Genomic DNA, 57,671 nt, shown 5'->3' with positions numbered 1-57,671 from the left:
AATTGGTGAATGTGTACAAGGGGTTATTCCTAATACACGAATGCAAAATGTGTTTGAAAGCGGAGTGGCAGAATTAGCACAGTTACAGGAAGTTAAAGGTGGAATTATTGCCACAAGCCGTATACCAATTCTTCTTGATGAAAAAAAAATTGGTGTTGTTGGAACATTTGAAGATGTTACGAAAATACAATATCTTGAACAATTAATAAGAAAGAAAATTTATTCTAAGGGATTTGTGGCTCGGTATGTCCTGGAAGATATTTTGACAAAAAGTGAAAAAATGATTGAGATAAAACAAAAAGCGGAGCAATATGCGACAACTGACTCCACTGTTTTGATCCAAGGAGAGTCTGGGACGGGGAAAGAGTTATTTGCGCAAAGCATTCATAATGCAAGTAAACGGCAAAGTGGTCCTTTTGTAGCGGTCAATTGTGCTGCTATTCCAGAAAACTTACTAGAAAGTGAGCTCTTTGGATATGAAGGTGGAGCATTCACTGGTGCAAAGAAGGAAGGTAAACCGGGGCTATTTGAATTGGCTCATGGAGGGACAATTTTTCTTGATGAGATTGGAGAAATACCGCAGCCATTACAAGCTAGATTGCTGAGAGTACTGCAAGAAAAAGAAGTTCGGCGTGTTGGTGATGATAAGATAATTCCTGTAGATATTCGAATTATCAGTGCCACTAATAAAGATCTGAAGAAAAGGGTAGAAGTAGGGTTGTTTCGTGATGATTTGTATTATCGGCTTAATGTGCTGAATTTAAAGATTCCTCCACTCCGAGAGCGGCTCGAAGATGTGTCGTTGCTAGCCCAAAAATTTCTTGAGCACCTTACCGTATATATTCCTTATGACACGTTTGTTGCGCAGTTGGGGAGAGTGCTAACTTCTTATGATTGGCCAGGTAACATTCGAGAATTATCGAATGTTATGGAACGATTTGCTTTAGCTATAAGCTATTCGTCAAATCAAAATAATTGGTCAGAATTACTGAATAGATTGATTGATATTGATTCGGACAGCGGGTATACAATTTCACTGAAAATAAATTTAAACCAAGGATTAAAAGAAATTATTCATCATGTTGAAAAAGAGGTTATCAAGATGATGTTAGCCATTTATGAACAGGATTATCTTGCTGTTGCAGAAAAACTCGGCATTGGGCGATCTACCTTGTGGAGGAAAATACGGCCTGAAGAAAAAGATAATGCTCATAATCTCTAAAATTAAGCAAGGATTAAAAGATTAACGTAAAATTTGATAGTGAGCGAGAGCCGGGGAGGGTTAGCCGTAAAAATTGTTGGAATTATGGGTAGCCCGCGAAAAAGGGAAAGAGATGTTGTTTTAGTGTTAGAGGCTTTAGAATATGGCCGGGCATTAAGACGATGAAAATGGTTTTTAAGAGAGCTTTATTGTCCAAAGAGTCACCATCGAGGTGACTTTTTTCTTTTTGATAAAGATATTCATTAAGGTACCTGAAAATTAAAATTTGGTTTAAAATAGAGATCTCATGCTCAATTTTGGGATAAGAAAATAGTCGCTTAAAATAAAGCTATTAGTTGAAGTATCTGTCTTTTATTATTACCAATAATGAGACTGAAATAATCTTGGTGTCTTATTATATAAGCTTTTAAGCTTGGCATACTTTTTGCTAAAAATATAAGTAGGGCGCCTACAAAACTATATGTCTGAAAAGTCTGGACAAATTTAGAAGGAAAGGAGAAATATAGGATACGCATACTAGCATATCGAGGGAGAGATGAAATGGAGAAGAAGCATATAAAAGCGATGGTAAATATTTTAATTCCGGTAATGATACTATTGATGCCGACTCCGGCTGGATTATCAACATCTGCGTGGCAACTGTTTGCAATGTATATTGCAGCAATACTTGGAATTATGTTACGACCAGTAGCGGAGCCAGTGGTGTTATTGGTCGTAATTAGTGTATCAAGTATTTTTTTAAATAATTTGGGCGTTGTTTTAGCCGGATATGCCAGTTCAACAGCATGGCTGGTTTTTTCAGCATTTATGTTAGGACAGGCATTTATCGAAACGGGGTTAGGTAAACGAATTGCATATATATTAATCGGCAAAATGGGCCGAACAACTCTTGGTTTAGGTTATGTCGCGGCACTAACGGATTTAGTAGTAAGCCCAGCAACTCCGTCTAACACTGCTCGCACAGGAGGTTTGGTCTATCCTATTTTTCGTAGTCTCGCAGTTACTTTAGATTCAGAGCCAGGTGCTACTTCGCGCCGAATAGGGGCTTATTTAACAATTCTTCTTTATCAAATTAGTTTAACGACTGCGGCCATTTTTGTTACTGCTTTAGCGACGAATCCGTTAGTGGTAACATTTGCGCGAAGTATTTTAAATCTAGACATTTCGTGGATTCAATGGACACAAGCAACCATTGTGCCGGGCTTAATTGTATTGCTTGTTGTTCCTTATCTTGTCTATAAGATATATCCACCTGAATTGAAACAGATCGATAATAAGGCAATATCACAGGCTGGTTTAGTTCAGATTGGTCATATTTCTAAGCGGGAAAAGATATTGGCATTTCTTTTTGCTATGGCGATTCTTGGTTGGGCGACTGGAAGTATTACAAAGATTGATCCTACGGCGGTGGCTATTACTTTTATCAGTGCTTGTCTTGCTGCTGGAGTTATTTCCTGGGACTGCTTGTTAAATGCTAAAGGAGCTTGGAGTACATTTATTTGGTATGGTGGTATTATCAGTTTGGCTGATGGTTTATCAAAAGCACAATTTTTTACCTGGTTAGGTAAGCTGCTAGCTAATAATATAAGTTTCGCTGGGTACGACACTTATGTTGTATTATCAGCGTTATTAGTGCTCAGTTTAGTAGCTCGTTACTTTTTCGCATCAATTGCTGCTTACGTTTCGACTTTCATTCCTGTTCTTTTTACACTTGGTTTAGTTGCCAATGTACCGCCGATGGTTTTAGTGCTTTTAATGGGAGCCTCATCTGCGTTTGGTAGTCTATTAACTCATTATGGGAATGCCGTTGGACCTGTGTTATTTGGTAGTGGTTATGTTGATCAAGCTACTTGGTGGAAAGTGGGAACAGTAGTAACTGTCGTTAGTGGAATCATTTATATGGTAATAGGTCTTCCGTATTGGAAACTGCTTGGCTTTTGGTAGATTTTCATAAAATGTAAAAAATTAAGGAGGTTATCTTATGCATCCGGAAATGGAAATGCTACGTTGTGCTATTGTGCGTGGTGGAACAAGCAAAGGCATCTTTATTATGAGTAATGAATTACCGAAGGACCCGACTTTGAGAGATAAGGTAATATGTTCAATTTATGGCAGCCCCGATATTCGCCAAATTGATGGGTTAGGCGGTGCGGATGTTTTGACAAGTAAATTAGCTATTATTTCACCGTCATCAAGGGAAGATGCGGATGTTGACTATACCTTTGGTCAAGTTAGCATTGAAACAGAGTTTGTCGATTATGGTGGAAATTGTGGCAATATATCAGCGGCAGTTGGACCATTTGCAATTGATGAAGGTCTTGTGCAAGCGGTTGAGCCGATCACTACGGTTCGTATCCATTTGACTAATAGTGGAAATATCTTAGTGGCAGAAGTGCCAGTGGAAAATGGCAAAGCAATGGTAGATGGTGACTGTAAAATTGATGGATGCCCTGGTACTGGAGCGAAGATTACACTGGATTGGTCAGATACTGCAGGCGGGATTACTGGTAAATTGATGCCCACTGGCAATGCCAAGGATATTATTGATGTCGATGGAGAAAAATACACTGTTTCGCTCGTTGATGCAGGAAATCCGTTAGTTTTTATTCATGCTTCTAGTCTTGGCATGAAAGGAACAGAATCGCCGCAGGAAATAGAGGGCAATAAAGAGCTTATGATGACTATAGAGAAAATTCGAGGACGGGCCGCTGTTCTTTTTGGCCTGGTAGATAGACCGGAAGATGCAGCTATCAAAAGTCCATATAATCCCTTTTTTGCTATCATCAGTCCGCCTGCTGATTATGAGACGATCAGTGGCCAGACAGTTAAGGCATCTGATGTTGATATGGTTTCTCGCTTGCTTTTTATGTTGAGGATGCATAAAACATATCCTGGAACAGGTACTGTTTGCACTGGAGCTGCTGCAAGAATTCCTGGAAGCATCGTTTGGGATGTTTTACGTGAAGAAGCAAAGTCGAAAGTTACTATCAAGATTGGTCATCCGGGAGGAATTATTCCGGTAGAAGCGGAGGCTGAGAAGGAAGAAGACGGTGTTAAATTAAAGCGGGCAGCCATTTATCGAACTGCTCGTAGAATTATGGAAGGTTATGTTTATATAAGAAAATCTATTTTAAAATAAAAATTGGTGGATTATTTTGGCTTTTACTAATCTAATTCAAGCGCTTGAGTAGTTCGTTTGGTTGTTTTTAACAGTTAAATTTTTTGAGCAATTGCCGGAGGCTTTTATTTTGTTTAAAAGAGGTGGGTAAGAGTTAAATCTTACCCATTTTCTTTAGAGATAGCAAGTAATAAAAAAGTACCTTTTATTTTTAAAAGATATGATTCTGATCTGCCAATGTTTGGTATGATATTAATTGCTACTTATTGTGTGTATTTTACCACTATTTTGATTTTATTTACCTTTACTTATTGGCAATGGATTGGTTTAATTTAGTTAGAGGTGCATATTATCAAACTTCAGAAACCTTTTTCAGATTGATATCCACGTACTTACCGTTGAAGGCTACTCCAATTATAAAAAGAAATTAGAGATAGGAGTTGGAACCCATGCATGATAATAAAACATCACAGTCTGCACAAGAATATGATTCTAATATAGAAAAAACTATTCCCTACTATAAAAAGTTTCATGATGAGGCAATTGATCTCGTAAAGTCAGTTAATTTAAATCCTCTTAGTTGGCTTGATACTGGATGCGGTACGGGCACATTTATATCCCATGCTAGTAGTTGTTTTAAGGAGACCAAGTTTATATTGGCTGATCCAGCAGAAGCGATGATGGCAATTGCCCGCGAAAAACTCTTTAAAAATAGAAATATTGAGTTTATTGTGTCTGGGACAGAGGAACTTAAGTATTGTAACGAGAATTTCCATGTTATTACAGCTATTCTCGCTCATCATTATTTTGATTTGCATGCAAAGCAAAAGGCAACTGAAAACTGCTATAGGATGCTTAAAGATAATGGGGTATATATTACATTTGAGAGTATATTGACTGCTACCAAACAAGGAACTGAAATAGGTCTCGAACGTTGGAGAAGTGCGCAAATAAGAAGTGGTAAAGATCCGCAAGCAGTGGAACGGTACTTTAAGCGTTTTGGGGTTGAGCTTTTACCAATTTCGATAGACGATCATATTTTTATGTTGAAGAAAGCTGGCTTTTCGATTGTCGAGGTTTTTTGGATATCTGGTTTGCAGGCAGGATTTTACGCAATAAAATGATTATCTAATATAAAATTACTTTGAGTGTTAATCGGTAGAAATGTTGATGGCATGTTACATTAAGATGGTCAATAGAGAAAATGGAAAAATGGTTTGTTGGTTGTACGTAAAGGACCAGAAACTTTTATTTCTGATGGAAATAATGGCTTTTATCCCGCCCCTTTAGAATGGGGATTAATTATTGGATATAAGTCAATTTCGGAATTGATTGAAGTAAGCGGTAGAAGAAAAAGTAGCAGATAATTTGACGAGCCGTATGGCTAAAGCAAAATTATATAGATGTTTAAATTGTTAGGGGGAATAAACGATTATTGCAAGAATAGATCATTTGGTTCTTACTGTAAAAGATATTGATAAGACAATTGCTTTCTACTCGGAAGTTTTGGAAATGAAAATAGTTGAGTTTGGTGAAGGGCGAAGAGCGTTAAAGTTTGGGCAACAAAAAATAAATCTTCATGAAGTAGGAAAAGAATTTGAGCCGAAAGCCCAATTTCCTACAGCCGGATCAATAGATCTTTGTTTTATTACGGAAAAATCCCTTCCAATCGTAATAGATAAACTACGAAAACATAGTATTTTGATTGAAGAAGGACCAGTGATGCGTACCGGAGCAGAAGGGGAGATCGAATCAGTCTATATAAGGGACCCTGATGGTAACCTTATTGAGATTTCTCATTATTGCACTTGAAAAGACAGCAGATCCGTAACAAGTATTTTTCTATAAAGGAGTAGACAAATGAAGATAGTTGTTTTAGATGGCTATACGTTAAATCCAGGTGATTTAGGCTGGGATAGAATCAGCGCTCTTGGTGAACTTGTTGTGTATGATCGCACTTCGCATCAAGATAGAATCGCTCACATTGGTGATGCCGAAATTATATTTACCAATAAAGTAGTGATTGATAAAGAGGTTTTTATCGCCTGTCCGTCAATTAAATTTATATGTGTATTAGCAACAGGCTATAATGTCGTTGATGTACAAACTGCCACAGAAAAGGGAATTATTGTAGCTAATATTCCCACGTACGGAACAAGGGCAGTTGCCCAAAGCGCTATTGCATTGTTATTAGAAATTTGTCATCATGTAGGAGCTCACAGTAGTAGCGTATTACAAGGCGATTGGGCACGCTCCGCCGATTGGTGCTATTGGAAGTATCCTTTAATCGAACTTTACGGAAAAACACTGGGTATTATTGGTTTTGGGAGAATTGGCCAGCAAGTGGGGGAAATTGCTAAAGCATTAGGAATGAAAATTTTGGCTTATAGTAAAGAAGAGGCGCTGCTTTCTCAAAGCGACCAGCTCAAATATGTGAGCCTTGAAGAATTGTTTACCGAATCGGATGTTATTTCACTTCATTGTCCATTGTTTGAAGATACACGTGGAATAATTAATCAGAAAACAATTGCAAAAATGAAAAATGGGGTTATTATTATTAATACTTCCCGCGGACCTCTTGTTGCAGAGAATGACTTGGCTGACGCGTTAAATTCTGGCAAAGTATATGCTGCAGGACTTGATGTAGTTTCGACCGAGCCGATTCAAGCAGACAACCCTTTGTTGACTGCTAAAAATTGTATAATTACGCCTCATATTGCTTGGGCGCCAAAAGAATCTCGTCAGCGCTTAATGAATATTGCTGTCGATAATCTTGAACAATTTTTATTGGGGAAACCAATTAATGTTGTAAGATAAAGGTATATTCATGGTATGTTGGCAGAAACTCTGATGAACCTTTAGCGATTGTTATGCAAAGAAATGGATTTGTTTGTGGAAATCATTCTATATATCTATTTCTGTTATTAATACTGGCGGGCATATTGGAAGTGTTATATCACAAATGTTCGCAGGCTTTTTGCTTGATCAATTTAATTACAGTGCAGTATTTATTTTTTTGTCTGCTCAGCTGCTGTTAGTTTATTAGCAATTTTAACAATTGATGAGTCGATTTGCTAATTAAGAAAAGTGAGATAACTTTGGTTATCAAGAAGGGTTATTATTTCATTAGATAATATAGGGCTTAGCAAAATGGCTAAGCCCTATATTTAGTTTGCCCGGCATGAGCAGTAATTTGGCGGTGAGAGTTCGCTATGGGCTTGGTAGTAGGAACCATTAGCTAACGGCAAGGGTGTCCACAGTGAAGTGGGATCTGAAGGAAGCTGAAGGCAAAATCCTGCACCGACGAACAGAAACCGCATAGCATTCTTTACAAGGAATAGCATGTCATATAAAATTAGGGTTTACCTTAGAAAAGTAGCTAGAACGATTTATGCTCAATAAGCAGTAATGATGTAATTAGAAAATGATATTTACACGATTGGGTCCTAAATTGGGTCTTTTTATATAATAAGGTTTGGCATAGTATATAAATATTTGTCAAGGGACATTGCGATAAACCTAGTGATTTCAATGGGTTTTAAAAAGAAGTCAATTCGTTACAATGCTTTTTTCGCGTAAGATGGAAGAGGTCGAGAGTTCGAATTTCGCCGCTCCGACCAATTAATACTAGTAATGTTAAGGCTTTTAAGGACGCCAAAGGTTTCTTTGACTTGAATCAACCGATTTACGCGGAGCAGAATACCTTATTCACTTTGCATGCGTGCCTGTATTTCTTCCCGCTGTCTAAGAAAAACTTTGGATACGTGTAGATTCTTGCTTCGTTCTTCTAAACTTGATTTTACAATAAAAAAACGGCTCTCGACTATTGTCGGTTGCCGTTTTTGTTTCCTTTCAGGGCTGTCTTAATGCGGACGGCCCTTTGAATTCATATGACCATTAAACTTCGGATTATCTTTTCTTCACACCTGTGATATCTTCTATTTTTATGCGAATTACGATACATCTATCTTTAAAAGCATCAATTACTTTCATTCCTTTATCTTGGAACTCTAAGCTGTACTTGTTAACCAATTCGGTTAACATTTTAACTTTTTCAGGCTCGTCGGTCAACATGGCTTTGCCAAAAACAATAACACTTTCATATTTGGCCGTAAATGAGCTGGGCACTATTTCTGAATATCCGACTACTGTAAAGCATACTTGGATGTTTTCGGCAATATTATCTAGCTTATGCCCCTCAAGAGCACAATGCAGATAAATCGCCTCATCTAGAAAGATATAGTTTAGCGGTACACCATAAGGTTGCCCATTTTTGTCTACAGTAGATAACACTCCGTATTCGCCAGCTTTTAGAATACTCATGGCTTCATCGCGTGTTACTTGTTTTTCTGTATCACGGACATATCTCATAATTATCTCCTCTTAAAGAATTTTTGTACTAAGAAACACTTAGAAAATTTTAACTTGCAAAACTGCTAGGTTACCTAAACTAGTATTGAAAAAACCATGCCCTTCTCCCCTTGGGGATAAGATTAGATCTTTTTCTTTAAGGGCAAATTCTTCCCCGTCGATAGTTAGTTTCCCTTCACCTTCCACAACATAAAAAACTTCGTCCATATCTTTATGAGTATGTTCCGGTGTACTCTGACCCGGCGTATAGAGTAGTAACCCTACATCAAGCTTACTGCTCTCATGATTAAGTGCTTTACGCACGGATTTTTCCAGTGAAAAATCCAATAGAGAATCTGTATTAATTTTTTTCATGTTTTTCCCCCTTACTATTTAAATAAATTATTATAAACTAGTATTACATATTGCTTGTAATCTCTTTCATTACATATAATAAGAAAGAAAGTTACTTTTCGCAAGAAGGCACTATTTTGTTTGATACAAACCGAAGGGTAACTATTGTTGATTTTACTGGAGGTTTTGAATATTGAATATTAAAATTTGCCCCATTGAAGCGGCACTGAATTTAATAGGACATAAGTGGAAAGTCCTTATTTTACGAAATTTATTAAGCAGAAGCAACCAGCGTTTTAGTGACTTATTAAGAGGTATAAATGGAATCAGTCAAAAAATGTTGACCCAGCAACTCCGGCAAATGGAGCAGAGTGGTCTTATTTCCCGCAAAGTTTATGCGGAGGTTCCACCTAAAGTTGAATACTCTCTAACAGAACTTGGCTTGAGCCTTCAGCCCATTCTTGAATCAATAAGCATTTGGGGTAAGGGGTATTTAGAACGTCAAGGTAAACAACAAGAAGATTTCATTAATGATTAAAGAAGAGGCGGTGAGACTGGCCTCTTTCATTCTTTAAAATCTGGTTCTTTTATAAAAAACTGTTTACAAAAAAAGTATTTTTCAGATAATTCAGTTTGTACAGGGTTTTGGGAACTATTGCGAAAAGAGATGCTTTATAATCAAAATTGAACTACTATAAGCATTGACAGCTTTATTCATGAACGAAATAAATATTTCCACTGGTATAATCATGTAAGGGTCAAATAATCATTAGCTTATCTTAGTCCGGTGGAGTATAGGCATAATCTTGGAATATCAGCATAGGCGTAGTCCAGGATTATGTCCGCACTCCCAAGTCTCAAATTTAGGAAAAGTGTTCTACCCTAAGATCGGATTTACTAAGCAGCAAATGATCGACTACTATATAAGATTTATTTGCCCCAATTCTCACAATGAAGCAATACCTATCTTAGGTATCTCTATTAAGAGGTACTTTTTTATTTGCATTGAACAACGCTCTTTTATTCCCATTTGCATTTTTGTCGCAAAAACCATATAATTTAATCGAACAAACGTTTGTTTTAGGGGCGGGGATATGGCGAGGACAATCTTGCATGTAGATCTCAATAATTTTTATGTCAGTGTAGAATGTCTGTATCGGCCCGAAATCAGAGATAAACCCGTGATTGTGTGTGGTGATATCGAGGCGCGTCATGGCATTGTGTTGGCTAAAAATAATATTGCTAAGAAGGCTGGCGTGAAAACCGGCGATGCTATCTGGGAAGCGAAACAAAAAATAGCCGACCTGGTAACGGTACTGGCCGACTTTAAAAAGTATCTTCGTTTCTCTCAGATGGCTAAAGCTATTTATGCTGATTATACTGACCAGATTGAGGCTTTCGGTATAGATGAATGCTGGCTTGATGTGACTGGTTCTGTGTGGCGTCTTGGGTCGGGTGAGCAAATTGCGAATGAGATCCGGCAGCGGATTCGGAACGAACTTGGAATTACAGCTTCGGTCGGAGTCTCATGGAATAAAATATTTGCCAAACTAGGTAGTGACATGAAAAAGCCGGATGGCACGACTATTATAATAGAAGAGAATTTTCGTGATAAGGTTTGGTCGCTGCCAGTATCGGAACTTCTTTATGTTGGCCGATCGACCGCTAAGAAGCTTCGAAGCCGTGGTGTCTATACAATCGGGGATTTAGCGAATCGTGATTTACATAGCTTAAAGTTGCTTCTGGGTGTATGGGGTGAAACTTTATCTTGCTTTGCGAATGGCCTGGATTCGGCTCCGGTAAAAAGGGCGGGAGAAGAACGAATTATTAAGTCAATCGGCAACAGCACTACAACTCATCGCGATCTGGTTAACGATGAGGATGTAAAAATGATCATTTATGTATTAGCTGAGAGTGTTGCGGCCCGCTTAAGAGGGCATGGGTTAAAATGTACTACCGTATCAATTTATGTGCGCGGCAATGATTTGACATCCTTTGAACGACAAGGCAAGTTGCTGCAGCCATCATTCGTATCGGGAGACCTTGTTGATATGGCATACGAGCTTTTTTATAGTAGTTATCGCTGGGATCGCCCCATTCGAAGTTTAGGCGTGCGCGGCTCTGATCTTGTTACGGCAGAGGGCCATGTTCAGCTAGCTCTTTTTGGTGAAGATCCCCAGGCAAAGGAAGCTGTAGAAAAAACGATTGATGACATTCGGCGTCGGTTTGGTCAATATAGCATCCAGCGTTGTTCAATGCTTCAAGACCGAGCATTAACGGGGTTCAATCCTAAAGAGGATCATGTAATTCATCCAACATCATTTTTTAGATAGAGGTCTTTATTATGGGAAAGGTTATTGTAAAAGTATTAGCAGAACATGATACGCAAGGGCAGATTAGACCATTACAGATTACCTGGAGCGATGGTCGCCGTTTTGCCATTGATCGAGTATTAGATATTCGGCAAGCAGCTTCTCTTAAGGCAGGAGGCTTGGGGATGCGCTACACTTGTAGGATTTGCGGCAAGGAAGTGCATCTTTTCGATGATAATGGTATTTGGTTTATTGAAACAGATTAGTAGAGGGGATTTCATGAGATTAAGTTGCAAGCGTGGAAATGCAGAGAACGTAGCTGCAAAAATGGAAGGCTTTGACTTTGAGATTGTAAGACTAGCCCAGTCACATATGCTGTAAGGACATGATTGAGCATCATGTCCTTTTATAGTTTCATAGGGATTTTTGCTTTTTTGTCGAAGAATATCTCGTAAAATCTAAAAAATACGAATTGAAGAATTTTATTCTCATTTTTCGCAGAGGAGGGCTTTAATTTTGGCTTGGAATATCACGGCAATGTATTTTAGTCCGACAAGAACAACACAAAAAGTAGTGCACAAAATAGCTGAAGTCCTAGCAGAAAAGATTAATAATGATCATGCTATACAGATTGAAGATTTTACTTTGCCTGGTGCTAGAGAGAAAATAGCAAAGTTCACAGAAAGTGATATTGTCATTGTTGGCATTCCTGTTTATGCAGCAAGAGTTCCCAATGTTTTATTAAAGTACTTACAGTCTATTACGGGAAATGGTGCATTAGCGATTGCCGTAACTGTTTATGGCAATCGTAACTATGACGATGCCTTAATCGAATTGTACGATATTTTAACAGTAGATGGATTTAAAGTCGTTGCCGCTGGGGCGTTTATTGGTGAACACTCCTTTTCAAAGACGTTGGCTGCTCACAGACCTGATACGAACGATCTGGAGATTGTCGAAACCTTTGCAAAACAAATAACAGAAAAAATCATTTGCCAAAAGGATTTTCAAGTACCAGCAGTAAAGGGAAATAGGCCCTATCGCTATTATTATATTCCTAAAGATACACAGAACAATCCTGTTGATATTCGAAAAGTAAAGCCCAAAACGAATGATGCCTGTACAAACTGCTTAAAGTGTGTTTCCGTTTGCCCGATGGGATCGATCCGTAAAGAAAATGTCAAAATGGTTGAGGGCATATGTATAAAGTGTGGTGCTTGCGTAAAGATATGCCCGGTACAAGCGAAATATTATGATGATGCAAGTTATCTCTATCATAAAAAGGAGCTAGAAGTTAATTTTTCATGTCGCAAAGAGCCCGAAGTCTTTCTTTAATTGAATAACTTTATATTTCACAGTGTTTTGCTAAAAACAGACTTCACCTAAAGAAAAGTCTGTTTTTTCTTTTGCGCGAGATGAAATTTTATAAATAAAAATCTTTGCGATTGCGATACTATATGGTAAAATAAAATTGTACCAACCGGTAGGTATTTAAAGTGGTTGTAGAAAAATGATGGCAATAAAAGTGAGGAATTACGATGAACGATGGAAAGCGATTACTTATTATTGGTAAGCCAGGTCAAGATGAAAATGGCATCATTTATTACCGAAAAAGTGGCGGTGTAACAGAAAAAAATTTAGAAGAAGTTAACAGAAAAAGGGGGTGAGAAAAGCGTTGGAAAACATAACGATTCTTGCTGCTTTTACTGGTGGATTTCTCTCGTTCTTATCGCCTTGTGTCTTGCCGCTTCTTCCGACCTTTTCGGCTGTTTTGGCAGGCGCTGCGGATCCCAAAGCGGCTTCGCCTTATAAGATCTATGTAAATACTTTTTGTTTTCTTTTAGGGTTTACGTTTATGTTTGTTGCTATAGGGGCTACGGCTTCGCTGCTAGGGCAGTGGTTATTTGATTACCAGCCTATTTTGAAAAAAGCAGGAGCTGTCGTGATTATTCTTCTGGGTAGTATATTAGTCGGAGCTGTACGAATTGACAGGTTAGAACGTGAATATAGACCTTTTATGTACTTTAAAACAGGCGGGCCTGTAGGGGCTTTTTTACTGGGGATCGCCTTCACGATTGGTTGGACTCCTTGCACAGGGCCAATTTTAGCGACTGTTTTAGTTTATGCTGGCAGCAGCGATACGGTAGGGATGGGAACTTTTCTACTTTTTGTTTATGCAATGGGATTTTCGGTTCCTTTCTTTTTTATCGCCACGATTTTGCGAACGGTGCTTTTTTCGGTGCGTCGGTATTATGAGTGGCTTCCGGTTATACAGCGACTAACAGGTGTGTTGTTAATTTTAAGCGGAATTGCTCTGTGGTTTGATTGGGTTGAGAAAGGAATTGGAATTCTTTCTTCGATTTTTTAAAAACTACGTAGATGAGCAATGGGCTAGTTTAAATTTTTTTAAGGAGAGTTATTAATGGATAAGATCGAGAAAAATTTTGCTTCTGTTACAATGAATTTATTGTTATTGCCAATACGGTTTGTTGCGGCATGGATGTTTTTTTCAGCAGCTTGGCGACGTTTAGTGCTTGATGGTGCTAAAATGGATCCTAACAATGCAGCATGGATTGGAGGCAAAATTAACACTTTCTATCCGCACGCATTAGGGATTAAGCCACTTTTATACTATTTATTAACCAATCCCGATTTGCTTAATATTTTTATGTGGTTTTTCACTTTTATAGAATTTACAGTTGGATTTTGCGTAGCTTTTGGACTAGTTTCTCGTTTGGCGGCATTAGGAGTAACGGTACTATCTTTTTCCATGTTATTGGGGGCAGGCTGGTTAGGAGCTACCTGCTTGGATGAATGGCAGATTGGATCGTTCGGTATTGCTATTGGGGTTATTCTTTTTATGTCTGGATCAGGAAATTTTTCTTTGGATGCAGTCATTGGTCGGCGGTGGCCTTCTTGGATTAAACAACCTATGTCATGGATTACTTCAGGTAATTTTGTCAGCGAAGGTACAGGACGGAAACTTATTTATGGGTTAACTGCGTTTACCGTTATTGCTATGTTATGGACCAATCAGGCTTTCGTAGGGGGGCTATGGGGACCTCTTTCCAATCCATCCGCTAAACCACATGTACAAATTCATCAAATTAGTGCAAAAGGTACTCAAGTAACAATAAAAGTTTTTCGTGAGGGCGGACCCGATACTTATGGGGCTTTTGTTACAGAATTGGTCGCTGAAGATGCTAACGGCATAGTACTTGCTGATTTACGAGGGGAACATTTGTCTGCAGTGATGAAAAAAGCAACTATCCAGAATTCATTCCCTCTCAAAGTAAAAGCAGGTCCAGACGGTATTATTATTCCACTTGGCGCCGAAGCAATAGTAACTCTTGATTTAGGAAAGGACGTAAGTAATGTAACGAAAATAACATTACGTGATGTCTCGGGAGTTAAATGGGTATCGAAATAAAATATTAATGTTAGCGGCAATGCAGGAAATCGATGCATCCAGTCAAGTTCTTGCCGACATGGCAGAAGAATTAATGCGGTCTGTCAGTATTTTAAAATGTAGTTCCTATAAAATGGTTTATTAAAAACAGACTTTCTTCTAGCTGAAAGTCTGTTTTCGCTTTTGACGCGGAATGCAATTTTTATGAATAAAAATCTTTGCGGCCATCATACTATATGATAAAATTAAATTGTACCAACTGGTAGGTAAGGAGGATATTATGACTGACAAAAAATTGGAAATTATAAAAGTGACAGCTGATTTAATGCATTCGAATGGCTATGAAGCAACATCAGTCAAGGATATTATGGAGGCGGCCCAGATCGGTAAAGGTCAGTTTTATTATTACTTTTCTTCCAAAGAAGAACTGGGACTTGCTGTGATTGATTATTGTTTTGAAAAATGGCAAAAGCGAGTTATTGAAGAGAATCTAGCGCAACCAGGTGACCCGCAACGGAAAATTCGCCATATGCTTGCTTGTTCGATTGATATACATAACAAGCGGGAAAGTAAATGTGGTTGTTTCTTCGGCAATCTGGCTATTGAACTCAGTGAGAAGCATGAGGTTTTTCGGGAAAAAATCTATCAAATGTTTTCTCTGTGGAGCCATCACTTAACGCTAGTAATTGAAGAGTGGCGACAAGAACAGGCTTTACCGCTAGATTGCAGCAGTGAATGTTTGGCACAGGCTATTGTTGCCTTAATGGAAGGCGGCATTCTATTAATGAAAAGCAAACAGGACATAGCGCCTTTGCGGAATGCCGCTTTGGTTGTAGAAAAAATGCTAGCTATGGAAGCGAGGAATTTCGATGAATAATCGAAAGCGCTTACTGATTCTTTTTGGTTCGTTATGTATTTTGGCTGGAATCTGGTATGTGTTTCTTAATAAAACGAATACTCCAAGCGGAGCAAGCGGTTCAAGCAGCCAGAGCACTCGCAGTGGTGTTAGTACCGGCGATCGTATGCCTGAATTTACCTTGCAAGGACTTGCTGGACAGTCGGTAACTGTTGGCAAACCTGGTCAGATTAGTGTTATTAATTTCTGGGCAACTTGGTGCCCGCCATGCCGGGCAGAGTTTCCTGAGCTTGATCAATTTGTTCGCAATAACAAGGATAAAATGCAGTTTTACTCGATAGATATTCAGGAAGACAAGGGGAAGGTAGCTGCTTTTTTAAAGGAAGGAAACTATTCGTTTACGGCTTACATTGATTCAGATGGAGCGATTGCTAAGCAGTTTCGCATTACAGCGATTCCCACGACGCTTGTTGTCGATGAAAACGGGATAATTCGTTACCGAAAAAGTGGCGGTGTAACGGAGACCGAATTAGAAGAAATTATCAAAAAGGGTTGGTGAGAAGGGCAGTGGACTTCTTGCACAGAGAGAGGGAGGTGGCGAGATGATGTGGAAAGCTGTTTTTCATATTGATGAAATGGAAAAATGGGACCTGTTACTTGGTAACATTAGTAATTTTCTGAATGGCTTACATGATGATTACTTGCTGCATGTTGTCATCAATGCTGCGGCAGTTTCCGCTCTTTTGGATGAAGCATATCAAGAAAAGATTTCTGGCCTCGTGCAGCAACAGGTATGCTTTGAATGTTGTCAGATTGCACTACAAGGAAACGGGATAGATGCTTCTTATTTACCGCAAGGGGTACATGTTGTTCCATCAGGGATACAGCGGTTGATTGAGTTGCAGCAACAGGGATTTGCTTATATAAAGCCGTGAGTCGATGAGAAATAGAGCTATGATAATCGGATCAATAACTCTGCTCCAACTTAAATAATGAGGTATTTCGAAAAAGAAACGAATGTAGAAGTTATAGAAAAACCTTCGCTGATAGAACATAGATGCAATTTACTCAATGCATTTAGTTCTATTAGCGAAGGTCTTTTTCTATTTGTCTACAACTTTATAGGCGAAGAATGTCTGTAAGGAAGATATTCTAAAAAACGAGTAACCGCCAGAGAAGCTGTTTTTCTTTCTTTCATAGCAAAACATATTTTACGATGCGCTGGTACAGCTAATTCTTTGAGGACTACCTGATAAGGAATGCGATGCAAAATAAGTTGCGGTAAAATGCTGATACCAAGTCCACTTTCAATCATTGAAAGAATGGCATAATCATCCCAGGTCGTAAACTTTATGTTTGGCGATACCTTCCATCGTTCAAGAAGCTCTGATATTTCGGCCCGAGCTCCTTTTTCTAGTAACATAAAAGGATAATTACAGAGTGAATTAATTGGAACTTGTTCATAGTTCGTTAAAGGATGATTTGGTGGCAAAACTACTAATAGTTTATCTTGGTCTAGAAAGATTGTTTCCAGTTCCGGGTGTGTCGGGAGCCTGAGAAAACCACAATCGACCCTTCCTTCTAAAATCCAACGTTCAATTTCAGTGTAGTCACCCAACAGCAATTCATAATCAATGTTAGGATACGTTTTTTGAAATTCGCGGATTATGTTAGGCAGCCAATGGGTTGCTACACTTGAAAAAGTCCCAATGCGAATCAAGCCTGACTGTAAACCGTTTATTTCATTAATTTGGGTCTGCAGTTCCTGATATTCGATACATACTCTTTGAGCAAACGGTAGTAGCTTTAGACCATCAGAAGTTAGACTAACACCGGAACGGCTCCTCTCTAATAGTGAGACTTTCCACTCCTTTTCCAGGTCATTAATCATTCGACTAATTCCTGATTGTGAATAGTTGAGCGCAATTGCGGCTCTTGTAAAACTGCCGTGTTCCACTGTTTTTATAAAAGCCATGTATTTTTGAATGTTCATATCCATATTTATTACCTTTAATCTGGTTTTGTGATTTTACATATGATAAATATTCGTTTTTGTGATTATCGAAAATATGATAACTTATAAATAAAATAAATTCAAGAGAAAGATGAAGGCGCTATTTCATCAATTCGAAGAAAGCGGGAATAGATTATGAAGGAAAAAATATATTTTATGCTGTCAATGATCATCTTTGGTGCAGTTGGTGTGTTTGCAAAATATATTGAGCTGTCTTCTAGTAAAATCGCCTTATTTTTGAGCTTGATTGGGACTATGGTTTTGCTATTGATCTTCATGGGGACGAAACAGAAAGTGTTGTGGTATAGAGTGAAAGAGAATGTTGTTGTTTTACTACTCGCAAGTGTTGCATTGAGCGGTAATTGGATTTTTCTATTTCAAGCTTATAAGGAAACAACGATTGCCAATGCGGCGCTAAGTTATTATTTTGCTCCTGTTTTAGTTATCCTGTTAGCCCCTTTTTTTCTGAAAGAAAAGTTATCGTTTCCAAAGGTAGTATGTATTGGTATTGCCTTGCTTGGCCTATTCTTGATTTTGCAAAATAGCGGAAAGGTAGAAACTGGCGGAAATCATCTGCTTGGCATTGGCTATGGACTTGTTGCGGCGGGATTCTATGCTAGTTTGACGATTGTGAATCAATTTATTCGCGGACTAGATGGGATTGTAAATACGTTTTTGCAGCTTGGTTTGGCTGTGATAATACTGCTTCTATTCGTTCTATTTACGGAAGGGTTTAACTTTTCGTTAATAACCAGAGAGACGATTATATGGATGATTGTGTTGGGGATGATTCATGGCGGGGTTGGATTTTATCTATTTTTTGCTGGAATGAAAGGACTAAATGGCCAAAGTATCGCTGTGTTGAGCTATATGGACCCGTTAACATCACTCTTGATTTCAACCCTAGTCATAGGTGAGAATCTGTCGTTGCAGCAAATGATTGGTGCTGCATTGTTACTAGGTTCTGTTTCAATCGGTGAATTTTGCGGAAAGAAGACGCTCGGGAGTGCAAAAAAGCATGTCCGAAAACAGCCAGATATTTTTAAAGAAGGTGATATAATTAAGTCAAAGTCAATGTAGGAGATAAGATCATGCAGGCAAATGCAAACGGTTTATATGCGGCATTTAAGGCAAAAGATGCAAGGTTTGATGGGCGTTTTTTTGTAGGCGTTTCGTCTACGGGGATATATTGTCGCCCTGTGTGCCGGGCCAAGCAGCCAAAAGTTGAAAACTGTACATTTTATGCGACGGCGGCGGAAGCGGAACAAGCTGGTTTTCGGCCTTGTCTGTTATGTCGGCCAGAGTTAGCTCCTGGTAGTTCTATTGTTGACGCCTCGACTAATTTAGTCTATCGAGCAGCGAGATTACTCGAAGAAAATGGCTGGAACGGACAAAGTTTACAGGATCTGGCCGCACAGCTTGGCTGTACGGATCGACATTTACGGCGTATATTTAGAGCCGAATACAATGTTTCGCCAGTGCAATATTTACAAACTTATCGCTTGCTGCTTGCTAAGAACTTGCTTACGGATACGGATTTGTCGGTGCTTGATGTGGCAATGACTGCTGGATTTGGCAGCTTACGCCGTTTCAATGAAGTTTTCAAAAAGCGCTATAATCTTTCGCCTACAGGGTTACGGAAACAGACTACGAAAGCAAAACACCATACTGGCGATTTTATTTTGGCACTGGGATATCGTCCGCCCTATCGTTGGCAAGAAATCTTGCAGTTTCTTGCAGGACGTGCCATTGCTGGTGTTGATATAGTGAAGAATAACCAATATATGCGTACAGTCCATCTCATAGGTGCCGCTGGAAAGAGTGTATATGGCTGGGTACAAGTGGGGCATCAACCTCAAAGTAATACGTTAGCCGTCACAATAAGTGAAACGTTACTGCCTGTATTACCACAAGTTTTGGCACGAGTACGCCAGTTGTTTGATTTGTACTGCGAGCCCAATGCAATATATCGAACGCTTTCAGCAATGAATGATATACGACCCGGGCTCTCTGTGGTAGGAACCCGTTTACCAGGCTGTTTTAATGCTTTTGAAATGGCAGTGCGGGCGGTACTTGGACAACAAATCACGGTAAAAGCGGCAAGCACTTTGGCCGCAAGGATTGCTAATACCTATGGTACGCCAATTCAAACTGGAATAGACGGCTTGACTCATGTGTTTCCTTCGCCGGAAGATGTACTAGCGTTGAACGGGCCGATTGAAAACCACTTTGGGCCGTTAGGCGTAATTGGAACACGGGCAAAAACAATCTATGAGCTTGCCGCGGCAATCGTGCAAAGAAAAATCAACTTTGACTTTTGCCTTGATCCAGAAGAAGAAATTAAAAAATTGCTGACAATTCGCGGTATTGGTAAATGGACGGCACAGTATATTGCTATGCGCGCGTTGGAGTGGCCAGACGCTTTCCTTGAAACAGATGTTGGTGTGAAAAAAGCACTTCCCGATTACACAAGCAAAGAACTGCTTACAATTTCGGAAGGCTGGCGGCCCTGGCGCAGTTACGCTACAATCAATCTCTGGAACACGCTATAAAGGGGGGATCTACCATGTATTATTCAACGAATTACTTATCGCCTATTGGCAAACTTACCCTTGCCTGTGATACCAACAACCTGGTAGGGTTATGGCTGGAGGGGCAAAAGTATTATGGTGGCGCTATTGCTAAAACGATGCTAGAAAACAATGACATGCCGGTATTTGCAATCGTGAAGCAATGGTTAGACCGATATTTTGCGGGGGAGAAGCCTGCGATTTCTGAATTAGCATTAGCTCCCATTGGTGGAGATTTTCGTCAAGTCGTATGGCAGCTGTTATGTGAGATACCCTATGGCACAGTTATTAATTATGGCGATATTGCGAAAAAGGCAGCCTTGAAACTGCATAAACAAAGCATGTCAAGTCAAGCGATAGGCGGAGCTGTGGGCCATAATCCGATCTCTATTATTATTCCGTGTCATCGAGTTGTCGGCGTAAAGGGAAGTTTGACCGGGTATGCTGGCGGTGTGAATACAAAAGTCAAATTACTTGAATTAGAAGGCGTAGATATGTCTCGGTTATTTGTTCCCACCGAGGGGACAGCGCTTTAAGCTTCTATATTACGATTGTTTTAGTAGTGAAGCGGCGGGATTGATCGCCATATAATTTGGATTTTAAGCCATGACATTTTGATTTTACTATGGTATTATACAGTTACTAAGCTGGGAATAGGTAGCTAGGGTTCCGCCTGGATTGCAGGGACAGTGACCGAGCGCTACAGTTCTGTTCTAACTGGACAGAAGCACCTATTGGCATAAAAAGCCCGAGGGGGATAGCTTGGCGCACTTAGTGTGCGCTGAGATATTCTCTTTGGGCTTTTTTATTTTGTAAGGAGGCGTTACTAGTGATACTGGCAGAAAGATATGATCTATTCTTAGTAGATCTGGATGGGGTTATTTATTTCGAAAATCAATTGGTACCAGGGAGCCAAGAGGCCATTGCGAGGCTGAGAAGTATGGGCAAGAAACTATATTTTTTTACCAATGATCCAGGGATTTCACGGCAAGCGGTATGTGAAAAATTAAATTATCTAGGAATTCCGGCAGTGCTAGCAGAATGTATAACGTCCGGTTGGACTGCGGCATTCTATTTAGTTCCCAATAGAATGGCTTGCGCTTATGTGATGAGTGATCAGTCAGAAACCGATATTAGGGGGGCGGAACAAGGGGGAATGGATGTAATTTTGGTCGCGCGGCAACAAGCGAGTCGTGATGGCTACAGAGAAGATTACAAACCCAAGGCAGTAATTGGTAGTTTAATGGAACTGTTTTGTTCTGTAAATTGTTGCGGCGCGCAAGAGCATTCTACTTATTTTTGGCCAGATACCATAGAACCAGGCGTAGCAGGTGTTGTTTTTAATGAGCAACATCAGATTCTTCTTGTTAAACGAGTCGACAATGGCTTATGGGGACTGCCATCAGGTCATGTGGAAAAAGCGGAAAGTGTTGCCCATGCCATTTGTCGGGAAATCTTGGAGGAAACAGGACTTATTGTAACTGCGGAAAAGTTAGTCGGAGTATATTCAGATCCTGAAACACAAGTCTTTCGGTATCCATCAGGAAAAGTGACTCATTTTATTACACTGTCTTTTTTGTGTCGAATTAAAGAGGGTACTTTACAGGCTGATTGTAAGGAAATCAGCGAAGCGGATTTTTTCGATATGGATAACTTACCCTTAAATCTTATGAAAATGAATCCTTACTGGCTATCTGACGCCTTGGCAAAGAGCGCGGCGGCCTGGGTTAGATAGAGGAAAGACTATGGTGTGAGCGGCGGTTATCGAGGTATAATGTATAGGAAGCGAAGGAAGGGGCTGCTGTTGTACAGATTATATTGCAGCAGGTTTACTGCCAGTAGGTATTTTCCGATCAAGGTGGGGTTATTGTGACTACGAATCCATTTTTTAAGCAAGTCTATGAAATTGTTGCGCAGATACCGTACGGTAAAGTCGTATCCTATGGGCAGATTGCCCGGATGTTGGGACGTCCAAGCGGGGCTCGTGTTGTCGGTTGGGCTATGCGGTGCTGCCCTGAAAATTTGCCCTGGCAGCGGGTAGTTACGGCCGATGGTTCTATTACAGGCGGCCAGTATGCGAATATGCGTAGAGGCCTTTTGGAATCCGAAGGTGTAACTTTTTTAGTAGATGGTCGCGTCGATATGAAGGCATGCAGTTGGCCGGAATGAAATAGTCTTAGGTGATGAAAATAGAGGAATAAGTGATGTTACAGTTAATAAACTCTACTTTGCCTTAAACGGTTAAAGTAGAGTTTTTTTATAACATTACGCTTTGTGTATGGCGAATATATGAGGCAAACCAATTATTATATGTCGTTTTTTTATAATAACTGTTACAAAATAACAATCATTAGGATAATTTGTTGGAAATGATAACAATGGTTATTTTTTTCTTAACTGTTATACAATAAAATATAATGGTAAAATTTTCATTATATAATATCATTTTGCAATGATGCATAAATCCGTGAGAGGTGGTCTTAGATGAAAAAATCATTCCGATTTGAATGTACAAGAAATCCTGAATCTATGATTTTTATACGTCAGATAGTATCGAATCAATTTGCCAGAGAACTATCTACTAATACGGTTCAAATAGCATTGAATGAAGCTTTAGTAAATGCTGTTCAATCAGGAACAAGGGCCAGTGTGAAAATTCGTTATTACGGTCAACTGTTAGTAATACGCATAAAAGATAATGGAAAAGGCTTTCCAGGCAATGAACTAATCAATAAAATATTAGAAGAGGGAGTGCAAAAATTTTTAGATAAAGAACTCTGGGAACAACATGGCAGAGGGATTCCACTGATGCTGGCAATTATGGATAAGGTAGTTTATAACCACATCGGAAATGAAGTAATGCTAATTAAGCGGTTAAAAACTCTAAAAGATACGTGAAAGAAGAGTCTCTATAAATAACTTTAGCAGTAGTTATTTTTTTGCTAATAGGTTATCGATAATGGGGGATGAGATGTCGATAGTTTTTAGAGAAGAACATTCAGATAAAAGTTTAGACATTTTACAATGTATTGAAAAAATATTTCATAATAGTGTTGCACTTGTTACGATCATTCAGATATCAACTATGTCTGTTTTATTCGTCAATAAAGCATGGGAAAAAGCTATGGGGCGCACGTTTGAGCAAGTTGTCGGCAAAACTCCTCAAGACTTAGGGTTTGGTGATTGTCATGAGGTAGTTCTAAAAATCAAAGAATTAGATGATGATTCTAGTATTCTTCCTTATGAATTGTCATACTATGCGCCTACAGGAGAAAAGCGTACTCTTATTTGCAAAGCTATTTTAGTTAAAGATGGCAGCGAAAGATATGTTATATTTATTGATTTTGATATTACTAGAAACAAGCAAGTGGAAGAACGGTTTCGCATGGCTTTTCATCATAACGTCTCACCCATGTCCATAAGTAGATTTATTGACGGTTACTATATAGAGGTTAATCAAGCATTTTTAACATTTATGGGGTATACAAAAGAAGAGGTAATCGGGAAAAAATCCAGTGAATTGAATATATTTGTTGAACTTGATCGAAAAGCGGTTATTAATGCGTTAAAAAAACGCGGTTATTTTCAGAATTACGAATATAAGATTAGAACCAAAAAGGGAGAATTGCGGTATTGCCTATTGAATGCTGATGTAATTGTACTTGATAATTCCGAATACTTATTGGCTTCAATGACGGATATTACGGAGCGAAAAAAATTAGAGCTGGCATTAAAGAAGAATGAAAAAAACTTAAATGTAGCGGAACAAATAGCGAAAATAGGCTATTTTGATTGGGATGTAGTGGCTGACAGACTGAGTTGGTCTGATCAAATGTATAGAAATTTAGGTTTTGAGCCAGGGGAAGTAAAACCTACGGAAAAACTGTATCTGAGTATGATACATCCTGACGATTTTTCATGGGTGTCAGAGTATATTTCCTATGCCAAGGATCATTCTCTTTATGATGTGCAATACCGGATTATTAAAGCGAATGGTGAGATTACTTGGCTTCATCTTCGCGCTAATATGAATTTTAACAATCAGGGAAAGCTTATCAAAATGTTTGGAACATGCCAAGATATTACCGAACAAAAATTAGGAGAAGATAGAGTTCAAAAAGCAGAGAGTGAACTTTCACTAACAAATCAAGCTTACATTCAGAGTGCCTTTTTTTATAATGTAATAAATAGTAAAGAGCCTATTGAGGTTATTGGCGAAAAACTGCAACAGTATGGCATTAATCCCCGAGCAACCTATATATGCTGTGTTTTAAGAATGACAAAACAAGTGCCTAATATAGTACAACAATCTGTTTTTGTATGGATGCTTAGCAATTTGCCTGGTTGGGTATGGCAATATAATCAAGTAATGATTGCCTTAATACCTGTCGTAAATAATAATCTTTCAAGCAAAGCGGGTCAAATTGAGTATGGAGAACAATTACTACAAGAAATTGAACGGTGTTGCCAGAAGGTTCCAGTAAAAATCGGTATTTCGGGTTTGTCGCAAACCACATTAAATATAAAAGAATTATATGTTAAAGGATTCCGCTCGCTTATTGTCGGGGAGGTGCGAGGGAGTTCCATTACTCACTATGAAGATATCGGCTATTATGAACTTGCTTTTTGCATTTTAGAAAATAAAGGATCAGGTAGTATAAGTACAGAGGCTATTGAGCAGGTTGCTGTATATGATCAGGATAATGGCACTAGTTTTTTGCAAACATTGAAGATGCTGTTAAAGGAACCAAATTTTAAAATGGTCGCACGAAATTTGTTTATTCACTACAATACCGTTATATGGAGAAAACAAAAGATTGAAAAGATGCTCGGTCTGTCGCTCGATGATTTTGAAGTGAAATGCCAATTATTATTACAGCTCAGAATTTGGGAGATTAAAAAAGTGAAAAAGGTTATTCTGGGCTTTGATCTTAAATAGTTTCTATTTATATTGTTGCAGTTGGCTGTTTAAATTGGCGCCTGTTGTATAGTTTTATTCACTATATAACAGGCGTTTTTGTTGTCCGGCTATCATCTGACGTTTAGTTGTATTTAGTAGATAAAGGGTAATAAATTTTAACTATTGCAACATAAAAATATATTGCAATAGTTAACTGGTATATTATATAATAAATATAGAAAGAAAATTCGTAATAATAATTGAAGGCCTTAGTGAGATTTAGAAAACCTATAATTCATTATATAAGCAGGGAGAGTGTTCAGATGAGCTATTTGAAGGTTACCGAGGAACTGTACAAAGAAGCGTCGCAGACCGTACAGGAAGATTTGTGCTGTGTCGAAAAACCCTTGCAATTTTTGCCGGATCTTCATATTCCTGATGAGATGACAGCAATGGATTATGGTTGCGGTACGACAGTATATTTTGGAGAATTGTCACCGCAAGAGAACATTTTATATGTTGGGATAGGTGGTGGTCTGGAAGCACTACAGTTTTCCTATGTGACAAGACGCCCGGGATCGGTTACTGCGGTCGACCGCGTTCCTGAAATGATGGCGAAGGCAAAGTTGAATTTTGCAATAGCGGAAGAGCAGAATAGTTGGTTTAAGTCTGATTTTATTAATATTTTGGAAGGCGATGCACTAGCTCTGCCCTTAGCAGATAATTCTGTTGATGTAGCCGCGCAAAACTGTCTTTTTAATATTTTTAAAGGTGATGATTTACTGATTGCTCTGAAAGAAATGTATCGAGTATTAAAACCTGGCGGGCGACTTTATATTTCTGATCCTATTACAAGTCAGCCGATTCCCGCGGCGTTGCGCGATGATGAGCGGCTGCGGGCAATGTGCTTATCAGGCGCTCTGTCGCTAGAAGATTATGCACAGAAAATTAGTGATGCTGGGTTTGACGAAGTGCAGATCCGGGCTCGTCGGCCCTATCGTTTGCTTGATCAGCATACTTACGGTGTTGATGATATTTTGCTAGAGACGGTTGAGCTTGTAGCAGTAAAGAGCGTTTGCCCACAAAGTGAAACAGCGGTATTTCTTGGCGAATCAGCTATTTACAAAGGGGCGGAAAAAGAGTTTTTAGCGGAAGATGGCACTTGCTATAAAAAAGGAATTCCTGTTTCTGTCTCGGTGCGAGTAGCAAATCAGTTGCGGGAAAAACTTGATTTTGTTGTAACAGCTCCGACCTATCATTATATTGGTTATCGCCCAGCTAAAACAGGTTGTTGCTGCTGCGGTTAAAGTAAAAAGAAAAGAGGATGCATGATGAAAAAAGAAGTACTTGGGGAATTTCTTGGTACCTTTTTGATGATTCTGTTTGGCTGTGGCTCTGTCGGTGTATCTATTTTGTTCAATATGCATCAGGGAATTCTTCCGATTGCTCTGATCTGGGGTCTCAGTATTAGTCTAGGTATTTATGCAACACGCTCACTGTCTTGCGCACACTTTAATCCAGCTGTGACGATAGCTATGATTATCAGCAAACGAATGGCCGTAAGTAAATTACCAGCCTATGTTACAGGCCAATTCTTAGGGGCCTTTGTGGCTGCTTCCTTGCTGTATATATTTTTTGAGCCTTCGATTGCCGCTTATGAAGCCGCGAATCATATTGTACGTGGTACAGCGGAATCGGTTGGTACGGGAAAAATGTTTGGCGAGTATTACCAACTGCCGGGAAGTACGGCGATTGTTTCGATGGGACTGGCTATGTTTGCCGAAGCGTTCGGCACCTTTATCCTTGTTGTCATGATTTTCTTCTTAACGGAAGGCTGTAATGTGGGGCGTCCTGATGACAATTCAGCGCCACTATTTATTGGTTTGACCGTATCGTCGCTCATTTGTCTGATTGCACCACTCACGCAGGCTGGATTTAATCCAGCTCGGGATTTTGCTCCCCGTCTTGTAGCCTGGATTCATGGCTGGGGCAATTATGCTTTTCCTGACACAACTGGCGGCTTCTTCTGGGTTTATATGGCGGCTCCTGTTGGTGGTGCTGTTGTTGCTGCGTTGTTTTTCCGTTTTGTTGTGGAACCAGTTATGAAGAAAAAAGAGACTGTAGTTGCTGTAGAAAAATAGCTTATGGGAGACGAAGGGAGACAAATAACGATGAAGACGAAAATGCTTTTAATTGGTGGTTTTTTGGGAGCTGGCAAAACAACGCTGTTAAATCGAGCAGCCGATTTACTGCGAGTTGAGGGAAAACAGGCTGGGTTGATTACGAATGATCAAGCCAGCGCTCTTGTTGATACGGCGTTACTATTGCAAAGAGACAGCGGAGAGCCCATCGAAGAAGTGAGTGGCAGCTGTTTTTGCTGCAATTTTCCGGGATTAGAGCAGGCTATGGCCGAATTGCAGAAACAGCAGGAGCTTCAGGTGATTTTAGCGGAACCTGTAGGCAGCTGTACTGATTTATCGGCGACAATTTTACAGCCTTTAAAGCAATATCATGAAACGGATCTTAGCGTAGCTCCTTTATCGGTACTTGTTGACCCTTGGCGTATTCAGGCGGTTCTAGAAAAAACACCAGGAGTTATTCATGAAAGCGCGGCCTATATTGTGGAAAAACAACTAGAAGAAGCCGATATGATTGTGATCAATAAAATTGATGCGTTACAAGAGTCGGATTTGCAGCAATTAAAAATGGCGATTGCAAAGCGTTGGCCTCAAGGCGATATTTTTGCGATCAGCGCTCAGACAGGAGATGGGGTGGCTGCTTGGTTGAACGCAGCGCTGGAACGTTCCGAAGCTGGCCAGTATATTGCAAAAGTCGATTATGATATTTATGCCGAAGGGGAAGCTGTTCTTGGTTGGCTAAATATGAGCTTGCATTTGGCTGGTGCCAAACAGAACTATGATTCGTTCTTGCAACGATTGATGGAAAATTTATCTGGACGCTTTGATAGAGAACAGGCTGCTGTTGGTCATGCTAAGGCATTCCTTGAAGCAGGCGGCAAGAGTGTAATTGGCAATATTACCGGTCGAAAGGAAACGCTGAACATCCGCGGCTCTGTCGGTTATGCCGACGAGGCTTTACTGACAGTGAATGCCCGAGTAGAAATGGAGCCGGATCAACTGAAGTCGATTGTTTTGGAGGAAATGAAACACCTTTGCGGCGCCACGATTGCTACAAGTGATATGGTGCTTAATTGCTTGAAGCCAGGTCGGCCTAACCCTACTCATCGTTTCTCAGCTGTCATTTAATCTGTTTCATTGACAAAGAAAAAACATCTACTGGCAGAACCAGCAGATGTCTTTTTTTCTAATCCTTAGTGTGAGCGTTCCAATCTTCTAAAGAGATAGGCAGCAAATAGACCGGCAATATTTAAGGCAAGGGCAATCCAGAAGGCGTTGTTGTAGGAGCCTGTCGTTTGACGGACCGTTGCGGCAATCATAGGGCCGAATATAGCAGCCAGACTGAATCCGATAAAGGTGATGCCGTAATTCACACCAAAATTTTTGAAGCCATATCGACCAGTAATAATGCCAGGCATGGTGCTCATAAAGCCGCCAAAGACAGCGCCGATGCCTACGCCGGAAATAGCGAAGCCGATCACCGATCCTGTTAGGGACAAGTTAAGCATACAGACAGCGGAAATAACGAACATGACCATGAGCGTATTAGATCGGCCAATACGGTCAGAAACTGCGCCGAAGATGATCCGTCCAAGAGCGTTTGATACGGAAACAAGGCTGAGAAATAAAGCAGCAACCATGGGGGTAAGTTGGAACATCTGTTGGCCAACCGGCGAGGCAGCTGAAGTAATCATAAGTCCTGATACGGCACCAAGAATGAGCATGACCAAAATGACCCACCAGGTTTTATCACGCAGCATTTCATGCCAGACTTTGTCAGTAGTGGTTGGGGCAGCTGTTGTTTTTGCTGGCTCTGGATTCCACCCCTGCGGTTTGAAACCTGCGGGTGCTTTTTTGATAAACAGCGAGCCGATCAGGATAATGATCAGAAAAGCAATGCCAAGGATTTTAAAGGTAGAAAGCACTCCGACAGAACTGATTAGAGCGCTGGCCAAGGGAGCGACAATGGTGGCGCCTGAGCCATATCCTGCGGCTACGAGGCCGGAAGCGAGCCCTTGTTTGTCAGGAAAAAATTTTACTGTATTTCCGAGCGTACCTGAGTAAATGACGCCGCCGCCGATTCCAGCCAGGACACTGTAAGATAGGTAGAGCATTTCAATATTGGAAACGAACCCGGTAATGATTAAGCCGCAGCCAAACATGAGACCGCCAATGAGTACATTGGCTTTACAGCCAAGCCGATCTTGGATGTAGCCGCCGCCAATCATTGCTATCGGGCTCAGACCATGAGTAATTGTAAATGCAAGGGCGATGGCTGTTGCTGGCCAATTAAATAGCTTTCCCAGTGGCAGGGCGAATACGCTCCACGCATATAAAGTACCAATGCAAATATTTATAATGATCGCTGCTGTAAGAATCAGCCAGCGATTGTACCGTTGCTCAGACATGGTATCTCCTTCTTTCGTTATAATTTGGCTAGACTGGTCCTGGGCCATAAAACGTGGGAAACGGAGAAGTATCAAATGTGAGTGAACGATAAGTAATAGGGTCTCGCAATTTGCTGATAGGCAACACCTCGATATCTAGAATGAAATAAGAGACCTCAAAACACCTCCTTAAATTGAAATAGTGACTTCCTATTAAAATTTATGCAATATATATGCCAGAGGAAAGAATGTGTCGGAGCGGCTTAGAACGGCTGCTTGCGGCTTTTTTTATGGCGGATAGGCATCTTATTTTGCGATAAAGTAGCAATTTAAGATTGATTATTGTGAAAATAAGAAAAATGAGCGAATCCTTCGTTTGTTTTAAAATGATATTTCTATAGCAAAAAAGGATTGAGAGGATTGTCGGGCTGTATAGGCTGTATTTCCAGCCATTACAGGGCTTGGGCGGTGTTATTTTCCTATGTCAAAAAAAAACGACCGTCTTCTGTCTTGCGTTACGAATCGTCAGAAAAGGGCCGTTTTTCGCCGTTCGCGGCTTTTTTTATTTTTTGGCATGATTATTGCTTTATATATAGGCGTTGGCATAAATCAATCTTTGCTGAATATGAGGTCTTAGACCTGTACTGATGCCTGGGAGGTGTGAAAGGAGAATAAGACAGCAAAGAACCGTCACTAGTAAATATATTGGGAAAGGGATGATTAGGTCGTGAAGAAAGAGTGGAAAACACAAAATGAAGATGGCTCTTATACAGTCAGAACGTGCTGTTGGTCGCCGCCGGGTGATCACCCTGTTGGCTGTGGCCTTAAACTGACGGTAAAGGGCGACAGACTTATAAAAGTAGAAGGCGATGAAGAACATCCAATTACGCAAGGTCGTGTATGTGTCAGAGCGCTTTCTCTGCCAGAGTTTGTTCATCATCCGCAGCGTATTACGTCACCGATGAAGCGTGCCCCGGAAGATCGCGGCAAAGATAAATGGACAAAAATTTCCTGGGATGAAGCATGGGATATTATTGTTCCTAAGATTAAAGATCTGAAAGCAAAGCATGGCGCTGAATCGATCGTCGTGTTTGGCGGCACAGGACGTGAAGCTTGTCTTTACTATTATCCGTTGGGATTTGCTTCGATTGGCACGCCGAATGTATGCTATCCTCAGAGCGGCTGGTCCTGCTATGGTCCTAGATGCTCCATCACTGACTATATTTTGGGAGCTGGTTATCCCGAGCTTGACTATGCGGGAACGTATCCAGACCGCTATGATAATCCGAATTATGAACTTCCTAAATATGTAATTGAGTGGGGTAAAAATCCGCTTATGTCCAATGGAGACGGCTTCTTTGGTCATGCGCTGATTGATATGATGAAACGCGGGACAAAGATTATTTCCGTCGATCCACAGATTACGTGGCTGGGAACCCGCTCCGCCTATGTGCTGCAATTGCGGCCTGGCAGTGATACGGCTTTGGCTATGGGGCTCTTGCATGTTATTATCAATGAAGATCTCTATGATCATGACTTTGTTGACAACTGGTGCTATGGCTTTGATGAACTGAAAGAACGTGTACAGGAATATCCGCCGGAAAAAGTTGCGGAAATTACCTGGATTCCGAAAGAAAAAATCATTGAAGTTGCCCGGGAATTTGCAACAAATCATCCTTCGTCAATTCAGTGGGGGCTTGCTGTTGACCAGAACCCCAACGGCGTACAGCTTGGTCATGCGATTCTGGCTCTTGGTGCTATTACCGGCAATCTTGACGTGCCTGGCGGCATTACGCTTGGACCACCGGCTGCTCTTCTTGGCAAATGGCGTGTTGAAACACGCAGCAATCTGTCGGAAGAATTATGGGATAAACGGATTGGCGCCAAAGAATGGCCGGCACTGAGCACAGCCATGGCGACGACTCATCCTGATGAAACGCTCGATACCTTGGAAACTGGCAAACCTTATAAATTGAGAATGGGCTGGTTTAACAGCAGTAACTTTATTACTCCGACCTGCTCTGCTGCGCCTGATCGTTGGTATCGTGCTTTGAAATTGCTCGAATTCAATGTAGTACAAGATTGCTTTATGACTCCAACGGCTATGGCTTTTGGCGACATTTTCCTGCCGCTGCCAACGCTTGCTGAACATGATGGCGTTGTTGTTACGCATTACGGGCGGAATGCAGTTTTCCTTGGCGCTATGAATAAGGCCCTTGAAGTGGGCGAATGCAAGTCTGATATTGAAGTTTGTATTGAACTTGGTAAAAAATTACATCCCAATATGTGGCCGTTCGACAGTGTCGAAGATTTCTTCAGCAAACAGCTGAAACCGGAACTCGGCATTGATTTTAACGATTTGAGAGAAATTGGTCTCTATCAGCCTAAATATACTTATAAAAAATATGAAACAGGCCAGCTTCGCGGCGACGGCGAGCCCGGCTTCAATACGGTTACCGGCTTGGTAGAATTGACATCGACATTGTTTGAAGCATGGGGCGATGATGCGCTGCCATACTTTAAAGAACCTCCTTACAGCCCTTACAGCACGCCAGAACTCTTTAAAGAGTATCCGCTTGTTCTTACAACTGGCGCAAGAACGTTTGCTACCTTCCATTCAGAACATCGCCAGATTTCTACTTTGCGTGAAATTACGCCTTATCCAGTTATGAACATTCATCCGGAAACGGCTGAACAACTCGGTATCAAGGAAGGCGACTGGGTTTGCATTGAAAATATGTTTGGTAAAGCCAAAGAAAAAGCTCATTTGACGCCATGCATTCATCCGAAAGTCGTTCATGCTGAACATGGCTGGTGGTATCCGGAACAAAAGGGCGAAGAACCGAATCTGTATGGTGTTTGGAAATCGAATATTAATACGCTAGTACCACACAAACAGATTGGTAAACTTGGCTTTGGCGCTCCCTTTAAACAAATGATCTGCAAAGTGTATCGCGTTGAATCGCTGGAAAGTGATGTAGGCTTCGAACCATAACTAGACGATGACCAATAAAAGTGATGGGAGGGTGCTGTAATGGCGCGTAACGGTTTATTGATTGACTATGAATATTGCACGGGATGTCATAGTTGTGAAGTATCATGCAAAAACGAACATAAAATTCCTCATGGACAATGGGGCATTAAATTGACGGAAGTCGGTCCGTTTAAAATTACCGAAGATAAATATGAGTGGGATTATGTTCCTGTTCCTACTTCGCAGTGTGATTTGTGCGAAAAAAGAGTAGAAAACGGTGAAAAACCCGCTTGTGTCCTCCATTGTTTAGCGAACTGTATGGAATATGGTCCGCTTGATGAATTAGCGAAAAAGGCAGAAGAAAAAGGCAAAAAAGTTGCCATTTTTACGCCTTGAGGCAGAATGTAGCGAAGTAATGAGATTATAAATACGTCGTGTGCCATGTTTTTGCATGGCACACGAAAAAGTTTACAAAAAAATCCTGCAAATATTTTGCAGGATTGAGTAGGTTAGGCCTGTAGGTGAAAGTTGAAAAAGAGTGGTCTACTTCTGACTGTCTGGCGGTGTATGCCACTGGCAGGTTCCCTTACCGCCGTCTTTTGGCGGCGCCTTATGGCGATTACAGGGGTTGGCGCATAATTGATCGATATACAGGCAGTGAACAGTCGGCCGAGGTATTGGCGGCGGCAATGCAGCACCGCATTTTTGACAGCGGTTTGTTTCATCGCGAAAGGTTAGTATATGGCAGGCTGGACATTTTAACGGTCTTTCTTTGGGCGGCTTACAGCCGCCGCAATAAGGGTTGCAGGACCAACACATTAAAACTCACTCCTTTTATAAATTTAAACTATGGATTTTGTTTATTTTATATGGTTTTATTATATGACTCCTTGGAGAGTCGGTCAACTGCTCTTCTTACGGCAGTTTAGTTTGCTGCTATGAGAATAGAAAGAATATATAAGGAGATGACTGTGATGAGTGAAGAAAAGAAAAATGTTGAAGAAGTTGTAAAACCAAAACGGAAAATTGAAAAACCGCTTAATCCCTTAGCGCAGAAGCCAGGACAAAAATACGGATCTACACAGTTTGAAAAAGAAAAAACTTATAAAGAACAACTGAAGACAGAAGAATAAATTCTAACGCGAAAAGCGGCCAAACCTAAAATGAATGGCAAGGCTGCTTTCGCTTTTATAGCACGAAAAGCGAAAGGATGGTTGAGCAGAACATGATTTCTAAACAAATTGGCGATGTTAACCTAACTGTAACGATGGCTGAAAAGCTACAGAAAGATCTTACTCTGCAAGGCATAAATCCCGGTGAAATCTATCGGCTCATTTTCAATTTTGCTGAGCAACTGCTTGTAGTAAAAAATGATACAGAATTAGTACTGACAAATGATGAAACAGGGGCGCAGATTATCCTTGCTGTACAGTGGGAGTCGCAGGAAAAAGTTACGATGAAGGTCATTGATACAGTTCGTGTCGGCGGTCGGCCCGAGCGGCAATTTGATTTGGCGCCTAAATTAGAGGAAGCGGCTACTTGCCAGTAATCGGTTTGGGTTGGACTATTTTGGCATGATTATTGCTTTAAATAAATGTGGTCGTGGTTATAAATAGAAATCACGCTATATTATGAATCGAGGAGGAATATAACATGTGTTTTAGACCAGCAGGTGTTGCTAAAAATCAAATATGTCCCAAATGTGGGAAAAAGCTAGTCCCGATTGGCGGAGTTATGCAGAAAAAATGTCCTTTCTGTAAAACAGACCTGACTAATCTTGGCGAAACGAAAGAAGAAGCGCCGAAAGAATAAGTATGTTGTTTGTTTTGGGGATTTGTCAGCAGGTCGATTTTTCGTTAGAATAGGTTCATGAGGTGATGCTCGTGAATGAAAATGAGGCCGCTGCAGGCTTTTTTCAGAGTGAATGCAGTAGTTTGAAAAAGAGTGAGATTTTGCGTTGGAACGACTTGGTTGTCTACCGCGATTCGCTTACGGAAATACAGGTCAAAATGATTGGAGCTGTATTTGCCTGTCACAATAAAGAACAGAATCCGGCTGGCGAATATTCGGTACCTGCCTCTGAGCTTCTGGGTCTTTCTCCCAACGGTGATGAGCAAAAAGAAGCGTGGCTTTTGGCAGAATTAGCCAAAGTGTTGAAAAAAGGTGTTCTTCTTTATGAGAAAACTGAGCAGAGTATGTGTTACACTTTGTGGTTTCAGAAGATTGAATGGCGCAAAGAACAGATTGTTTTCCAATTTACCGAAAAAATGTTGCCGCTTATTTTGCAGGTTTCGCTGGAGGAGAAAGAAAGTGAATTTGCCAGAAAACTACAATACAAGGGAAAACATACGCTGGCTGTCTTTCAGATTATCTGGCCGGAGCAGTCAAAGGGAGTTGTTGAATTAACAATTCAAGAGCTGATGCGGCGACTGCAGCTGGAAAATACGCGGTACTCTTACGGTCAGTTGCGGCTTCGCGTGTTGGAGCCGGCTTTTGAAGAGATCTATGCATGGGATCCAGCAATTTTTGTGCGGTTCGGTCCGACCTTTTCGGGACGTCGCGTCGAGGGAGTCTGGTTTGAAGTGATTACGGGCGACAAGGCTGTTAAACTGCGCCAGGAAAAACCATCATTTTCCGTTTTGCTTCCCGAAGAAAAAATGCAGCAGTTATGAATCGTTTTTTTATCTATTAGCTTGTGTCAAAATGATACAAAAGCACAGAACTTTCTCAAATAAGGACAGAAAAATAAAAACGATCTCCAACTTTTCGAAAGAAAGATCCTGATTCTAAAACGGATCTTTCTTTTATTTTTTGGCATGAACTTTGCATAATTAACTTAAAGATAGCGTTGGCTTTACAGAAAAACGACGTTAATTGGGAGGAATTACGATGCGTAATGCAATTGTTGTATTTTCTAAAGTTCCGCAAATGAGCAAGACAAAAACCCGTTTGACAACACGAAAAGGAGGCATTTTGACTGATGAAGAAGCCATAGCTTTTTATGAAGGCTCTGTGGTTGATGTAATTAATGTTTGTATTGCTGCCCAATGCGGCGATGTGTGGATCTGCCACGATAAGGACGGAGATGAGGCGGTTCTAGATCGTTTACTAGCTAAGGTGAGTCAGCGATCGGCGATAAAAGGAATTTTTTCTGATCAGGGCGGCAGTTTTGATGCTTGCATGCAGTATGCGACTGAACATATGTTACTGGGAACAGAAGCTTTGGCTGACAGTATTATGATCGTTGGCGGCGATATTCCTAGTATTCAGCCGTATATGCTGCAATCTGCTTATCGTAAAATGGAAAAGCTCGCAGCGAGTGAAGCAGGCTTACAGGCGGCGCAGGCAGCTGGTTATTCCTGCGATAGTTTTGGCGCAGCTTTGGTGGAGGGCGCTTGTCAGGAAGGTGGATTTTCCATTGTCGGGTTTACCGCAAAAACTCCTTTTGATTTTTATAAAGTCTTTTATAATATGTCAGGGGTCACAGCTCTTGATATGCTCGTGGACAAGGCGCGGGAACGGAAGATACCGCTTGCTACGGTAGAAATGGCACCTGATGTTGATATCCCTATTGATTTAGCCAGTATGATACCCATGTTGCGAGCATTGCAATTATCGGCCCAATATGATGATACGGTGATGGTTCCGCGCCATACGATTCATATTGTGGAGAAAATCGGTTTGCAAAGTATGACGACTCCGACGCAGCGGTAAAGGTCTTTTACAGGAAGGATCTGAATAGTATGTCAAAAGACGATTCTATAGACAGGTTGCTATCACAGTGCGTCGAGTGTGGCATGTGTCAGGATCAATGTTTTTTATTGCAGGAGAGTGGCCAGTCACCGCTAGCTATGGCGAGAAGAGGGATTACGCTAGAAGAGGCTCGGAGTTGTTTCTTTTGCGGTGCCTGTGAAACGGCCTGCCCTCAGTCGCTCAGTCCTAGTGCCTTGTTTCTAGCCAGACGCCAAGAAGGTATTCTTGCTGGTGAAATAATCGATAGCGAGTACATATATATGCTGCCTGATCGCAAGAATCACTTGGCAAAAGCGTATCGTTCGTATTATCAGGTTGATTACAGCGATATTTCTTATCGAGAAAATTGTGGCGAAAAGCGGTGCTTTTTCCCAGGCTGCACTCTAATGACCTATTCATCGGCTCTTACACGTGAAATTTGGCGGCAGTTACAAGCACAGGGATCTCCTGCGGATTTGTGGGAGGAATGCTGTGGCAAGCTTTTGGTTCAGGTTGGTTTAAATGATCGTGTCGAGCAGTTTCATCAGAGACTGCGGGATTTTGTGAAGAGAAATGAAATCCAGGAAGTGATTGCTGCTTGTCCTGGTTGTTACTATGAATTGCGTGATATTTTTGCTGGAATGGGTGTTACCGTAAAAACTGTTTATGAAGTTCTTACTTTTTGGCGGCGCGATGACGACAAGAAGCTATATACAATTCATGATTCTTGTCCAGATCGGCAGGAAGGAGTTTTTGCTAAGCAAGTTAGGAATGCTTTACGAGCAAGCGGTTTTCGTTGTGCCGAGATGCCGCATCATGGACAAGAGACTATTTGCTGTGGCAGCGGTGGTCAGGTATCGCATTTTCGACCGGAACGAGTTGCAGAGCTTGTGCAGCAAAGGCAACAGGAAGCGGCAGCTTTGCAGGCGGATACAATTCTTGCTTATTGTCTTAGTTGTGTATTAAAGTACGATACTGCATTAGCCACTGTGCCGGTTATGCATGTCTTGGCGTTGCTGCTAGGAGTAGATGAAGATTATCATGGTGGTAAGAACCGCCTCGAAACCATGTTTAGCAACAGTGATGGCAAAGCGCGATGGGAACAGTTATTTGCAGATGAAGGGGATAATAAACATGACAAATAAAGAACTAGTTGCACGATTTCGTGAAATTTTAACATTGCGGTGGTCACCTGTTGCCGTAAAGCTGCTGAAAGACGGTGAGGCTGTTCCTGCCGGAGTAATGGAACCGGCTGTGCCGCTGCGTCATTGTCAATCCATTAATCTAGCGCGGCGCGGCAATGGACTCTATATGCCGCCTAGCCGACACGCTTGCCCCGACGGTGCTGCCATTATGGGATTGATTCCTATGGCGCCGAAATTACGGTCTGGGGAGTTATATTTGTTGTTTAAAAAGCTTCCTAATATTGAATGCGCCCAAAAGATGATTGCCTCGCGGCCGGAATTTGATGCCGGTACTTATAGTGCTTCGGTTATTGCACCGCTAGAAGCAGCGGAATTTGAACCAGATGTAGTTATTTTTACTCTCTATCCCGAGCAGATGATGTGGCTTTGTTGTGCATCAAGTTATGGCAGTGGCGAACGCCATATTTTTCATACTTCCGGTTATAATTCGACTTGTGCTGATTTAACAGTGCAAGTAATGAAAAGCCAAAAAATGAATATATCCTTTGGCTGTTATGGGGCCAGGGCTATTACTGATTTAAATGATTTTGAAGCTTATCTTTCTGTGCCTTTTAAACAAATGGAGTCACTTGCCGAATCTTTGCAGAAACTTTCGCTTAAAAGCATACCGGAGGCGCGCAACAAGATCTATATGCCACCTGTAATTAGAAGCAGTTCGGCAGTATCTGCGGCAACGGGAGCGTATCGTGTTACGATAACTGTTGATGATAGTCGCTGCAATGGTTGTGGTCTCTGTGAGGCCTTTTGTCCGGAAGAGGTTATGAGAGTAAAATCGAATTCTGCTGGTAATGGTTCTATTGCCTTTGCGTCGACAGACAAGAAATGCTGCGCTTGCTATACCTGTGTTGGACAATGTCCACAAAAGGCGATCCGAATTGAGGTGAATCAGGAAGAAATTTTGGACTGAGCAGGCACGATGAAAGATACGCAAATATCAGGAGAAATGGTGGGACAGCCATGAAAAATGGAATTCTTGTTTTTACGAAAGTACCTGAGGCAGGCAAAACAAAAACACGGTTAACCATAGAAAAAGGCGGGATTTTCACGGCGGAAGAAGCGAAAATGTTTTATGAACACTGTCTTCTTGATGTAGTGGAACATTGTTTGGCCGCGCAATGCGGCGATGTGTATCTTTGCTATAATCAAGATGGGGATCGCGGTTACTTAGAACAGATACTAGGAAAAATTGCTGCTTTCGATTCTATTGCAGGGATCTTTCCCGATCAGGGCGGTGATTTTAATGAAGTGATGCAATACGGCGCTGATTATTTGCTTGGCCGAGGGCAGGGCCCGCATCGAACAGACAGTATTTTAATTGTTGGCGGCGATATGCCTGTACTACAGCCCGTTGTTCTGCAAAATGCGGCGAGGGAACTGTATCGTCTAGCGCAATCAGAAGCCGGGATGCGTTGTGCCTCGCTTCATTCAGGCCAACAGGAAGAAGTTGGCGCTGCGCTCGTGGAATCAGCTGATCAGGCTGGAGGATTTAATGTAATTGCTTATACGCGGACAACGCCGTTTCGCTTTACCAATCTGTTCTATGATCGAAATGGCGGAACCGTTCTTGATCTTGTTATTAAAAAAGTTAAAGAAAATAAGATTCCCCTGGGGATGGTAGAAATGGTGCCGGATATTGATTTACCGGAAGACTTGGGCGGGATGCTGCCAGTTATGCATACGATGCAGACTGCGTCGTTGTATAGTCAGGATATTTTATCACCTCGCTGGACGATTGATTCCTTACAGAAACTGCAAATAGAAGCCTTTGCAGAGGTTCCCGAAGAAGAAGTGGGCGAATCACCGAAGTGAAATTACAGAATAATAAAAATTTTACAATTGATATATTAGTTAATTTATTTTATACTGAATTTGGTAGAGTGTTGCAGGCCCGGTTTACGTCCGGTTCTTATCAGTAAGAATTAGGAGGACTTTACGGTGGCTAGTTTCAATCAGATTTACCCTGTATCGACAAAGCATTCCGAGCAAGTACCTGAGGCGAAAGAACGCGTAGCATGGGAACGTTGGCAGAACATTTTGCAGTATAAGCAAAAGTTTTTTCAAAATCAGGAGACCGATGCTTGCCCGAAAGATTTTATGAATCAAGAGGTATTTGATTCTTGGATTCGTTCGCGCAGCTTAGGGGTCGATCCTTATTCGATTGTAAAGCACGCTAATTTGGCACAGGCTAATTTGGAAGAGTTGCTGCAAAAATATCATTTATTGATTCATATTACGAATTCGGTTATCGAAAATATAAAGGATAAACTTATTGCCTGTGGCGATATTCTGTATTTATTTGATAAGAGTCGTGTAGCTTTGCTAAGTGAAGGGAACTGGGAAGCTGTTCAGCTGTTTCAAGAAAAAAACTCGCGCCTTGGTATTGTTTCCGATGAACATTCGGAGGGGACGACGGCCCATGAACTGTGTATTCGTCTAGGAAAACCAGTTCAACTGCTGGGGCCCGAACATTACTGTATCGCCTTTCAAGACTGTATTTCTTCTGCTGCTCCTATTCGTGATGAGAATAATGAAGTGACAGCGGTCCTTGTTCTGCTCAATTCCCCGTTTACGGAAGAGATTGATAAAGAAGTACTAGAAAAAACTTGTTTTCATAGTTTTGGTATTGTTGCGTCGCTGGCGTCCAGTATTGAAACACAGTATAAAGTCGCTAAAATGGTTTGTGGTGCCGCTAAAGATCAGGAGAAAGACAGTATTTCGGGCTGGGATTTCTCTTTTACGATGGCGCGAATGACGGCGGCTCATCATGCGTTGCTTACTATGATGGCTATGACGAACGAAGGCATTGTTGTTACGGATCGCCAAGGGAAAATTCTGCATGTTAACGCTCGGGGGCTGTCACTGTTCAATCTTCCGGAATCAAATATGGTTGGTATGAATATTGCGGTTTTCTTTCAGCAGGTGCCTTCACTCATTCCGGCGATTGAAAAAGGTGAAACAGTTACGATAGAAGGAACTATCGGGAGCGGCAGCAATCGACAAGTATGGCAGATTTCTGTAATGGCTGAGATGAATTCCTATACGCAACAGCGTGATATTGTTGTTGTTATGCTTTCGCCAGTGGAGAAGAGCGTTACTGGTATCGTGAAAGGCGGACGTAGAGGCGTTGCTCTGACCGATACGGCGTTTGAACACTTGATCGGTGAAAGCAACAAACTGAAAAAAAGTATTGCTATGGCCCGACAGTTTTCTTGTATGGGAGAAAGTATTTTGCTTACTGGCGAAAGCGGCACGGGTAAAGAGCTGTTTGCTAAGGCGATACATCAGATGTATCGGCCGCAGGGACCCTTTATTGCTGTTAACTGCGCAGCTATGCCCGCTCAGCTTATCGAAAGCGAAATGTTTGGCTATGAAGGCGGTAGTTTTACGGGCGCTGAACGAAGCGGACGGCCTGGTAAAATTGAGCTAGCTCATGGCGGGACGCTTTTTCTTGATGAGATCGGCGATATGCCGCTTGAACTGCAGGCTGTATTGCTGCGAACGCTGGAAGATAAGCAAGTTATGCGTATTGGCGGACGTTACTATAAGCAGGTCGATTTTCGACTGATTTCAGCTACCAATAAGAACTTATATCAGATGGTACAAGAAAATAAATTTCGTGGTGATTTATTCTTTCGATTGTCTGTGTTGCCAATCAATATTCCTCCTTTGCGCGAGCGCGGTAACGATATTGCAACTTTAAGTCAGTATTTTGTAGAGAATTACTGCTTGAAGAATGGCTGGAAGATTCCCCAGATCAGTTTGTCAGCTCAGAAGATTATTGAGCAATACACTTGGCCTGGTAATGTGCGGCAGTTGCAAAATGCGATGATTTATTCGGTTAATATGTGTTCTGACGGTATAATTAAGCCGGACAACCTGCCTTATTATATTCCGCTGGAGGCTTGTGCCCAGGAACAAGGCGGGAGAAGCGACAGCAGCGAATCGATTGGCGAGATTCTGTGTTTAGAAAAGCTAGAGAAAAACGCGATAGAAACAGCTTTGAATTATACGAATAAGTGTGTGCCAAGTGCGGCGGAAATTCTAGGAATCAGTCGATCCACGTTGTATCGGAAGTTAAAAGAATATCATATTGGCTATTGAACGGTGAAAAAGATTCGGCAGATGTTGTCGGGTCTTTTTTTATCCTACATTTAGAAAAGGCGTGTCATTTTGATACAAGAAGACGTGAGGTTTGGTGAGCTCTGATCCTTTTCTGCCTTGAAAACAAGCTGAATGTTTATAAAATAACAATGGCATGGTTATTGCATAAATTAACGATAACGGCAAATGAAGATCATTTCGTGCGCTGTAATGTCAGGAAGGAGGCAATAGGGAGAATATGATTGATATGACGGAAGAAGGAATAGAAGTTAAGAAATCTTGCTGCTATTTTTGTCATCAAAATTGCGGTGTACTAGCTTATGTAAAAGACGGAAAAGTGCTTGATATTGAAGGGGATTCTGATTTTCCGACCAACCAAGGCGGTTTGTGTTGCCGGGGAAATATTGCTATGCAGCATCTTGATCATCCGGATCGGGTCAATTACCCTTTGAAACGGGTTGGTAAGCGGGGCGATGGTCAATGGCAGCGCATTTCCTGGGATCAAGCGCTTGATGAAATTTCCGCAAAGCTTTCAGAAATCCGTGATTCTTTCGGTGCTGAAGCGGTTGCTACGGCTGGCGGCACGCAGAGAACAGACGACTGGGCAAGACGGAGGTTTATGAATTTGTTCGGTAGTCCTAATGGATTTCATAATTCTCATCTTTGCTGGATTCCCACGTTCATGGTAGAAACCGCTATTTATGGCTGGTGTCCTTTTGATTTGGATCTTGACAGCAGTCGCTGTCTCGTTTTATGGGGGCAAAACCCCGGGGCGTCAGGTATGCCGGAAATGCATCATATTATGGATCTGAAAGCAAAAGGTTTGAAACTGATTGTGATTGATCCGCGCTATACAGAAACGGCGGCAAAAGCCGATATGTGGCTTCCCATACGACCTGGATCAGACTTGGCTCTGGCGCTTGCCTGGCTGAATGTTATTATTTTTGAAGGGCTCTTTGATCCGGAATTTGTTGATGAATGGTGCGAAGGCTTTGGTGAATTGGCCGATCATATTGAAGAGTATACGCCGGAGTGGGCAGAACCGCTGACTTGGATTAGCGCTGATAAGATTAGGGAAAGCGCGCACATGTATGCGATGAATAAACCAGGCAATATTCAATGGGGAACGTCGATTGACCAGATCGGCCGACCAGCTGGGGCAGCCATGCAGGCACGGGCTTTGCTGCGGGCTATTACCGGTAATTTGGATGTGCCAGGATCAGACCTTTTGACAGGGCCGAGTCCTGAATTTGTTACGGATGAGGAAATGGAAGCGAATGATAAGCTGCCTGATGGACAGAAAGCGAAGCAGATTGGTTCGGATCAGTTCCGCCTGATTACTTGGCCGGGATATAGCCGGATTGCTGAGCTGACAAAAGAAGTATGGGGCAAGGCGCCAACGGCTGAATGGATGTGTGAGGCTCATCCGCCCTCTGTATTCAAGGCTATATTGACAGAAAAGCCCTATCCCGTAAAAGCCTTACTTGTTTCGGCAACAAACCCAATCAATTCCTATGGTGATTCGAATCTAACGTTGGAAGCCTTAAAAGCTGTTGATTTTCTTGTAACTTGTGACTACTGGCTGACACCGACGGCAATGCTGTCTGATTATGTGCTGCCGATTGCCGGAGCGTTGGAACGACCGACGATTACAAGTTCTTATGGCTGCGCCGACTTCCTACTTGCATCACAACGGGCCATTCAGCCAATGTATGAACGACGCAATGATTATAATTTCTGGCGTGATCTAGGTCTGCACCTTGGGCAGGATGGGATGTGGTCATGGGAAACCGTGGAAGATGCTTATTACAGTAAAATTGAACCACTAGGCTATGGCGTAAAAAACTATGACGAATTCGTAGAAAATTACCGTTTCCATTTCCCCGAACGGGAATATCAAAAATATAAACGGATAGGTTTTGCCACGCCGTCAAAAAAGGTAGAGCTTTATTCAACGGTACTAAAAGATCTAGGTTATCCGCCACTGCCAACCTATGTTGGTCCATCAGAAAATGAATTAGATGATCCGGAGATTGCCGACGAGTACCCGCTGGTGTTAACGACAGGCGGCGGATTTATGCCTTACCATCACTCGGAACATTTCCAGATTAAGGAGCTCCGTTTCTTGCGTCATGAGCCCTATATGGATATCAATCCGATTACAGCCGAAAAACTAGCAATTCATGATGGCGACTGGGTATGGATTGAAACGAAACGAGGTCGTATCAAACAAAAGGCAAATCTGACACAAAGCATTGATCCCCGGGTCGTATTCGTACAGCGCGGCTGGTGGTATCCGGAGCGCGATATGAATGCGCCAGAACTTGGCGGCTGTATGGAATCCAATGCGAATGTTTTGACAAGTGTGAATGATGATGACTGTGATCCTTTTAGCGGCGCATGGGCCAACCGTGGGCTGCTCTGTAAGGTATATAAAGTGACTGCAGCTAATGCAAAGGAGGCGAAGTGAGATGACGCGTTATGCTATGGTGATTGATACGCGCCGTTGTATCGGTTGCCATTCTTGTACCGTTGCCTGTAAGGTTCATAACCATCTCCCCCTTGATATGATCTATAATCCGGTTACGACGATTGGGCCTACTGGTGTATTTCCTGATGTGCATATGGTGCATCTGCCACTTTTATGCATGCATTGCGGCAACTCTCCCTGTGTTGACGCTTGTCCGACGGGGGCATCGCAGCAAAATGACGACGGTATTGTTTTTGTGGAAGAGAAAAAGTGCATTAGTTGTAAGGCTTGCGTGATGGCTTGCCCTTACGGTGCGCGAGTTTCCAATCATGAAAAAGGGACTGTGCAAAAATGTGACTTTTGTAAAGATCGCATTTATGCGGGATTACTGCCGCATTGCGTGAAAACCTGTCACCAGAAGGCGAGAATTTTTGGTGATCTTGATGATCCGTCTAGTGAAGTATATAAGCTAGTTCATTCCAATCATCCAGTACGATTATTGGGAGAACTGGGAACAGAGCCCTATGTATTTTATATTTGTGATTCGGAGGTGAAGCTCTGATGAGTCAGAAGCATGATATTTGGGGATGGATGCTGGCTGTTGATATTTTTCTTGCTGGCATGGGCGGCGGAATGCTCGTGATTATAGGAGTCCTTGATTTGTTTGTGGGAGAAGGACGGACTTCTTTGCTTGCTAATGTATTAGCGCCTGTAGTGATTGGTCTGGGGTCGGCTATGCTGATTCTCGAACTAGGAAGACCGTTCCAGGCCTTACGGGTATTTATGAATCCTAAAGCAATCCTGACAGTTGGTGCTTGGTGTATGTCTTTTGCGATTACCTTCGGACTGATTTATGCGTCCTTTGGTTTTGATTTCTTTTACTGGAGCAATTGGGCGCTTATTCGTAAGATTTTTGCGATCCTTTGTGCCGTCAGTGGTCTTGTTGTTGCCACGTATCCCGGGGTTTTACTCGCACGGCACAAAGGTCGGCCGTTCTGGCATGGGCCTGGCATAATGGTTTTATTCGTTCTTTCGTCTTTTGTAACCGGATTGGCAGCCCATATTCTGTGCGGTCTAGTAATTCCGCCAGCTACACTGACTGATGCGCTGTCCGTATTTCCGACGATTGCCGCAGTATTGCTCTTTTTTCAATTGCTGTTTTGGCTGGGCTATGTGGCTGTTAAAAAGAGCGGCGGTCAGGCGGCGGAAACTGTGGCGGCCCAGCGTTGGCTGAAGGGGGATTTTTCCCTGTGGTTTAAAGGCGGATTCCTGTTTGTTGGTACGCTTGTGCCGCTGATTCTATTACTGTCTGATTCAATGAACCTGCGAGCAGCTGGAGCTGCTTTAACGCTCTTTGGCGGTATAACCATGCGTATGTTGGTTATTTATGGTGGTAAAGACCGCACTTGGCTGCCAGGAGAAGTATTGTATCGGTCTCGTCTGCCCAAAGGTGATGAGGCCTTTATTAAAGCTTGGAACAAGTAATAAAGCTAATATCTACCCATTGAGTTAGGAGTGAGCCATGTGCAATTATCTAAGCCGAAGCAACAAACCAACCTGATTGATACGACTAAGAGTGTCTGCCCTGTTTGTTTGAAGGTAATTGCAGCACAGATTACTACGCGTGATCAGGCTGTCTATATGGAAAAAGAATGTCCGGAGCACGGCGCTTTTGAGTCTTATTTATGGCCTGATGCCGAGCACTATCGTTGGATGAGCAGTTTTCACTTTCCTTATATAAAACCGCAAACTGTTCGACCGTCAACGGGCCGCTGCCTTGAAGACTGCGGCCTATGTGAAACACACCGCCGTCGTCCGACTTTGGTTGAATTTGAAACGACTCACCGTTGTAATTTGCGCTGTCCTGTCTGCTTCATGGCGGCTGGGGAAGAGGCTTGCGTAGAAGATAAGGAGTACTCTTTGCCAGTACTGAAAGGCATGTTTGAAACGGTAAGAGATCAAGTCGGTTTTGATGTTAGTATTCAACTCACTGGCGGTGAACCAACAGTACGGCCTGATTTGCCTGATATTGTAGCATTAGGAAGAAGCGTTGGATTTTCAGCGATTGAAATCAATACTAACGGCCTGGTTATTGCCGAAGATGAGGCTTATTTAGCCAAGCTTGCTGCGGCGGGGATCAGTGGCGTGTACTTGCAGTTTGACGGAATGAACGGCTCTTTATATAAAACAATCCGCGGTCGTGACCTTTTGGCAAAAAAAATGCAAGCGATTGCCAATTGTCGACGCCAGGGAGTTCAGGTGGTATTAGCGATGACCGTTATTGCCGGCATCAACGATGATCACGTTGGAGCTGTCTTGAAATTTGCATTGGAAAATAATGATGTGATTGCTGGTGTAGCTTATCAGCCTGCTTTTGGTTCAGGCCGTTTTGATGTGGCGCCAGTGCGGCGCTTGACAATTGGCGACGTAGCCCATATGTTGGAACAACAAAGTGACGGTATTGTCAAAGCAAATGATTTTTGGCCGTTGGGCTGTTCCCATCCTCTATGTGATGCGGCAACTTATCTTGTGGAACAGGATGGGGCTATTGTTTCACTTACGAGTATGATTACGCCCCAAACCTATCAAGCGGCTTTTGATCCGTCCAGTCCGCAAGGGGCGGTATTTCCTGATATTGCGCAAGCCTTATTTCCTGAGATACAACGTGGATTGTCAGTCGTTATGATGAATTTTATGGATGCGGATATTCTTGATTTGAAAAAAATACAGGAATGCAGCATGACCGTTATGGGGCCTGATGGCCATATTATTCCTTTTTGCGTGTATCAGTTGACAAATAAAGAGGGAAAAAGGAAGAATGAGTTATGACGAGTCAACCGAATGATCTAGAGGCAGCCAATTTGGTCAAAACGAATTGTCGTTTCTGCGGTTATCAGTGCGGGCTGTTGGCTGACGTGAAAAATGGTAAAGTGAAAAGTGTTAGACCGGATCCCACGCAGTATCCTGGTGATGAAAGCATTCAGCGCGGTTGCTCGCGCTGGCGGTTGGCGCCGCAATTTATTGATCATCCGGAGCGGATTAATTATCCACTGAAACGCGTGGGGGAGCGGGGCAGCGGCCAATGGCAGCGAGTATCGTGGGATGAGGCTCTTGGCGAAATTGCACAAAAGCTGGAAGAACTGAAAAATCGCTATGGACCGGAAATGCTGGCAACATGCATTGGCGGCCCTCATGCTATATATTGGCCTTTACATCGGTTTATGAATTTATTTGGCAGTCCCAATAATATGGGAATTGGCCAGATTTGTTGGAACCCAGGAACCTGGATCAATACCGTTTTATTTGGCTGGCCTATTGAAAGTGAACTTGATCCGGCAAAAACGAATTGTCTGGTTGTGTGGGGAATGAATCCTTCTGAATCAGATAATTCACTGCTATGGCGAGAGATGATTCATTTTCGTAAAACAGGTAAGCCCTTCATTGTTGTTGATCCGCGAAAAACTCGCGCCGCGCAGCTCGCGCAGTTATGGCTGCCTGTACGACCGGGAACTGATGCAATTCTGGTATTAGGGCTATTGCATGTAATTATTAAGGAAAAACTCTATGATCAAGCTTTTGTGGAAAATTGGTGCCATGGCTTTAGCGAGCTAGTTCAGCATGTTTCGGCCTATACGCCAGCAAATGTGGCCGAAAAAACTGGTGTTGAGGTTGAGCTGATTATAAAAGCGGCTCGCTTGTATGCGAAAAATGGTCCAGCCACACTCTTTTCGGGGAGAGGAATTGATCAGATTGGCTGCAATAGTGTACCGACCCATCATGGCCTAGCACTGTTGAAAGCCATTACAGGAAATATTGATCGTGATGGGGCTTCGCATATTCATGAAATGCCTGATTTTATTCCAGAATTAGATCTGGAACTGAGTGAAAATCTTCCTGATTCTGTGCGGCAAAAGCAGCTCAATCCGTTTTTACTGCAGTCTTATAAGGGGTATGATCGGGTTCGGGAGCTGACGATGCGCCATAATAAGCGGCTGCCGCTACGCTATCTGACATCGGCACAGCCTAATCTAGTCTGGAACGCGATCATCACAGGCAAACCTTATCCGATACGGTCGCTTGTGGTTATGGCAACGAATCCTTTGTTGACGCAGGCTGATACGCACTTAGTCTATAAGGCTTTAAAAAAGCTTGATCTATTGGTGTGTCTCGAACTATTTCAAACGCCAACAGCTATGCTGGCTGATTTTATCCTGCCAAGTGCGGGAGCGCTGGAGCGTCCCTTGTTTGAGACGAAAGCAGGTACGGCCAATATTGCTTACGGCGGTCAAAAAGCAGTGGCGCCGTATTATGAACGGCGTACAGACTATGCTTTTTGGCGGGAACTCGGATTGCGTCTAGGGCAGGAAGGTCAATGGCCTTGGGAAAGTTTAGAAGATACATTAGAAGATATTTTAGCGCCAACGGGATTTACGTGGCAGGATTTTTGCGAGTCCGGTCTATATTATCCCGAAGAAGATCACCAAAAATATGAACGGATTGACAGCCAGACTGGTAAGCCTGTTGGTTTTGCTACGATGACTGGCAAGGTAGAATTGTATAGCGAGCTTTTGAAAGCAATTGGCGGTGATCCACTGCCCAAAGTCCGACTAGGCCGCGATAAAGCTAAATTTCCGTTGCAACTGATTACCGGTGCTCGGTTTCAGCCTTATTATGCATCAAGTTTTCGGCAATTTGATGCTTTGCGCAAGCTCCATCCTGCACCGCTTATCGAAATGAGTCCCGCTACGGCCAAACAGCTGGGGGTAAGTGATGGAATTCCTGTATGGGTGGAAACAGAAAGAGGAAAAGCACGTTTTATTGTCAAAATTATTACGATGTGCGATGGCGTTGTGAGCGTAGAATATGGTTGGTGGTATCCAGAAATGGCCAAAGCAGAGCCTACGCTAAGCGGGCTTTGGATTGCCAATGCCAATATTTTGACTCAGGCCGATGCAGAAGCGGCGGATCCATTGACAGGAACCTCGGTATATAACGGGATTCCTTGCCGAGTCTGGTCCGTTGACTAGAGTGACGCAGGAGGGATCCGTATGAGCTTACGTAAAGTAAATGCGGAAGATGCAGTGGGAATGGTTTTAGGACGGAATTTGACGAGTCCTATTTCTGGCTATGGCGGCGAAGTACTGAAAAAAGGTCATGTTATTTGTGCCGAAGATGTTCCTTATTTAAAGAAAATGGGCAGTGATCCTATTTTCCTGTTAGATTTATTGCCTGGACAAATTCATGAAGAAGATGCGATTGTTCGGATTGCTGAATCTGTCTGCGGTGAAAATGTTGTTATGACTGAGCCGAAAGATGGACGGATTAATATTATTGCCGATAGTGACGGGTTGCTGAAAATCAATCGCACTGCAGTGACCGCGATTAATATGGTCGAGCATGCCGTTGTGTCAACGCGTCATGACAATATACTGGTAAAACGCGGCGAATTGTTGGCCGGAATCAAGGTAGTGCCTCTTGTTGTGAATGAAACAATGGTTCTTTCGGTCGAAAGTATCGCTGGTCAATACAATGGAATTATTTCTGTGAAATCGCTGCGCAATCTGAATGTTGGCGCGATCATTACAGGCAATGAAGTATATTATGGCCGGATTAAAGACCGTTATGCACCGATTTTTGCCGAAAAAGTGGCGGGGTATGGGGCAACGCTTGTCGATATTGTGTATCAGCCCGATGATCGTGAGGCGATCAAGCAAACCATTCTTGACTATAAAGAGCGCGGGGTAGACATTATTATTGCCACAGGTGGTATGTCTATTGATCCGAGCGATGTGACGCCTGACGCAATTCGCTCTACAGGAGCGCAGGTTGTTACGTATGGAACACCAGTACTGCCAGGTGCTATGTTTATGCTGGCTTACCATGGCGATACGGTGATTATGGGCATGCCTGGCTGTGGCATGTATGCTAAAATTACTATTTTTGATCTTGTTTTTCCACGAATTTTGGCCGGAGAATGGATGTCAAAACTTGATTTTGCGGAACTCGGTTATGGCGGCCTTTGTTTGCAGTGCAATACTTGTACCTATCCTGTTTGTCCTTTTGGTAAATAACAAGTATGAACAATAAAATAGATAAATAACAAGGAAGGATCGTTTGATAAAAGCGATCCTTCCTTGTTGTTTATCTCATTGTGTCAAAATGGGAATCGGAAAAACTAAATCGCAAAATGAAACGAAAAGAGAAGAGCTTTTCTGCCAAAGTCCCCCTATTCCTGCTGTTGGGACATTGGCACAAAACTTGCTAAAGTATAAATGGACGAAACATTCAAATTTTTTACTGGAAGAACTTATAACAAGAAAGGAGCTCAGGAGTTGCGAGATGACACCTACGATTACCTTTGCTCAGGAAAGTGACGAAGCTGCACTAAGAAATCTCTTTTTATCATATCAAATGGATATAGCGGGGCCCGCGGAATTTCATGTCGTTGTGAGGAAGGGCGATAAAATAGCGGCAGGTGCTATGGTTGTACCGACTGAAGTGGTGGGGGAATTCCACTTAGCTGTTTTTGCTGTTGAACCAGGCTGGCAAGGAAAACGTTTAGGAGCGAGCTTTCTTCAAGCGTTGATCAAAAATCCAGCCCGTTACTGTTATGATTTTTCCGAAGCAACGCCGGAAGTGTTTCGGGTTACGACTGTTGCAAAGGGGAGTGCCGTTGGCTTTTATGAAAAATACGGTTTTATTGTGAGTGATTTTTCTAAGCTCGCTTATCCCTTTGACTGTCAGTGCCAATTCTGTTGTTCGCAAGACGAATGTCGGCCTGTAGCTATGCTTGCGGAAAGGATGCGGAAAAAGCTATGAAAGAAATTGTAAATCATTTCATGATATTAGGATCAGGTTGTGGCCCTGGTGTTCCTTCGTTTTTTTGTTCTTGCGCGGAATGTAGAGCAGCTAAGGAAAAGCGAGCACTTAGAAGAACACGCAGCAGTGCTCTGGTGCAGAGTGGTGACTATCGGATTTTGATTGATGTTTCACCAGATATCAGACAACAGCTTATTGACCATGATATCGATTCATTTGATGAAGTGTGGATTACTCATTGGCATTATGACCACTTTGGCGGCTTAGGGGAGCTGGAGTATTATATACGACTCAAACGAAAAAGCAAGGTTCTGTTGCGGCTGCCGCCTAGCGCTGTACAGGAATGTCAGGCAACGTTTCCTCAGTTGAACGATATTATTCAGATAGAACCATGGGTTTTTGAACAACCAGTTGACTTTGGCGATATACAGATCATGACTCTTCCAGCTGAACATGGCATAGAAACGGCAGGCATACTTTTGACTTCACCCAAAGGAGCGATTGCCTACTTTACCGATACAGCCGGATTGCCGAGTGTAACAGAGAAATATGTAAAAGGAGCACAATGGCTTATCTGTGATGCAACTTTTTATGGCGACAACTGGTATCCTAAGTCGCATATGTCAGTTGATCAGGCTATTTTATTGGGCGAAAAAATGCAGGTTGAACATACTGTCTTGACCCATTTGTCTATGCATTATGCTCAAGCGATTTCTACTCAGGAATTAGAAACTGTTTTGCAAAAGTACAATACAGTAAGTATTGCCTATGATGGTCGCAGCTTTGCCTTGTAATAATTGATGATGGAAAACAGGAGGACACTATGGAGGATTTTACAGCGTATATACAGGAGGCAAAAATGCCTTTAACTCGTTCCGAACTTCACAGTTTACAGATCAATGTCGGTTATATGTGTAATTTGCACTGCAACCATTGTCATGTGGACGCTGGCCCGCAGCGAGAGGAAATGATGGGGCCTGATGTACTCAGTGATTGTATGGCCTTTGTCAGACGGACTCGGATTTCTCATATTGATATTACTGGCGGTGCGCCTGAACTGAATCCGCAGTTGCCTTATCTCATACTAGGATTGCGCAAGCTGCCTTCGGTTAAAACGATTACCGTACGGAGTAACCTGACGCTCTTGGAACATAAGAAGTATTCCTATTTAAGATCGTTTTTCCGGGAGCAGCAAGTAGGTATTATTGCATCTTTGCCTTGTTATACAGCTGAAAACGTCGAAGCACAGCGTGGCGCCGGGGTTTATGATTCTAGTATCCGCGTGTTACAAAAGCTTAATAAAATTGGTTACGGAACAGAACCGAATCTTACGCTGGATTTAGTATACAATCCAGGAGGCCCTGTATTGCCAGGGCCACAGGCGGAGTTGGAAGCGGATTATAAACGCATCCTCTGGGAAAATTTTGCGATCCAGTTCAATCATTTGTTTACGATCACGAATGTGCCAGTCGGCCGTTTTCGTCAGCACTTGGAGCAGGAGGGGGAACTGGATTCGTATATTAAGATGCAGGCCAATCATTTTAATGAAAAAAACCTGGAGAAAGTCATGTGTTGCAGCCAAGTGAGTGTAGATTGGCAGGGGCGTTTGTATGATTGTGATTTCAATCAGGCACTCCAACTGCCGATTCCTGGCATCGCTACTGTGGCTGAGGCAACAGCGCAGGATGTGCTGGGAAAAGCCGTTTGTGTTGGAGAACACTGTTTTTCCTGCGTAGCGGGCGCTGGCAGCAGCTGTCAGGGATCATTAGCTGAGGCGGCAGTCGGGGAATGAAAAAGCGGTTGGGGCCTTCACTATTACCGTTTCCGTCACCAGTATGGCTCATTGGTACCTATGACGAGCTGGATCGTCCTAATGTGATGCCCCTTTCCTGGGGAGGTATCTGCTGTTCTGAGCCGCCTTGTCTTGCTATTTCGGTGAAAAAAGAACGTTATACTTATGAAAATATACGCAAACAAGAAGCTTTTACAGTTAATATTGTTTCAACTATGCAGATGGTGCAGGCTGATTATACGGGAATGCACTCAGGGCGAGAGGAAGACAAGTGCCTGGCTTTAGGCTGGCAGGCAGGATCCGGCGTTTTGGTTCATGCGCCAGTTTTTGCACAAGCGCTTGTAGTATTTGAATGTCACGTTCGCTGTCAACTGGAACTAGGATCACACTGGCAGTTTATCGGTGAAATTTTAGAGGTTCACGCTGAGGAAGCAGTGCTTGATGAACAGAATGCAGTGCGTATGGCAAGCGTTTCACCGCTAATAAGCAGTGCTATTGACAGGAAGTATTATAAGTTGGGAGCGACAATTGGCAGCACCTATGCGGCAGGAAGCAAATGGAATAAATCCTAGATGATAAATATATATCTCCGAGCCGTGCGATCTAAAGTTCGCCAGGATTGCACGGCCTGGGCTCACAGCCCGCAAGGTAACCGGAGAAATCCGGCTGCCTCCTGTTTGGAAAGGAGACGCATAAGAAAACTTTAAGAGAGTTTTCGTACGTTTCCTGTATGAAAGTTCTTTTAAAGTTTTTGTCTTTATTTAAAGGAGAAGGGTGGGGACTCGGATGAAAGATAGTTTTGGCCGAGAAATTGACTATTTGCGTATTTCTGTTACGGATCGCTGCAACCTGCGCTGCCGCTACTGTATGCCCGAAGAAGGCGTTGATAATATTGGACATTATGGCGTTTTATCGTTGGAGCAGATTGAACGGATCGTTGTTTTAGCTGCTGGTCTTGGTATTTGCAAGGTGCGTTTTACCGGTGGAGAGCCGCTCGTTCGTAAAGATATTACAAAGCTAATCAGGGCAACAGCAGAACAGGCGCAAATTGAAGACATTGGTCTTACAACAAATGGCGTTCTGTTTACGGCTATGGCTAGAGAATTAAAAGCAGCAGGGCTTACTCGGGTAAATTTCAGTTTAGATAGTCTTAAAGAGGACTGTTTTCACTATATCACCCGTCGGGGACATGTTGGTGATGTGACAAAAGCAATTGAAACCGCTCTGGAACTAGACATGAATCCTGTCAAGATCAATGTCGTTGTAATGAAGGGGATCAATGATCAGGAAATTGCTGATTTTGCCAGACTTGCTTTTAGATTGCCGCTTCATGTTCGATTTATCGAGTTTATGCCTGTAGGTGATTTGCCTTTTTATCAACAAGATCGCCTGATGGGTGTTGATGAAGTAAAGGAAATTATTGAGCAAGACTACAAGCTTCTTTCAACTTCGCTGGTACGAGGCGGTGGACCGGCGAAAAGCTATAATCTTGAAGGCGGCAAGGGGTCGGTAGGTTTTATCAGTCCGATGAGCCATCATTTTTGCCAAGAATGCAATCGGATTCGAATGACGGCTGATGGTAAGATTAGAGGCTGCCTTTTCGGGAAAAAAGAAATTAATGTACAACTAGCGTTGCAAAATGGTCTCAATGATGAAAAAATCACAGAGCTGTTGCGAAAAGCTATTTTGGAAAAGCCCAACAGGCATCATATGGCAGAAGGCTGGGGGGCCGACAATGAACGAAAAATGTATCAAATTGGAGGCTAATGATGGAATTTACGCATTTTAATACAGAAGGACGGGCTCGCATGGTCGATGTGAGCGCTAAGGACGATACGGTTCGAGTGGCTGTTGCCAGGGCTGTTGTAAAAATGCAAGCGGAAACCTTGCAGAAAATTGCGGCAGGAACCATGAAAAAAGGTGATGTTTTAGGTGTTGCACAGGTTGCCGGAATTATGGGCGCCAAGCAGACGTCGTCCCTGATACCGATGTGTCATCCGCTGTTTTTATCATCTGTTGATATTTCCTTTCAACTTGAGCCGGAAGAATCACAAATTGTAATTCTTTGCGAAGCGAAAACAACTGGTAAGACTGGCGTGGAGATGGAGGCTATTAGCGGCGCGTCCATTGCGGCGCTTACAATTTATGATATGAGTAAGGCCGTAGATCGCTGGATGACTATTACTGATATTGGCCTGCTAGAAAAACAGGGCGGGAAAAGCGGTCATGTACGGCGCAATGAAATTGATAGTGGTAAAGGGGACTGACATTTATGCATACACTAGGCATTTTGATTTTAAGTGATAAAGGGTCGCGGGGAGAGAGAGAAGATGGCAGTGGTCAGGAAATACAAAGGCTGCTAGAAAAAAACTACAAAGTTATCTATTATGAAATTATTCCTGACGAACAAGCCTTAATTGAAGAAAAAATGCGTTACATTTGTGATGAAGTAGGTGTTGAGTTGCTTTTGACGTCAGGCGGAACCGGTTTTTCCAACCGTGATGTAACGCCTGAGGCGACAAAGGCAGTTATTACGAAAGAGGCGCCAGGCATTGCTGAGGCGATTCGTTTTTACGGATTGCAAAAAACGCCAAAAGCGATGTTATCTCGTGCGGTTTCCGGTATACGCAATAAAACGTTGATTATTAATTTGCCTGGTAGTGTGAAAGGCGTTAGAGAGTCTTTGGAGGCTATCATGGGGCCGCTTGACCATGGCCTGGATATTTTGATAGGCGCTGCAGCAGAGTGCGGCCAAGGTTGATCGAGACCTAGGACTTAAAAATAAAATAGAATTGAAGAATCACGAGGAGGAGAATAATGATGGCAAAAGTATTAGCAGTTAATATTAGCAGAGAAAAGGGAGTTCCGAAAGAAGCAATTGACCAGGGACATTTTCTGACAGAACATGGTCTGGAAGGAGATGCTCATGCTGGTAAATGGCATAGACAGGTTAGTTTGCTAGGAATAGAAAGTGTTCATAAAATGGAAGCAATGGGATTAAGTGAACTGGCCACAGGCAGCTTTGCTGAAAATATTACAACAGAAGGGATTACTCTGTTTGAGCTTCCCGTAGGAACGCGGCTGAAAGTCGGCAGCACCGTTATGGAAGTTACGCAGATCGGCAAAGAATGTCATGGCGGTTGTGCGATTCGCCAACAGGTCGGTGACTGCATTATGCCGCGAGAAGGGATTTTTACTAAAATGATTACTTCCGGGTGGATTCAGGCTGGCGATCTGATTGAAATTATGGAATAATTGCTGGAAGGCCAAAAGCGCGGAAAGGGATGAAGACCATGGAGATGATTAGAGTAGAAGAAGCTGTTGGCTCGGTTTTGTGTCATGATATAACCAAAATTGTTCCCGGCGAGTATAAAGGAAGAGCTTTTAAAAAAGGGCACGTAATTACTGAAGCCGATGTGCCTGAGTTACTAAGTATAGGTAAAGAACACATTTATGTATGGTTGCCGCAAGAAGGCTTGCTGCATGAAAATGACGCAGGGATTCGCTTGGCGAAAGCGGTAGCCGCGCCCGGACTTTTTCTAACTGAGCCCCATGAAGGTAAGGTCAATCTTGTTGCTGAAGAAGACGGCATTTGCGTGATTGACGAAGAGACGCTCGTGCAGATCAATACGATAGAAGATATGATTGTAGCGACACGCAGCAATTATCGTCCTGTGAAAAAAGGCGATACAATTGCTTCAGTCCGTGTTGTACCGCTCATGATGGAAGAGGAAAAAATTCGGCAGGCTGAAGCGATTGGCGCTCGAAACCCGGTTATTACCGTCAAGCCTTTTAGACCTCGCAGGGCTGGCATTGTTACAACAGGCAGTGAAGTATATCATGGACGGATCGAAGATAAATTTGGTCCTGTTGTAAAGCAGAAGGTGGAAAACTATGGCTGTGAAGTGATTCGTCAGTGTATTGTTTCTGATCAGGCCGAAGAGATTACTCGATCAATTCATCAACTGATTGCCGAGGGAGCAGAGCTGATTTTGACAACTGGCGGCATGTCAGTAGATCCTGATGATGTGACGCCGCTGGGAATCCGTAATTCAGGGGCGAAGATTGTTACTTATGGAGCGCCCGTATTACCAGGAGCTATGCTTATGGTTGCTTATTTAGGAGATGTTCCTATTCTAGGTTTGCCCGGGTGTGTTATGTATAGTAAGACAACGGTATTTGATCTGGTTTTACCGCTTGTAATAGCCAATGAGACGATTACTCGTTCCATGATCGTAAAATGGGGTTTAGGCGGCTTATGTTTGAAGTGTGAAACTTGCCATTATCCTGTCTGTTCGTTTGGTACAGGTGTATAGGAGGCGTTGGTATGCAGCGTAATATTTTGCTAGAGGCAGCTAGAGATTTGCTGCTCGAACAGGCCGTACCTACTGGACCAGAGAAAGTTTCTCTGCTGCGAGCCAACGGGCGGATTTTGGCGCAAAAAATAGTGTCCGAGCAACAAGTACCACCTTTTAATCGGTCTCCCCTTGATGGCTATGCCGTAAGAGCTGCTGATACGAAGGGAGCAAACGCTGCCGCGCCAGCAATTTTGACGGTTGTGGAAGAAATTCGAGCGGGATTTGTGGCAGTAAAACAAGTAGGCGAAGGTATGGCCATTAAGCTGATGACTGGAGCGCCTATTCCTGCTGGCGCCGATGCCGTCATTAAATTTGAAGATATAACAAGAGTGAAAGATAAGATTTTTATTGCCGAGGAATTGCAGCCTCACAGTAATATTGTTCCTGCCGGTGAAGATGTACAGATTGGGGATCCGATCGGTCAGAGGGGCGAGATCGTGACAGCACCGCTGATCGGACTCTTTGCGGCTGTGGGCCTTGATTCAGTTTTAGCCTATCGGCCGGTACGTGTTGCTTTAATCAGCACAGGCGATGAACTTGTCGAGCCAGGCTGCTCCTTGGCAAAAGGGAAGATCTATAACAGTAACTTA

General features: G+C 42.3%; 58 protein-coding genes and 1 riboswitch (2 of these 59 running past the window's edge). Of the genes, 53 read left to right on the top strand and 5 right to left on the bottom strand.

Features of this window, described 5'->3' with window-relative positions:
* From AC0MXB_RS13875 to AC0MXB_RS13850, 6 genes are all read left to right on the top strand, one after another.
* Nucleotides 1-1,222, top strand: partial view of a sigma 54-interacting transcriptional regulator gene (locus AC0MXB_RS13875; protein ID WP_474040306.1) — the 3' portion only. It extends 728 nt beyond the left edge of the window; only the last 1,222 of its 1,950 coding nucleotides appear in the window; its start codon lies beyond the left edge, outside the window; it ends in the stop codon at nt 1,220-1,222.
* Nucleotides 1,223-1,762: 540 nt separating this feature from the next.
* The gene (locus AC0MXB_RS13870; protein WP_474040305.1) at nt 1,763-3,166 is read left to right on the top strand and encodes a DASS family sodium-coupled anion symporter; all 1,404 of its coding nucleotides are present in this window, start codon (nt 1,763-1,765) and stop codon (nt 3,164-3,166) included.
* A 37-nt stretch (nt 3,167-3,203) separates the two neighbouring features.
* Nucleotides 3,204-4,361: a PrpF domain-containing protein gene (locus AC0MXB_RS13865; RefSeq protein ID WP_474040304.1), complete on the top strand. Its 1,158-nt coding sequence runs from the start codon at nt 3,204-3,206 to the stop codon at nt 4,359-4,361.
* A 428-nt stretch (nt 4,362-4,789) separates the two neighbouring features.
* Nucleotides 4,790-5,464, top strand: a complete 675-nt coding sequence (locus AC0MXB_RS13860) for a class I SAM-dependent methyltransferase (protein ID WP_474040303.1) — start codon at nt 4,790-4,792, stop codon at nt 5,462-5,464.
* 328 nt (nt 5,465-5,792) lie between these two features.
* Complete coding sequence (locus AC0MXB_RS13855; protein ID WP_474040302.1) at nt 5,793-6,152, top strand: VOC family protein; 360 nt, start codon at nt 5,793-5,795, stop codon at nt 6,150-6,152.
* A gap of 48 nt (nt 6,153-6,200) precedes the next feature.
* Complete coding sequence (locus tag AC0MXB_RS13850; protein WP_474040301.1) at nt 6,201-7,157, top strand: D-2-hydroxyacid dehydrogenase; 957 nt, start codon at nt 6,201-6,203, stop codon at nt 7,155-7,157.
* 1,092 nt (nt 7,158-8,249) lie between these two features.
* On the opposite strand, the gene AC0MXB_RS13845 is transcribed toward AC0MXB_RS13850, so the two are convergent.
* Both AC0MXB_RS13845 and AC0MXB_RS13840 read right to left on the bottom strand, forming a co-directional pair.
* Entirely contained in the window at nt 8,250-8,711 is a 462-nt protein-coding gene (locus tag AC0MXB_RS13845) for a pyridoxamine 5'-phosphate oxidase family protein (RefSeq protein ID WP_474040300.1), read from the bottom strand.
* A gap of 39 nt (nt 8,712-8,750) precedes the next feature.
* Nucleotides 8,751-9,065: a cupin domain-containing protein gene (locus AC0MXB_RS13840; RefSeq protein WP_474040299.1), complete on the bottom strand. Its 315-nt coding sequence runs from the start codon at nt 9,063-9,065 to the stop codon at nt 8,751-8,753.
* A 172-nt stretch (nt 9,066-9,237) separates the two neighbouring features.
* Between AC0MXB_RS13840 and AC0MXB_RS13835 the strand changes: the two genes are divergently transcribed.
* From AC0MXB_RS13835 to AC0MXB_RS13790, 10 genes are all read left to right on the top strand, one after another.
* Nucleotides 9,238-9,582 (top strand): winged helix-turn-helix transcriptional regulator, encoded by a 345-nt coding sequence (locus tag AC0MXB_RS13835; protein ID WP_474040298.1) that lies wholly within the window; start codon nt 9,238-9,240, stop codon nt 9,580-9,582.
* Nucleotides 9,583-10,138: 556 nt separating this feature from the next.
* Complete coding sequence (locus AC0MXB_RS13830; protein WP_474040297.1) at nt 10,139-11,377, top strand: DNA polymerase Y family protein; 1,239 nt, start codon at nt 10,139-10,141, stop codon at nt 11,375-11,377.
* 11 nt (nt 11,378-11,388) lie between these two features.
* Nucleotides 11,389-11,622, top strand: a complete 234-nt coding sequence (locus AC0MXB_RS13825; RefSeq protein ID WP_474040296.1) for a hypothetical protein — start codon at nt 11,389-11,391, stop codon at nt 11,620-11,622.
* Nucleotides 11,623-11,872: 250 nt separating this feature from the next.
* Nucleotides 11,873-12,691, top strand: coding sequence for an EFR1 family ferrodoxin (locus AC0MXB_RS13820; RefSeq protein ID WP_474040295.1), 819 nt, complete (start codon nt 11,873-11,875; stop codon nt 12,689-12,691).
* Nucleotides 12,692-12,894: 203 nt separating this feature from the next.
* Nucleotides 12,895-13,023 carry a hypothetical protein gene (locus tag AC0MXB_RS13815; RefSeq protein WP_474040294.1) on the top strand — a complete coding sequence of 43 codons (129 nt, stop codon included), beginning with the start codon at nt 12,895-12,897 and terminating at the stop codon, nt 13,021-13,023.
* Between the two features lie 8 nt (nt 13,024-13,031).
* Nucleotides 13,032-13,724, top strand: coding sequence for a cytochrome c biogenesis CcdA family protein (locus AC0MXB_RS13810; RefSeq protein WP_474040293.1), 693 nt, complete (start codon nt 13,032-13,034; stop codon nt 13,722-13,724).
* 54 nt (nt 13,725-13,778) lie between these two features.
* Nucleotides 13,779-14,786 carry a TQO small subunit DoxD gene (locus tag AC0MXB_RS13805; protein WP_474040292.1) on the top strand — a complete coding sequence of 336 codons (1,008 nt, stop codon included), beginning with the start codon at nt 13,779-13,781 and terminating at the stop codon, nt 14,784-14,786.
* 259 nt (nt 14,787-15,045) lie between these two features.
* Entirely contained in the window at nt 15,046-15,642 is a 597-nt protein-coding gene (locus AC0MXB_RS13800; protein WP_474040290.1) for a TetR/AcrR family transcriptional regulator, read from the top strand.
* Entirely contained in the window at nt 15,635-16,180 is a 546-nt protein-coding gene (locus AC0MXB_RS13795) for a TlpA family protein disulfide reductase (protein ID WP_474040289.1), read from the top strand. The genes AC0MXB_RS13800 and AC0MXB_RS13795 overlap by 8 nt, the downstream gene beginning before the upstream one ends.
* Nucleotides 16,181-16,223: 43 nt before the next feature.
* Nucleotides 16,224-16,556 carry a DsrE family protein gene (locus tag AC0MXB_RS13790; RefSeq protein ID WP_474040288.1) on the top strand — a complete coding sequence of 111 codons (333 nt, stop codon included), beginning with the start codon at nt 16,224-16,226 and terminating at the stop codon, nt 16,554-16,556.
* Between the two features lie 176 nt (nt 16,557-16,732).
* On the opposite strand, the gene AC0MXB_RS13785 is transcribed toward AC0MXB_RS13790, so the two are convergent.
* Nucleotides 16,733-17,620: a LysR family transcriptional regulator gene (locus AC0MXB_RS13785; protein WP_474040287.1), complete on the bottom strand. Its 888-nt coding sequence runs from the start codon at nt 17,618-17,620 to the stop codon at nt 16,733-16,735.
* A 150-nt stretch (nt 17,621-17,770) separates the two neighbouring features.
* On the opposite strand from AC0MXB_RS13785, the gene AC0MXB_RS13780 reads away from it, so the two are divergent.
* From AC0MXB_RS13780 to AC0MXB_RS13735, 10 genes are all read left to right on the top strand, one after another.
* Nucleotides 17,771-18,715, top strand: coding sequence for a DMT family transporter (locus AC0MXB_RS13780; RefSeq protein WP_474040286.1), 945 nt, complete (start codon nt 17,771-17,773; stop codon nt 18,713-18,715).
* An 11-nt stretch (nt 18,716-18,726) separates the two neighbouring features.
* Nucleotides 18,727-20,187, top strand: a complete 1,461-nt coding sequence (locus tag AC0MXB_RS13775; protein WP_474040285.1) for an AlkA N-terminal domain-containing protein — start codon at nt 18,727-18,729, stop codon at nt 20,185-20,187.
* Nucleotides 20,188-20,201: 14 nt separating this feature from the next.
* Nucleotides 20,202-20,741 carry a methylated-DNA--[protein]-cysteine S-methyltransferase gene (locus AC0MXB_RS13770; RefSeq protein ID WP_474040284.1) on the top strand — a complete coding sequence of 180 codons (540 nt, stop codon included), beginning with the start codon at nt 20,202-20,204 and terminating at the stop codon, nt 20,739-20,741.
* Nucleotides 20,742-21,034: 293 nt separating this feature from the next.
* The gene (locus AC0MXB_RS13765) at nt 21,035-21,940 is read left to right on the top strand and encodes an NUDIX domain-containing protein (RefSeq protein WP_474040282.1); all 906 of its coding nucleotides are present in this window, start codon (nt 21,035-21,037) and stop codon (nt 21,938-21,940) included.
* 134 nt (nt 21,941-22,074) lie between these two features.
* Nucleotides 22,075-22,374, top strand: coding sequence for an MGMT family protein (locus AC0MXB_RS13760; RefSeq protein WP_474040281.1), 300 nt, complete (start codon nt 22,075-22,077; stop codon nt 22,372-22,374).
* Between the two features lie 315 nt (nt 22,375-22,689).
* Entirely contained in the window at nt 22,690-23,103 is a 414-nt protein-coding gene (locus AC0MXB_RS13755) for an ATP-binding protein (protein ID WP_474040279.1), read from the top strand.
* Between the two features lie 73 nt (nt 23,104-23,176).
* Nucleotides 23,177-25,144 carry a PAS domain S-box protein gene (locus AC0MXB_RS13750; protein ID WP_474040278.1) on the top strand — a complete coding sequence of 656 codons (1,968 nt, stop codon included), beginning with the start codon at nt 23,177-23,179 and terminating at the stop codon, nt 25,142-25,144.
* A gap of 284 nt (nt 25,145-25,428) precedes the next feature.
* Entirely contained in the window at nt 25,429-26,412 is a 984-nt protein-coding gene (gene arsM, locus AC0MXB_RS13745; RefSeq protein WP_474040277.1) for an arsenosugar biosynthesis arsenite methyltransferase ArsM, read from the top strand.
* 21 nt (nt 26,413-26,433) lie between these two features.
* The gene (locus tag AC0MXB_RS13740; RefSeq protein ID WP_474040276.1) at nt 26,434-27,246 is read left to right on the top strand and encodes an MIP/aquaporin family protein; all 813 of its coding nucleotides are present in this window, start codon (nt 26,434-26,436) and stop codon (nt 27,244-27,246) included.
* Nucleotides 27,247-27,276: 30 nt separating this feature from the next.
* Nucleotides 27,277-28,371: a GTP-binding protein gene (locus AC0MXB_RS13735; protein WP_474040275.1), complete on the top strand. Its 1,095-nt coding sequence runs from the start codon at nt 27,277-27,279 to the stop codon at nt 28,369-28,371.
* Between the two features lie 65 nt (nt 28,372-28,436).
* Here the strand turns inward: AC0MXB_RS13735 and AC0MXB_RS13730 are convergent, their stop codons facing one another.
* Nucleotides 28,437-29,651 carry an L-lactate MFS transporter gene (locus tag AC0MXB_RS13730; protein WP_474040274.1) on the bottom strand — a complete coding sequence of 405 codons (1,215 nt, stop codon included), beginning with the start codon at nt 29,649-29,651 and terminating at the stop codon, nt 28,437-28,439.
* 706 nt (nt 29,652-30,357) lie between these two features.
* On the opposite strand from AC0MXB_RS13730, the gene AC0MXB_RS13725 reads away from it, so the two are divergent.
* Nucleotides 30,358-32,625 (top strand): molybdopterin-dependent oxidoreductase, encoded by a 2,268-nt coding sequence (locus AC0MXB_RS13725; RefSeq protein ID WP_474040273.1) that lies wholly within the window; start codon nt 30,358-30,360, stop codon nt 32,623-32,625.
* A gap of 39 nt (nt 32,626-32,664) precedes the next feature.
* Nucleotides 32,665-33,000 (top strand): 4Fe-4S dicluster domain-containing protein, encoded by a 336-nt coding sequence (locus AC0MXB_RS13720; RefSeq protein WP_474040272.1) that lies wholly within the window; start codon nt 32,665-32,667, stop codon nt 32,998-33,000.
* A gap of 147 nt (nt 33,001-33,147) precedes the next feature.
* On the opposite strand, the gene AC0MXB_RS13715 is transcribed toward AC0MXB_RS13720, so the two are convergent.
* On the bottom strand, nt 33,148-33,423 hold the full coding sequence (locus AC0MXB_RS13715; protein ID WP_474040271.1) for a hypothetical protein: 276 nt from the start codon (nt 33,421-33,423) through the stop codon (nt 33,148-33,150).
* Nucleotides 33,424-33,578: 155 nt separating this feature from the next.
* On the opposite strand from AC0MXB_RS13715, the gene AC0MXB_RS13710 reads away from it, so the two are divergent.
* The 25 genes from AC0MXB_RS13710 to AC0MXB_RS13590 form a co-directional block, all read left to right on the top strand.
* Nucleotides 33,579-33,737 (top strand): hypothetical protein, encoded by a 159-nt coding sequence (locus AC0MXB_RS13710; RefSeq protein WP_474040270.1) that lies wholly within the window; start codon nt 33,579-33,581, stop codon nt 33,735-33,737.
* A gap of 92 nt (nt 33,738-33,829) precedes the next feature.
* Nucleotides 33,830-34,153, top strand: a complete 324-nt coding sequence (locus AC0MXB_RS13705; protein WP_474040269.1) for a hypothetical protein — start codon at nt 33,830-33,832, stop codon at nt 34,151-34,153.
* 104 nt (nt 34,154-34,257) lie between these two features.
* Nucleotides 34,258-34,416 (top strand): hypothetical protein, encoded by a 159-nt coding sequence (locus tag AC0MXB_RS13700; protein WP_474040268.1) that lies wholly within the window; start codon nt 34,258-34,260, stop codon nt 34,414-34,416.
* A gap of 71 nt (nt 34,417-34,487) precedes the next feature.
* The gene (locus AC0MXB_RS13695) at nt 34,488-35,276 is read left to right on the top strand and encodes a replication initiation protein (protein ID WP_474040267.1); all 789 of its coding nucleotides are present in this window, start codon (nt 34,488-34,490) and stop codon (nt 35,274-35,276) included.
* A 217-nt stretch (nt 35,277-35,493) separates the two neighbouring features.
* Nucleotides 35,494-36,318 carry a TIGR04282 family arsenosugar biosynthesis glycosyltransferase gene (locus tag AC0MXB_RS13690; protein ID WP_474040266.1) on the top strand — a complete coding sequence of 275 codons (825 nt, stop codon included), beginning with the start codon at nt 35,494-35,496 and terminating at the stop codon, nt 36,316-36,318.
* A 29-nt stretch (nt 36,319-36,347) separates the two neighbouring features.
* Nucleotides 36,348-37,481 (top strand): (Fe-S)-binding protein, encoded by a 1,134-nt coding sequence (locus AC0MXB_RS13685; protein WP_474040265.1) that lies wholly within the window; start codon nt 36,348-36,350, stop codon nt 37,479-37,481.
* Entirely contained in the window at nt 37,471-38,448 is a 978-nt protein-coding gene (locus AC0MXB_RS13680; protein WP_474040264.1) for a DUF169 domain-containing protein, read from the top strand. Before AC0MXB_RS13685 ends, AC0MXB_RS13680 begins: the two co-directional genes overlap by 11 nt.
* Nucleotides 38,449-38,498: 50 nt before the next feature.
* On the top strand, nt 38,499-39,350 hold the full coding sequence (locus AC0MXB_RS13675) for a TIGR04282 family arsenosugar biosynthesis glycosyltransferase (RefSeq protein ID WP_474040263.1): 852 nt from the start codon (nt 38,499-38,501) through the stop codon (nt 39,348-39,350).
* A gap of 126 nt (nt 39,351-39,476) precedes the next feature.
* Nucleotides 39,477-41,642, top strand: a complete 2,166-nt coding sequence (locus tag AC0MXB_RS13670) for a sigma-54 interaction domain-containing protein (RefSeq protein ID WP_474040262.1) — start codon at nt 39,477-39,479, stop codon at nt 41,640-41,642.
* A gap of 238 nt (nt 41,643-41,880) precedes the next feature.
* A complete protein-coding gene (locus AC0MXB_RS13665) occupies nt 41,881-44,112 on the top strand; it encodes a molybdopterin-containing oxidoreductase family protein (protein ID WP_474040261.1) in 2,232 nt (743 codons plus the stop codon).
* Between the two features lies 1 nt (nt 44,113).
* Nucleotides 44,114-44,674, top strand: coding sequence for a 4Fe-4S dicluster domain-containing protein (locus AC0MXB_RS13660; RefSeq protein ID WP_474040260.1), 561 nt, complete (start codon nt 44,114-44,116; stop codon nt 44,672-44,674).
* On the top strand, nt 44,674-45,597 hold the full coding sequence (gene nrfD, locus AC0MXB_RS13655; protein ID WP_474040258.1) for an NrfD/PsrC family molybdoenzyme membrane anchor subunit: 924 nt from the start codon (nt 44,674-44,676) through the stop codon (nt 45,595-45,597). Before AC0MXB_RS13660 ends, nrfD begins: the two co-directional genes overlap by 1 nt.
* Before the next feature lie 39 nt (nt 45,598-45,636).
* Complete coding sequence (locus AC0MXB_RS13650) at nt 45,637-46,941, top strand: radical SAM protein (protein WP_474040257.1); 1,305 nt, start codon at nt 45,637-45,639, stop codon at nt 46,939-46,941.
* The gene (locus tag AC0MXB_RS13645) at nt 46,938-49,139 is read left to right on the top strand and encodes a molybdopterin-containing oxidoreductase family protein (RefSeq protein WP_474040256.1); all 2,202 of its coding nucleotides are present in this window, start codon (nt 46,938-46,940) and stop codon (nt 49,137-49,139) included. Before AC0MXB_RS13650 ends, AC0MXB_RS13645 begins: the two co-directional genes overlap by 4 nt.
* Before the next feature lie 21 nt (nt 49,140-49,160).
* Nucleotides 49,161-50,183 (top strand): molybdopterin-binding protein, encoded by a 1,023-nt coding sequence (locus AC0MXB_RS13640; RefSeq protein WP_474040254.1) that lies wholly within the window; start codon nt 49,161-49,163, stop codon nt 50,181-50,183.
* A 268-nt stretch (nt 50,184-50,451) separates the two neighbouring features.
* Entirely contained in the window at nt 50,452-50,931 is a 480-nt protein-coding gene (locus AC0MXB_RS13635) for a GNAT family N-acetyltransferase (RefSeq protein WP_474040253.1), read from the top strand.
* Entirely contained in the window at nt 50,928-51,725 is a 798-nt protein-coding gene (locus AC0MXB_RS13630) for an MBL fold metallo-hydrolase (RefSeq protein ID WP_474040252.1), read from the top strand. Before AC0MXB_RS13635 ends, AC0MXB_RS13630 begins: the two co-directional genes overlap by 4 nt.
* A gap of 29 nt (nt 51,726-51,754) precedes the next feature.
* A complete protein-coding gene (arsS, locus tag AC0MXB_RS13625; protein WP_474040251.1) occupies nt 51,755-52,723 on the top strand; it encodes an arsenosugar biosynthesis radical SAM (seleno)protein ArsS in 969 nt (322 codons plus the stop codon).
* Nucleotides 52,720-53,295, top strand: coding sequence for a flavin reductase family protein (locus tag AC0MXB_RS13620; protein ID WP_474040250.1), 576 nt, complete (start codon nt 52,720-52,722; stop codon nt 53,293-53,295). The genes arsS and AC0MXB_RS13620 overlap by 4 nt, the downstream gene beginning before the upstream one ends.
* A gap of 3 nt (nt 53,296-53,298) precedes the next feature.
* A riboswitch (molybdenum cofactor riboswitch) is annotated at nt 53,299-53,427 on the top strand.
* Nucleotides 53,428-53,509: 82 nt separating this feature from the next.
* Complete coding sequence (gene moaA, locus AC0MXB_RS13615; RefSeq protein ID WP_474040249.1) at nt 53,510-54,490, top strand: GTP 3',8-cyclase MoaA; 981 nt, start codon at nt 53,510-53,512, stop codon at nt 54,488-54,490.
* On the top strand, nt 54,490-54,990 hold the full coding sequence (gene moaC, locus AC0MXB_RS13610) for a cyclic pyranopterin monophosphate synthase MoaC (protein WP_474040247.1): 501 nt from the start codon (nt 54,490-54,492) through the stop codon (nt 54,988-54,990). The genes moaA and moaC overlap by 1 nt, the downstream gene beginning before the upstream one ends.
* 5 nt (nt 54,991-54,995) lie before the next feature.
* Complete coding sequence (locus tag AC0MXB_RS13605) at nt 54,996-55,484, top strand: MogA/MoaB family molybdenum cofactor biosynthesis protein (protein ID WP_474040246.1); 489 nt, start codon at nt 54,996-54,998, stop codon at nt 55,482-55,484.
* Between the two features lie 56 nt (nt 55,485-55,540).
* Nucleotides 55,541-55,978: an MOSC domain-containing protein gene (locus tag AC0MXB_RS13600; RefSeq protein WP_474040245.1), complete on the top strand. Its 438-nt coding sequence runs from the start codon at nt 55,541-55,543 to the stop codon at nt 55,976-55,978.
* A 38-nt stretch (nt 55,979-56,016) separates the two neighbouring features.
* Nucleotides 56,017-57,039: a molybdopterin-binding protein gene (locus tag AC0MXB_RS13595; RefSeq protein ID WP_474040244.1), complete on the top strand. Its 1,023-nt coding sequence runs from the start codon at nt 56,017-56,019 to the stop codon at nt 57,037-57,039.
* An 11-nt stretch (nt 57,040-57,050) separates the two neighbouring features.
* Nucleotides 57,051-57,671 carry the 5' portion of a molybdopterin molybdotransferase MoeA gene (locus AC0MXB_RS13590; RefSeq protein WP_474040243.1) on the top strand. The gene runs 594 nt beyond the window's last position, so only the first 621 of its 1,215 coding nucleotides appear in the window; it begins with the start codon at nt 57,051-57,053; its stop codon lies off the right edge, out of view.

This window comes from Pelorhabdus sp. sgz311001 (genome assembly GCF_055901755.1).
The sequence above is the reverse complement of the archived record's forward strand: the minus strand, read 5'-3'. Positions and strand labels throughout refer to the sequence as shown.

Excerpts from the sequence above, each read along its gene's own strand:
- AC0MXB_RS13865 (WP_474040304.1), top strand. The coding sequence starts at position 3,204 with ATGCATCCGGAAATGGAAATGCTACGTTGTGCTATTGTGCGTGGTGGA.
- AC0MXB_RS13705 (WP_474040269.1), top strand. The coding sequence starts at position 33,830 with ATGATTTCTAAACAAATTGGCGATGTTAACCTAACTGTAACGATGGCT.
- AC0MXB_RS13795 (WP_474040289.1), top strand. The coding sequence starts at position 15,635 with ATGAATAATCGAAAGCGCTTACTGATTCTTTTTGGTTCGTTATGTATT.
- AC0MXB_RS13825 (WP_474040296.1), top strand. The coding sequence starts at position 11,389 with ATGGGAAAGGTTATTGTAAAAGTATTAGCAGAACATGATACGCAAGGG.
- arsS (WP_474040251.1), top strand. The coding sequence starts at position 51,755 with ATGGAGGATTTTACAGCGTATATACAGGAGGCAAAAATGCCTTTAACT.
- AC0MXB_RS13870 (WP_474040305.1), top strand. The coding sequence starts at position 1,763 with ATGGAGAAGAAGCATATAAAAGCGATGGTAAATATTTTAATTCCGGTA.
- AC0MXB_RS13680 (WP_474040264.1), top strand. The coding sequence starts at position 37,471 with ATGACAAATAAAGAACTAGTTGCACGATTTCGTGAAATTTTAACATTG.
- AC0MXB_RS13690 (WP_474040266.1), top strand. The coding sequence starts at position 35,494 with ATGCGTAATGCAATTGTTGTATTTTCTAAAGTTCCGCAAATGAGCAAG.
- AC0MXB_RS13640 (WP_474040254.1), top strand. The coding sequence starts at position 49,161 with ATGAGCTTACGTAAAGTAAATGCGGAAGATGCAGTGGGAATGGTTTTA.
- arsM (WP_474040277.1), top strand. The coding sequence starts at position 25,429 with ATGAGCTATTTGAAGGTTACCGAGGAACTGTACAAAGAAGCGTCGCAG.
- AC0MXB_RS13635 (WP_474040253.1), top strand. The coding sequence starts at position 50,452 with ATGACACCTACGATTACCTTTGCTCAGGAAAGTGACGAAGCTGCACTA.
- AC0MXB_RS13860 (WP_474040303.1), top strand. The coding sequence starts at position 4,790 with ATGCATGATAATAAAACATCACAGTCTGCACAAGAATATGATTCTAAT.
- AC0MXB_RS13740 (WP_474040276.1), top strand. The coding sequence starts at position 26,434 with ATGATGAAAAAAGAAGTACTTGGGGAATTTCTTGGTACCTTTTTGATG.
- AC0MXB_RS13605 (WP_474040246.1), top strand. The coding sequence starts at position 54,996 with ATGCATACACTAGGCATTTTGATTTTAAGTGATAAAGGGTCGCGGGGA.
- AC0MXB_RS13805 (WP_474040292.1), top strand. The coding sequence starts at position 13,779 with ATGGATAAGATCGAGAAAAATTTTGCTTCTGTTACAATGAATTTATTG.
- AC0MXB_RS13830 (WP_474040297.1), top strand. The coding sequence starts at position 10,139 with ATGGCGAGGACAATCTTGCATGTAGATCTCAATAATTTTTATGTCAGT.
- AC0MXB_RS13785 (WP_474040287.1), bottom strand. The coding sequence starts at position 17,620 with ATGGATATGAACATTCAAAAATACATGGCTTTTATAAAAACAGTGGAA.
- AC0MXB_RS13800 (WP_474040290.1), top strand. The coding sequence starts at position 15,046 with ATGACTGACAAAAAATTGGAAATTATAAAAGTGACAGCTGATTTAATG.
- AC0MXB_RS13685 (WP_474040265.1), top strand. The coding sequence starts at position 36,348 with ATGTCAAAAGACGATTCTATAGACAGGTTGCTATCACAGTGCGTCGAG.
- AC0MXB_RS13595 (WP_474040244.1), top strand. The coding sequence starts at position 56,017 with ATGGAGATGATTAGAGTAGAAGAAGCTGTTGGCTCGGTTTTGTGTCAT.
- AC0MXB_RS13815 (WP_474040294.1), top strand. The coding sequence starts at position 12,895 with ATGAACGATGGAAAGCGATTACTTATTATTGGTAAGCCAGGTCAAGAT.
- AC0MXB_RS13620 (WP_474040250.1), top strand. The coding sequence starts at position 52,720 with ATGAAAAAGCGGTTGGGGCCTTCACTATTACCGTTTCCGTCACCAGTA.
- nrfD (WP_474040258.1), top strand. The coding sequence starts at position 44,674 with ATGAGTCAGAAGCATGATATTTGGGGATGGATGCTGGCTGTTGATATT.
- moaC (WP_474040247.1), top strand. The coding sequence starts at position 54,490 with ATGATGGAATTTACGCATTTTAATACAGAAGGACGGGCTCGCATGGTC.
- AC0MXB_RS13715 (WP_474040271.1), bottom strand. The coding sequence starts at position 33,423 with ATGTGTTGGTCCTGCAACCCTTATTGCGGCGGCTGTAAGCCGCCCAAA.
- AC0MXB_RS13730 (WP_474040274.1), bottom strand. The coding sequence starts at position 29,651 with ATGTCTGAGCAACGGTACAATCGCTGGCTGATTCTTACAGCAGCGATC.
- AC0MXB_RS13645 (WP_474040256.1), top strand. The coding sequence starts at position 46,938 with ATGACGAGTCAACCGAATGATCTAGAGGCAGCCAATTTGGTCAAAACG.
- AC0MXB_RS13665 (WP_474040261.1), top strand. The coding sequence starts at position 41,881 with ATGATTGATATGACGGAAGAAGGAATAGAAGTTAAGAAATCTTGCTGC.
- AC0MXB_RS13770 (WP_474040284.1), top strand. The coding sequence starts at position 20,202 with ATGTATTATTCAACGAATTACTTATCGCCTATTGGCAAACTTACCCTT.
- AC0MXB_RS13660 (WP_474040260.1), top strand. The coding sequence starts at position 44,114 with ATGACGCGTTATGCTATGGTGATTGATACGCGCCGTTGTATCGGTTGC.
- AC0MXB_RS13735 (WP_474040275.1), top strand. The coding sequence starts at position 27,277 with ATGAAGACGAAAATGCTTTTAATTGGTGGTTTTTTGGGAGCTGGCAAA.
- AC0MXB_RS13775 (WP_474040285.1), top strand. The coding sequence starts at position 18,727 with ATGCAGGCAAATGCAAACGGTTTATATGCGGCATTTAAGGCAAAAGAT.
- AC0MXB_RS13720 (WP_474040272.1), top strand. The coding sequence starts at position 32,665 with ATGGCGCGTAACGGTTTATTGATTGACTATGAATATTGCACGGGATGT.
- AC0MXB_RS13630 (WP_474040252.1), top strand. The coding sequence starts at position 50,928 with ATGAAAGAAATTGTAAATCATTTCATGATATTAGGATCAGGTTGTGGC.
- AC0MXB_RS13845 (WP_474040300.1), bottom strand. The coding sequence starts at position 8,711 with ATGAGATATGTCCGTGATACAGAAAAACAAGTAACACGCGATGAAGCC.
- AC0MXB_RS13700 (WP_474040268.1), top strand. The coding sequence starts at position 34,258 with ATGTGTTTTAGACCAGCAGGTGTTGCTAAAAATCAAATATGTCCCAAA.
- AC0MXB_RS13840 (WP_474040299.1), bottom strand. The coding sequence starts at position 9,065 with ATGAAAAAAATTAATACAGATTCTCTATTGGATTTTTCACTGGAAAAA.
- AC0MXB_RS13710 (WP_474040270.1), top strand. The coding sequence starts at position 33,579 with ATGAGTGAAGAAAAGAAAAATGTTGAAGAAGTTGTAAAACCAAAACGG.
- AC0MXB_RS13750 (WP_474040278.1), top strand. The coding sequence starts at position 23,177 with ATGTCGATAGTTTTTAGAGAAGAACATTCAGATAAAAGTTTAGACATT.
- AC0MXB_RS13600 (WP_474040245.1), top strand. The coding sequence starts at position 55,541 with ATGATGGCAAAAGTATTAGCAGTTAATATTAGCAGAGAAAAGGGAGTT.
- AC0MXB_RS13675 (WP_474040263.1), top strand. The coding sequence starts at position 38,499 with ATGAAAAATGGAATTCTTGTTTTTACGAAAGTACCTGAGGCAGGCAAA.
- AC0MXB_RS13790 (WP_474040288.1), top strand. The coding sequence starts at position 16,224 with ATGATGTGGAAAGCTGTTTTTCATATTGATGAAATGGAAAAATGGGAC.
- AC0MXB_RS13780 (WP_474040286.1), top strand. The coding sequence starts at position 17,771 with ATGAAGGAAAAAATATATTTTATGCTGTCAATGATCATCTTTGGTGCA.
- AC0MXB_RS13850 (WP_474040301.1), top strand. The coding sequence starts at position 6,201 with ATGAAGATAGTTGTTTTAGATGGCTATACGTTAAATCCAGGTGATTTA.
- AC0MXB_RS13755 (WP_474040279.1), top strand. The coding sequence starts at position 22,690 with ATGAAAAAATCATTCCGATTTGAATGTACAAGAAATCCTGAATCTATG.
- moaA (WP_474040249.1), top strand. The coding sequence starts at position 53,510 with ATGAAAGATAGTTTTGGCCGAGAAATTGACTATTTGCGTATTTCTGTT.